Source organism: Candidatus Seongchinamella marina, from assembly GCF_026262685.1.
Classification (GTDB): domain Bacteria; phylum Pseudomonadota; class Gammaproteobacteria; order Pseudomonadales; family Halieaceae; genus Halioglobus; species Halioglobus marinus.
This window is the reverse complement of sequence record NZ_SHNP01000002.1, coordinates 692,056-749,726: the sequence shown is the minus strand read 5'-3', so window position 1 is coordinate 749,726 and position 57,671 is coordinate 692,056. Positions and strand designations below refer to the sequence as shown.

Annotated in this window: 53 protein-coding genes (2 of these 53 only partly in view); 40 read left to right on the top strand and 13 right to left on the bottom strand. The window is 54.0% G+C overall.

Annotated elements, in window-relative coordinates; genetic code table 11:
- The 3 genes in view from arsS to EYC87_RS08210 are tightly spaced (at most 13 nt apart) and all read left to right on the top strand, a layout consistent with a single transcriptional unit that may run on beyond the window.
- On the top strand, positions 1-256 hold the end of the coding sequence (gene arsS / locus EYC87_RS08220) for an arsenosugar biosynthesis radical SAM (seleno)protein ArsS (RefSeq protein ID WP_007230620.1). It extends 701 nt beyond the left edge of the window; the window shows 256 of its 957 coding nt (coding positions 702-957); its start codon lies off the left edge, out of view; the stop codon is at positions 254-256.
- A 2-nt stretch (positions 257-258) separates the two neighbouring features.
- Entirely contained in the window at positions 259-942 is a 684-nt protein-coding gene (locus EYC87_RS08215; RefSeq protein ID WP_279252446.1) for a TIGR04283 family arsenosugar biosynthesis glycosyltransferase, read from the top strand.
- Positions 943-955: 13 nt separating this feature from the next.
- A complete protein-coding gene (locus EYC87_RS08210; protein ID WP_279252445.1) occupies positions 956-1,561 on the top strand; it encodes a TIGR04282 family arsenosugar biosynthesis glycosyltransferase in 606 nt (201 codons plus the stop codon).
- A 23-nt stretch (positions 1,562-1,584) separates the two neighbouring features.
- On the opposite strand, the gene EYC87_RS08205 is transcribed toward EYC87_RS08210, so the two are convergent.
- Positions 1,585-1,980: a hypothetical protein gene (locus EYC87_RS08205; RefSeq protein WP_050756575.1), complete on the bottom strand. Its 396-nt coding sequence runs from the start codon at positions 1,978-1,980 to the stop codon at positions 1,585-1,587.
- A 320-nt stretch (positions 1,981-2,300) separates the two neighbouring features.
- Positions 2,301-2,666, bottom strand: coding sequence for a translation initiation factor Sui1 (locus EYC87_RS08200; RefSeq protein WP_279252444.1), 366 nt, complete (start codon positions 2,664-2,666; stop codon positions 2,301-2,303).
- A 74-nt stretch (positions 2,667-2,740) separates the two neighbouring features.
- Between EYC87_RS08200 and EYC87_RS08195 the strand changes: the two genes are divergently transcribed.
- From EYC87_RS08195 to EYC87_RS08175, 5 genes are all read left to right on the top strand, one after another.
- Positions 2,741-2,965, top strand: a complete 225-nt coding sequence (locus tag EYC87_RS08195) for a SlyX family protein (RefSeq protein WP_279252443.1) — start codon at positions 2,741-2,743, stop codon at positions 2,963-2,965.
- Positions 2,966-2,999: 34 nt separating this feature from the next.
- On the top strand, positions 3,000-4,235 hold the full coding sequence (locus tag EYC87_RS08190; protein WP_279252442.1) for an acyl-CoA dehydrogenase family protein: 1,236 nt from the start codon (positions 3,000-3,002) through the stop codon (positions 4,233-4,235).
- A gap of 13 nt (positions 4,236-4,248) precedes the next feature.
- Complete coding sequence (locus tag EYC87_RS08185) at positions 4,249-5,376, top strand: acyl-CoA dehydrogenase family protein (RefSeq protein ID WP_279252441.1); 1,128 nt, start codon at positions 4,249-4,251, stop codon at positions 5,374-5,376.
- A gap of 28 nt (positions 5,377-5,404) precedes the next feature.
- Positions 5,405-7,114: an amidohydrolase gene (locus EYC87_RS08180; protein ID WP_279252440.1), complete on the top strand. Its 1,710-nt coding sequence runs from the start codon at positions 5,405-5,407 to the stop codon at positions 7,112-7,114.
- A gap of 153 nt (positions 7,115-7,267) precedes the next feature.
- Positions 7,268-8,557, top strand: coding sequence for a hypothetical protein (locus EYC87_RS08175; protein WP_279252439.1), 1,290 nt, complete (start codon positions 7,268-7,270; stop codon positions 8,555-8,557).
- 9 nt (positions 8,558-8,566) lie between these two features.
- Here the strand turns inward: EYC87_RS08175 and EYC87_RS08170 are convergent, their stop codons facing one another.
- Positions 8,567-9,718, bottom strand: a complete 1,152-nt coding sequence (locus EYC87_RS08170; protein ID WP_279252438.1) for an epoxide hydrolase family protein — start codon at positions 9,716-9,718, stop codon at positions 8,567-8,569.
- 226 nt (positions 9,719-9,944) lie between these two features.
- Between EYC87_RS08170 and EYC87_RS08165 the strand changes: the two genes are divergently transcribed.
- Both EYC87_RS08165 and EYC87_RS08160 read left to right on the top strand, forming a co-directional pair.
- On the top strand, positions 9,945-10,631 hold the full coding sequence (locus EYC87_RS08165; protein ID WP_279252437.1) for a class D sortase: 687 nt from the start codon (positions 9,945-9,947) through the stop codon (positions 10,629-10,631).
- 12 nt (positions 10,632-10,643) lie between these two features.
- Positions 10,644-11,210 carry a hypothetical protein gene (locus EYC87_RS08160; RefSeq protein WP_279252436.1) on the top strand — a complete coding sequence of 189 codons (567 nt, stop codon included), beginning with the start codon at positions 10,644-10,646 and terminating at the stop codon, positions 11,208-11,210.
- 48 nt (positions 11,211-11,258) lie between these two features.
- On the opposite strand, the gene EYC87_RS08155 is transcribed toward EYC87_RS08160, so the two are convergent.
- The 3 genes from EYC87_RS08155 to EYC87_RS08145 form a co-directional block, all read right to left on the bottom strand.
- Positions 11,259-11,597: a hypothetical protein gene (locus tag EYC87_RS08155; protein ID WP_279252435.1), complete on the bottom strand. Its 339-nt coding sequence runs from the start codon at positions 11,595-11,597 to the stop codon at positions 11,259-11,261.
- Positions 11,598-11,664: 67 nt separating this feature from the next.
- Positions 11,665-12,615, bottom strand: a complete 951-nt coding sequence (locus EYC87_RS08150; RefSeq protein ID WP_279252434.1) for a M61 family metallopeptidase — start codon at positions 12,613-12,615, stop codon at positions 11,665-11,667.
- A complete protein-coding gene (locus tag EYC87_RS08145; RefSeq protein ID WP_007230631.1) occupies positions 12,608-13,564 on the bottom strand; it encodes an MBL fold metallo-hydrolase in 957 nt (318 codons plus the stop codon). The genes EYC87_RS08150 and EYC87_RS08145 overlap by 8 nt, the downstream gene beginning before the upstream one ends.
- A 132-nt stretch (positions 13,565-13,696) precedes the next feature.
- Between EYC87_RS08145 and EYC87_RS08140 the strand changes: the two genes are divergently transcribed.
- Positions 13,697-14,437 (top strand): lysophospholipid acyltransferase family protein, encoded by a 741-nt coding sequence (locus tag EYC87_RS08140; protein ID WP_007230653.1) that lies wholly within the window; start codon positions 13,697-13,699, stop codon positions 14,435-14,437.
- A gap of 19 nt (positions 14,438-14,456) precedes the next feature.
- On the opposite strand, the gene pap is transcribed toward EYC87_RS08140, so the two are convergent.
- Positions 14,457-15,917 (bottom strand): polyphosphate:AMP phosphotransferase, encoded by a 1,461-nt coding sequence (gene pap / locus EYC87_RS08135; RefSeq protein WP_279252433.1) that lies wholly within the window; start codon positions 15,915-15,917, stop codon positions 14,457-14,459.
- A gap of 101 nt (positions 15,918-16,018) precedes the next feature.
- On the opposite strand from pap, the gene EYC87_RS08130 reads away from it, so the two are divergent.
- Genes EYC87_RS08130 through EYC87_RS08120 form a run of 3 tightly spaced genes read left to right on the top strand, consistent with a single transcriptional unit; the run spans position 16,019 to position 22,058 of the window.
- Positions 16,019-16,639 (top strand): class I SAM-dependent methyltransferase, encoded by a 621-nt coding sequence (locus EYC87_RS08130; RefSeq protein WP_007230621.1) that lies wholly within the window; start codon positions 16,019-16,021, stop codon positions 16,637-16,639.
- Positions 16,636-18,393, top strand: coding sequence for an autotransporter assembly complex protein TamA (locus EYC87_RS08125; RefSeq protein ID WP_279252432.1), 1,758 nt, complete (start codon positions 16,636-16,638; stop codon positions 18,391-18,393). Before EYC87_RS08130 ends, EYC87_RS08125 begins: the two co-directional genes overlap by 4 nt.
- Positions 18,390-22,058, top strand: a complete 3,669-nt coding sequence (locus EYC87_RS08120; protein WP_279252431.1) for a translocation/assembly module TamB domain-containing protein — start codon at positions 18,390-18,392, stop codon at positions 22,056-22,058. The genes EYC87_RS08125 and EYC87_RS08120 overlap by 4 nt, the downstream gene beginning before the upstream one ends.
- An 8-nt stretch (positions 22,059-22,066) precedes the next feature.
- Here the strand turns inward: EYC87_RS08120 and EYC87_RS08115 are convergent, their stop codons facing one another.
- On the bottom strand, positions 22,067-22,711 hold the full coding sequence (locus EYC87_RS08115) for a YiaD family glycine zipper/OmpA-like lipoprotein (RefSeq protein WP_279252430.1): 645 nt from the start codon (positions 22,709-22,711) through the stop codon (positions 22,067-22,069).
- Positions 22,712-22,860: 149 nt separating this feature from the next.
- Here EYC87_RS08115 and EYC87_RS08110 point away from each other — a divergent pair, with 149 nt between their 5' ends.
- Complete coding sequence (locus tag EYC87_RS08110) at positions 22,861-23,862, top strand: metal-dependent hydrolase (RefSeq protein ID WP_279252429.1); 1,002 nt, start codon at positions 22,861-22,863, stop codon at positions 23,860-23,862.
- On the opposite strand, the gene EYC87_RS08105 is transcribed toward EYC87_RS08110, so the two are convergent.
- Entirely contained in the window at positions 23,849-25,030 is a 1,182-nt protein-coding gene (locus tag EYC87_RS08105; protein ID WP_279252428.1) for a pyridoxal-phosphate-dependent aminotransferase family protein, read from the bottom strand. The two genes, EYC87_RS08110 and EYC87_RS08105, sit on opposite strands and share 14 nt — an antisense overlap.
- Positions 25,031-25,226: 196 nt before the next feature.
- Between EYC87_RS08105 and EYC87_RS08100 the strand changes: the two genes are divergently transcribed.
- Complete coding sequence (locus tag EYC87_RS08100) at positions 25,227-26,759, top strand: acyl-CoA synthetase (RefSeq protein WP_279252427.1); 1,533 nt, start codon at positions 25,227-25,229, stop codon at positions 26,757-26,759.
- A 47-nt stretch (positions 26,760-26,806) separates the two neighbouring features.
- On the opposite strand, the gene ppdK is transcribed toward EYC87_RS08100, so the two are convergent.
- Positions 26,807-29,413, bottom strand: a complete 2,607-nt coding sequence (gene ppdK / locus EYC87_RS08095; RefSeq protein ID WP_279252426.1) for a pyruvate, phosphate dikinase — start codon at positions 29,411-29,413, stop codon at positions 26,807-26,809.
- Positions 29,414-29,519: 106 nt separating this feature from the next.
- Positions 29,520-30,407, bottom strand: coding sequence for an LLM class flavin-dependent oxidoreductase (locus tag EYC87_RS08090; protein WP_040542620.1), 888 nt, complete (start codon positions 30,405-30,407; stop codon positions 29,520-29,522).
- Positions 30,408-30,475: 68 nt separating this feature from the next.
- Between EYC87_RS08090 and EYC87_RS08085 the strand changes: the two genes are divergently transcribed.
- The 5 genes from EYC87_RS08085 to rlmKL all read left to right on the top strand — a co-directional run bounded on the left by EYC87_RS08085 (position 30,476) and on the right by rlmKL (position 36,283).
- Positions 30,476-31,483: a TIGR03617 family F420-dependent LLM class oxidoreductase gene (locus EYC87_RS08085; protein ID WP_279252425.1), complete on the top strand. Its 1,008-nt coding sequence runs from the start codon at positions 30,476-30,478 to the stop codon at positions 31,481-31,483.
- 111 nt (positions 31,484-31,594) lie between these two features.
- On the top strand, positions 31,595-32,242 hold the full coding sequence (locus EYC87_RS08080) for a hypothetical protein (protein ID WP_279252424.1): 648 nt from the start codon (positions 31,595-31,597) through the stop codon (positions 32,240-32,242).
- On the top strand, positions 32,239-33,315 hold the full coding sequence (locus EYC87_RS08075) for a hypothetical protein (protein WP_279252423.1): 1,077 nt from the start codon (positions 32,239-32,241) through the stop codon (positions 33,313-33,315). Before EYC87_RS08080 ends, EYC87_RS08075 begins: the two co-directional genes overlap by 4 nt.
- A 14-nt stretch (positions 33,316-33,329) precedes the next feature.
- Entirely contained in the window at positions 33,330-34,094 is a 765-nt protein-coding gene (locus EYC87_RS08070) for a helix-turn-helix domain-containing protein (protein ID WP_279252422.1), read from the top strand.
- A gap of 5 nt (positions 34,095-34,099) precedes the next feature.
- Positions 34,100-36,283: a bifunctional 23S rRNA (guanine(2069)-N(7))-methyltransferase RlmK/23S rRNA (guanine(2445)-N(2))-methyltransferase RlmL gene (gene rlmKL, locus EYC87_RS08065; protein ID WP_279252421.1), complete on the top strand. Its 2,184-nt coding sequence runs from the start codon at positions 34,100-34,102 to the stop codon at positions 36,281-36,283.
- A gap of 334 nt (positions 36,284-36,617) precedes the next feature.
- Here rlmKL and EYC87_RS08060 read toward each other — a convergent pair whose 3' ends face one another.
- Complete coding sequence (locus tag EYC87_RS08060; RefSeq protein ID WP_279252420.1) at positions 36,618-37,643, bottom strand: NADP-dependent oxidoreductase; 1,026 nt, start codon at positions 37,641-37,643, stop codon at positions 36,618-36,620.
- A gap of 127 nt (positions 37,644-37,770) precedes the next feature.
- Here EYC87_RS08060 and EYC87_RS08055 point away from each other — a divergent pair, with 127 nt between their 5' ends.
- Together EYC87_RS08055 and EYC87_RS08050 are read left to right on the top strand one after the other, a co-directional pair.
- The gene (locus EYC87_RS08055) at positions 37,771-38,226 is read left to right on the top strand and encodes a flavodoxin family protein (protein ID WP_279252419.1); all 456 of its coding nucleotides are present in this window, start codon (positions 37,771-37,773) and stop codon (positions 38,224-38,226) included.
- Between the two features lie 23 nt (positions 38,227-38,249).
- Positions 38,250-38,729 (top strand): PaaI family thioesterase, encoded by a 480-nt coding sequence (locus EYC87_RS08050; RefSeq protein WP_279252418.1) that lies wholly within the window; start codon positions 38,250-38,252, stop codon positions 38,727-38,729.
- Here the strand turns inward: EYC87_RS08050 and EYC87_RS08045 are convergent.
- A complete protein-coding gene (locus EYC87_RS08045) occupies positions 38,726-39,619 on the bottom strand; it encodes a LysR family transcriptional regulator (protein WP_279252417.1) in 894 nt (297 codons plus the stop codon). The genes EYC87_RS08050 and EYC87_RS08045 overlap by 4 nt on opposite strands.
- A 108-nt stretch (positions 39,620-39,727) precedes the next feature.
- Here EYC87_RS08045 and leuC point away from each other — a divergent pair, with 108 nt between their 5' ends.
- From leuC to EYC87_RS07960, 17 genes are all read left to right on the top strand, one after another.
- The gene (leuC, locus tag EYC87_RS08040) at positions 39,728-41,161 is read left to right on the top strand and encodes a 3-isopropylmalate dehydratase large subunit (protein WP_279252416.1); all 1,434 of its coding nucleotides are present in this window, start codon (positions 39,728-39,730) and stop codon (positions 41,159-41,161) included.
- Positions 41,158-41,805, top strand: a complete 648-nt coding sequence (gene leuD, locus EYC87_RS08035) for a 3-isopropylmalate dehydratase small subunit (RefSeq protein ID WP_279252415.1) — start codon at positions 41,158-41,160, stop codon at positions 41,803-41,805. Before leuC ends, leuD begins: the two co-directional genes overlap by 4 nt.
- Positions 41,806-41,872: 67 nt before the next feature.
- On the top strand, positions 41,873-42,955 hold the full coding sequence (leuB, locus tag EYC87_RS08030; RefSeq protein WP_007227953.1) for a 3-isopropylmalate dehydrogenase: 1,083 nt from the start codon (positions 41,873-41,875) through the stop codon (positions 42,953-42,955).
- 27 nt (positions 42,956-42,982) lie between these two features.
- Positions 42,983-44,008 (top strand): aspartate-semialdehyde dehydrogenase, encoded by a 1,026-nt coding sequence (locus tag EYC87_RS08025; RefSeq protein WP_007227922.1) that lies wholly within the window; start codon positions 42,983-42,985, stop codon positions 44,006-44,008.
- Between the two features lie 198 nt (positions 44,009-44,206).
- Positions 44,207-46,423, top strand: a complete 2,217-nt coding sequence (locus EYC87_RS08020) for a type IV pilus assembly protein FimV (RefSeq protein ID WP_279252414.1) — start codon at positions 44,207-44,209, stop codon at positions 46,421-46,423.
- The gene (gene truA / locus EYC87_RS08015; RefSeq protein WP_279252413.1) at positions 46,416-47,270 is read left to right on the top strand and encodes a tRNA pseudouridine(38-40) synthase TruA; all 855 of its coding nucleotides are present in this window, start codon (positions 46,416-46,418) and stop codon (positions 47,268-47,270) included. Before EYC87_RS08020 ends, truA begins: the two co-directional genes overlap by 8 nt.
- Positions 47,271-47,334: 64 nt before the next feature.
- Positions 47,335-47,976 carry a phosphoribosylanthranilate isomerase gene (locus tag EYC87_RS08010; RefSeq protein ID WP_279252412.1) on the top strand — a complete coding sequence of 214 codons (642 nt, stop codon included), beginning with the start codon at positions 47,335-47,337 and terminating at the stop codon, positions 47,974-47,976.
- A complete protein-coding gene (trpB, locus tag EYC87_RS08005) occupies positions 47,977-49,197 on the top strand; it encodes a tryptophan synthase subunit beta (RefSeq protein ID WP_007227969.1) in 1,221 nt (406 codons plus the stop codon).
- A gap of 11 nt (positions 49,198-49,208) precedes the next feature.
- Complete coding sequence (trpA, locus tag EYC87_RS08000; protein ID WP_279252411.1) at positions 49,209-50,030, top strand: tryptophan synthase subunit alpha; 822 nt, start codon at positions 49,209-49,211, stop codon at positions 50,028-50,030.
- A 50-nt stretch (positions 50,031-50,080) separates the two neighbouring features.
- Positions 50,081-51,040: an acetyl-CoA carboxylase, carboxyltransferase subunit beta gene (accD, locus tag EYC87_RS07995; protein ID WP_279252410.1), complete on the top strand. Its 960-nt coding sequence runs from the start codon at positions 50,081-50,083 to the stop codon at positions 51,038-51,040.
- Complete coding sequence (locus EYC87_RS07990) at positions 51,033-52,328, top strand: bifunctional folylpolyglutamate synthase/dihydrofolate synthase (RefSeq protein WP_279252409.1); 1,296 nt, start codon at positions 51,033-51,035, stop codon at positions 52,326-52,328. The genes accD and EYC87_RS07990 overlap by 8 nt, the downstream gene beginning before the upstream one ends.
- A complete protein-coding gene (locus EYC87_RS07985) occupies positions 52,321-52,992 on the top strand; it encodes an SPOR domain-containing protein (protein WP_279252408.1) in 672 nt (223 codons plus the stop codon). The genes EYC87_RS07990 and EYC87_RS07985 overlap by 8 nt, the downstream gene beginning before the upstream one ends.
- Positions 52,993-53,058: 66 nt before the next feature.
- Positions 53,059-53,571, top strand: a complete 513-nt coding sequence (locus EYC87_RS07980; protein WP_007228028.1) for a CvpA family protein — start codon at positions 53,059-53,061, stop codon at positions 53,569-53,571.
- Positions 53,572-53,589: 18 nt separating this feature from the next.
- The gene (purF, locus tag EYC87_RS07975; RefSeq protein WP_279252407.1) at positions 53,590-55,110 is read left to right on the top strand and encodes an amidophosphoribosyltransferase; all 1,521 of its coding nucleotides are present in this window, start codon (positions 53,590-53,592) and stop codon (positions 55,108-55,110) included.
- A 5-nt stretch (positions 55,111-55,115) separates the two neighbouring features.
- The gene (locus EYC87_RS07970; protein ID WP_279252406.1) at positions 55,116-56,318 is read left to right on the top strand and encodes an O-succinylhomoserine sulfhydrylase; all 1,203 of its coding nucleotides are present in this window, start codon (positions 55,116-55,118) and stop codon (positions 56,316-56,318) included.
- 21 nt (positions 56,319-56,339) lie between these two features.
- Positions 56,340-57,269: an AAA family ATPase gene (locus tag EYC87_RS07965; RefSeq protein WP_007227794.1), complete on the top strand. Its 930-nt coding sequence runs from the start codon at positions 56,340-56,342 to the stop codon at positions 57,267-57,269.
- A gap of 12 nt (positions 57,270-57,281) precedes the next feature.
- Positions 57,282-57,671, top strand: the beginning of a protein-coding gene (locus EYC87_RS07960; protein WP_279252405.1) for a DUF58 domain-containing protein. The gene runs 606 nt beyond the window's last position; 390 of the gene's 996 nt are visible here — the first part of the coding sequence; its start codon is at positions 57,282-57,284; the stop codon falls past the right edge of the window.

Below are 57,671 nucleotides of genomic sequence, written 5' to 3'. Positions count from 1 at the left end.
GCTCCGCAATAACTTCAGTGAAGGCAATATGGCGGGTTTGATGTGTCGCTCTTTGCTGAGTGTAGATTGGCAGGGTTTTGTTTACGACTGCGATTTTAATCAGATGCTGGAATTGCCCGTATTGGCGAGTGATTCTCGGTTGCACCTGCGTGATTTGCTCGATTGCAATAGTTTGGCTGGCCGCGCGATCGTTACCGGTGAACATTGCTATGGCTGTGCGGCAGGGCAGGGTAGTAGTTGCGCTGGTGCCCTTTAGGGGTGCACGACCTATCCTATAGTTTTGTTATTCCGACGCTGAATGAGGAAACCAGCGTTGAAAGACTATTGCCGCAATTACGCGCGCGCTTCCCCAATGCCCAGCTGGTAGTTGTAGACGGCGGCAGTCGAGACCATACCCGCGCTCTGGCACGTCCCCTTTGCGATAAGTTGATAGAGAGTGCTCCCGGCCGGGCCCGGCAGATGAACCTGGGAGCGCAGCAGGCATTTGGGGAATATTTGCTGTTTCTGCATGCAGATAGCGTTCCCGGTCTAGACGAGTGCCAACTGCAGCTATACCTGGCGTCAAAGCCACCCTGGGGCTTTTGTCGGGTCTCACTGGAAGGTAACGAAATGGTATTTCGGATAATCAGCTATTTTATCAATGCGCGTTCGCGAGCGACTCGGGTGGCTACCGGTGACCAGATGTTGTTTATCCATAGAGACGTTATGCAGCGAGCAGGGGGCTTCGATGACATACCATTAATGGAAGATGTCGCCTTTAGCAAACGCCTGCGCAAGTTGGCACCTCCGCAGTGGATTAAAGAACCTGTGGCGACCTCCAGCAGGCGCTGGCGGGAGGCTGGGGTGTTGCGTACGGTAGTAAAGATGTGGGCCTTGCGATTTGCCTATTTCATCGGCGTATCACCCCAGCATCTCTGGCATTACTACTACGGGGACGATTAAGTTGGAGGACGTTTTGTTTATTCAGTTTGCCCGCGAACCCCTGCCGGGCTTGGTGAAGACCCGAATGTTGCCTGAATTGAGCCCAGAGCAGGCCTGCGACTTACACAGTGAGCTGGTTTATTGGACCAGTCAGGTCCTCACTGGCGCTAACCTGGGTCGCGTGGAGCTATCGGTGGCGGGCAACATGGCCTCGCCTTTGTTTCGACAGTGCGAGGAACTGGGAGTAAAAGCGTTGACGCGACAGGTGGGGCAAGACCTTGGCGAGCGTATGTACAATGCACTGGCCGAGGGGCTTGAGCGTTTCTCCAAGGTTATTCTTGTGGGTAGTGATAGCCCGCAAATTGACAGGGACTATCTGCTGGGCGCTATTGCCGCGCTCGATGATTCAGAAGTAGTGCTGGGGCCCGCGCAAGACGGCGGTTATGTTTTGATCGGCGTTCGTAAGCTGGACAAACATTGGTTTGAGGGAGTTGAGTGGGGTTCCGCTACCGTCTATGCAAAAACACTGGAAGGTTTCGCGCTGACATCAGCACAATGGCAGCACCTGGAGGTGTTGCGGGATATCGATAGGCCAGAAGACCTGCCCATTTGGCGGGCAATCGTGGCAAACAGGACGTAAACGCGAGGGCCGGAGCCTTCGAGTCAAGCCAGTGCCATTTCTCCGGTTTCTATTGCGGACGTTTCCGTTGCCAGGCCAGCGCGTTGGTAGAGCAACCAGGCAATTGCAGTGCAATAGCTCAGGTTGGTCTGCAACTCACCGTCTGGATCGCTCAGGAAGGCCCGTTGGCTTGCCAATCCCCTGACACGACTCGCCATGTCTGGATTGAAAGCTAAATAGCGATCCCACAAATCTCGATGTTGAGATGTCGTGATGTGGAATAGCCCGAGGCCATCGTTGCGTGCGGAGAAGAGTCCCAGGTCGGGGGCATCTACTGCGGCGTTGAGCAAGAAAGACTCGCTCGCCGGCGTCCATTTTCCTAAATATTTGAGAGTAGGCCTAATGACCTGGTCTCTCAGGTGTTCCGCGGTTACGTACATAAACCACTACCTCGCAAGGAAGCCAATTCCATCAGATACTGCCGTTTCACTTATGGTTATTGTGTGGCCCGGTTATTGTTGCGAGAAGTATCCCGTTTCTCCGCAGTTCCGTGCTCACAGGGTACTTTTTAACACAAGAAAAAATAAAATCCAATAAAAATAACGCCTTGCGTGACGTAATTAATAAATATTTCGGGAAGAGTGCGTAACTTGGACAAATTAGAGTTCAATTGAGGCAATACTGATCGATTCTGGCGATAAATCATCGATGAAATTGGTGGTAAAAGTGCGCTAAATGTTCCTATTGTCCATTAAATTGTTCATCCTCCGGCAATTTTGACCTGAAAACCACGTTTTTCGAGCTCTGCTTTTATCATTTCGCGCTGATCGCCCTGAATTTCGATGTTTTCATCTTTTAGAGCGCCGCCGACACCGCATTTCTGTTTCAAAGCTTTGGCCAGTGCCTTTAATTCGGCGCCCGCCAGGGGTATACCCTTCACGACTGTCACTGCTTTGCCGCCTCGGCCCTTCGTCTCCCGGTGCAGTCGAACCACGCCATCGCCAATGGAGGCGGGTCTGTCATTTGCGCACACACATTCAGTGACCGATCGGTGGCATTGGGGGCACAACCTTCCGCCATCGGTTGAATAAACAAGCCGTTGCGGTGATTTTTTTGCTCTGCTCATAGGTCTGCCGTGTCAATGTGCGGTGCGGGGCAGTATATTAGCCCGCTTGATTATGGCAACAGGTGACGCAGTCGATGTCTGAAATAGAAGAGCTAGTGCAGCAAATGGTCGAGTTGCAAACCCAGGTTGCGTTTCAGGAAGACACCGTCGGCGTGCTGAACAACGCAGTCACAGCCCAGCAAAAGGAAATATTGGTCTTGCGTGAGCAGTTGGAACTGTTGAAACAGCGTCAGGACGAAACCATTGCCCAGGTGGATCAGGCTGGGCCGGTGGTGGATGAGAAGCCACCTCACTACTAAGTGAATAACGATTTGAATCAACAGGAGAGTATCAATGGCAGAAGTAGGACAGATGGACACGCCAGAACAGGCGGAGTTCAGGCAGAGCGCTCGCGCCTGGTTAGAGGACAACCGTCCGGCCAATCCAATAGTGAGGTTGCCGCTGACACCATTAGAAATAATGACTGAGGGTCAGCTTAGTTATCTACAGGCTTGGCAGAAAGCGGCTTACGATGCCGGTCTGGTTGGCTGCGATTACCCAGTAGAGATGGGTGGCGGCGGCAAGAACGATTGTCAGCGTATCGCCAATGAGGAAATGCTCGCGGCGCGCACGCCTTATATGCCCAATGTGATCGGTTTGGGAATGGCGGCCCCTACGGTTTTTTATCACGGCCAGGAAGCGGTCAAGCAGCAGTTGTTGCCGCGATTGTTTTCTGGTGAAGATATCTGGTGTCAAGGTTTTAGCGAGCCCGGTGCGGGGTCTGACCTGGCCAGCGTACAGACCTTTGCTGAGCGCAAAGGCGATAAGTGGGTAATTAACGGACACAAGGTGTGGACCTCTCTCGCTCACTTTGCCGATTGGATGATTCTGCTATTGCGTACGGATAAATCGGTGAAGCACGACGGTTTGTCTTATTTTGTGGTGCCCATTCGTTCAGCATTGGGCAAAGGCGTGACCGTCCGGCCGCTAATCAAAATGACAGGCGAGACAGGGTTTAATGAAGTCATTTTTGAAGATCTGGAAGTCGATGACGGGTATCGCCTGGATGAGCTTGGCAAAGGTTGGCAGGTGGCCATGACTACCCTGCTGCATGAACGTGGGGCAGGGGATCTGGTGACACCGCGCTCCGGCGGTATGAAAAATAAGTCCAGTCACGTGAACAACGCATCTTCGCTGATAAGTTTGGCCAAACGCACCATTCGCAGCGGCTCAACGGCAGCTGATGACCCATTGCTGCGTGATCGAATGATGCAGCAACTTGTCAGGGAGACGGGGATGGCGGCAAGCCAACGGCGTACTCGGGTGACAGCATTGCAGGATCATCCGATGCGATTACCGCTGCAAAACAAGCTCCTAATGAGTGAAATTGCCCAGGACACGGCGGGCATTGCCACGGAGGTCGAAGGTGCAGCAGCGTCATTGTATCTTGCCGATGATGCGGCGCCCGATGGCGGGCAGTGGCCAATGGCTTACATGAACTCGTTTGGTTTTACGATTGCAGCGGGTACCAGCGAGGTGCAAAAAAATATTCTTGGCGAGCGCGTGCTCGGCATGGCCAAGTCCAAGTAGGGGAACAAAAAAGATGTCACAACCTGATGATTTCGGATTTACCGAAGAGGCAGCGCTGTTGAAAGAGTCAGCGCGTAAATTTTTTAATGAAAAGTTCACTGCAGACGTGTTGCATAACATGGTGGCGGGTGATCCTTCACCAGACCGCGCACCGCAGGTGCAATGGGACGAAGACATATGGCAGCAAATGGTTGATCTTGGTTGGTCGCTTTTGGCCGTGCCCGAAGCTCAGGGCGGTGTTGGAATGCCGCTGGTAGGCGTTGCGGGTCTGGTAGAGGAGTTAGGGCGCGCGGCGTTCCCCTGTCCGCTGTTATCAACTCTGGCAGCCAGTTACATCCTCAGTGCCTGCGGTAGCGAGGGCGAACCTGCGCTTATCGATATCGCCGAGGGAGCAACGGCCACTCTGGTGTTTGCTGATGAAAATGGTTCCCTGGAGCCAAAAGCTACCCCTATTGGCGTGAGCTCGGGCAATCTCGATGGGACCGGTTATTTTGTGCAGGATGCGGGTAAGGTCAGCCACCTTCTGGTTTGTGCGCGTTCAGATTCGGGATTGTCCCTGCACTGGCTGGGATCTGATGCTGCCGGCGTGGAGCGCACACAAGATAGTATTGTCGATTTAACCCGAGACCAGGCCCACATACATTTTAATAATGCGCAGGCACAGCAGGTCTCTGCCGATGCTTCTGCGGCACTTGAGCAGGCATTGCCTGCCCTGTGGACGCTCTATGCGGCAGACATGGTCGGCGCGGGAGAGTGGCTGCTGCAGACCACTGTCGACTACGTTAATGCCCGTCAGCAATTCGACAAGCCCCTGGGTTTCTTCCAAGCGGTGAAGCACCCGCTGGTGGACGTAATGGTCATGATTGATCAGGCCAAGTCCCTGGTTTACAACGCGGCCTGCGCGGTTGACTGTGAGCCTGAAATGGCGCGGCAATACGCTCACATGGCTCAGGCATCGGCCTCCGACATGGCTGACTATTCAGGTAGTCGGGCGGTGCAGTGCCATGGTGGTATTGGTTTTACCTGGGAGTGTTATGTGCATTTGTTTTTCAAACGACAGCGGCACAGTCAAATGCTTTGGGGAGATGGTCCTTGGCATCGCGCCCGCCTGGCGGAAATTGTTATCGATGCGGTTGCTTGAGTGCTATTAGCGTAAAAGGAAAGAACGGATGAACTGGAAAACAACGGCCCTGGTGCTGGGCGTCCTCATTGTTGGTGTTGCCATTCTTGCAAAGATGGCCACCCGGCTGCCTGCGCCGCCCGATCATCAGGTGTTTATTAATGGTGATGTGCTCACCATGGACGCAAGCAGTCGGATTGTGGAGGCGGTATCGGTTCGCGGCGAACGGATTGAGGCTGTGGGTAGTACTGATGAAATCATGGCGCTGGTGAGTAACCAGACAGAGGTTGTTGATTTGCGTGGACGCACCTTGATGCCCGGTTTCATTGACGCCCATGGGCATTTTCCGGGATCAGGAATGAGCGTGATTGCGGCAGACTTGACCAGTCCTCCGGTGGGTAACAAGCAAAGCATGGAAGAGGTGCTTGCAGCACTCAAGGAGCGGGCGGCATCGATAGAGCCCGGCAAGTGGGTGTCTGGTTTTGGTTATGACGACACGCTGCTGGCAGAGCAGCGCCATCCTACCCGAGCTGAACTCGATGAGGTGTCTACTGAGCACCCGGTTGTGGCAATGCATGTTTCCGGACACATGGTAGTAGTCAACAGCATGGCATTAGAGCTGGTCGGCATTTCGGCAGAAACAGAAAATCCGGTCGGTGGTGTTATTGCGCGTCGGGAAGGGAGCCGGGAACCTAATGGATTACTGGAAGAGAACGCGCGCCTCGGGGTCGTAGATGCCATGCAGGACACGGGCGCGCTTGCTGTTTACCAAATGATAAAAACAGCGGTACGCGATTACGCCCAGGTGGGCGTCACTACCGCCCAGTCTGGTGGAACCTCGGTGATGCTTTCCGACGGCTTATCGCTGTTCAGTAAGCTGGGCGTTATCCCTCAGCGGCTGGTGCTTTTCGCTTTTGACACCGAATTTGCAGAGTTGATCGATGCTGGCGAGTTCGACCCGCAGAAGTACCACTCAGACAGGGTCAGGATGCCCGCGGTTAAATTGGTTGCCGATGGCAGTATTCAGGGGTACACCGGCTATTTGAGTCATCCCTATCACATGCCCTTCAAGGGGGATGAGTCCTACCGTGGTTATCCCTCTATTTCTAGAGAAGTCTTGTTTGACCGGGTGCAGCGATTGCACGGTCTGGGCTACCAGTTGGCCATCCATGGCAATGGTGACGAGTCTATTGAAGACATACTCGATGCCTTTGAAGCGGCTCAGCAGGCTCATCCGAGAGACGACGCTCGCATGATTCTAATTCACTCGCAGATGGCCCGTGAGGACCAGATTGCGAGGATGAAGGGTCTGGGGGTGACGCCGAGCTTCTTTTCTGCACACACCTATTATTGGGGTGACCGGCATCGGGATATCTTTATGGGGCCAGAGCGTGCCGCGGCCATGAGTCCTGCGCGTTGGGCCCAGCAATACAAGCTTCGGTTTAGCTCCCATATGGATACGCCGGTTACCCCAATGCTTCCGCTGCAGGCCGTGTGGAGTCAGGTGTACAGGCTTAGTTATGGTGGCGATGTGATAGGAGAAGATCAGCGCATTGATGTGATGTCTGCTCTGCGGGCAGTGACTATTGACGCAGCATGGCAGGTGTTTCAGGAAGATCGTGTTGGCTCGCTGGAAGCGGGAAAGTTGGCCGATATGATCATACTTTCAGCGAGCCCGCTGGCCAACCCCATGTCTATGCGAGACCTGAAAGTGGAGCGAACGCTCATAGGCGGCGCCACAATTTATCGTAGGCAGTAGCCCTGTTTTCATCCCTCTTTAGGTTAGCGCAGGCGGCTTTTCAGTCGCCGTCGTTGCCTCTGGGAGGGCATTGCTATATAACTATGCAAACGGCCTGAGTACTCTGACAACTTGAGCTGTTTGCAACCAAAAAAGGGTCCCAAACAGCAATCTATGTACCGCTATAGTTTAGACAATGCCCTCACTTACACCTCCGAAGACTTCGTCCTATTCAGGGAGTCTCCTTTTGCTTGCTGGATGGAGCGTCTCACTCTCGAAAACCCCGATCACGGTATTTTACCCGATAGTCATAGCGTCCCCCCCAGTAATTACATGCAGCGGCAGGATGAATTGGCCGATACTCTGCGGGCAGAGGATAAGAACGTCAGGCTGGTCGACTGGGATGCAGCGGAAGTGGATCGACGCGCTGCCACGCTTCAAGCTATGCGCAAGGGCGTGGATTATATTGTTAACGGTCAACTGGCGCTGGGGCCTCTGTCGGGCTCTGCCAACCTGCTGATGCGCACCAGCGGATTTTCCGAACTGGGAAATTATCTCTATATCCCTTGCGATACCCAGGCCAAGACCACGCTCAATTCCGCATTCAGGCTGTGTTTCCTGGCCGACTTGCTGCACAGCCTGCAGGGGCAGCTGCCGCCTCAGATGCTGATAATTAGAGGTGGCTCCGACCTGGTGCCACTGCATACCGAAGACCATGTTTATCATTATCGGGCTGTTAAACAGCGCTTTATGCAGACAATGCGAGACTTTCGCAAGCACCGCATGCCCGATCCCGCTGAATCTGCCCAGTTCGGTCGATGGTCGGAATGTGCAAACGAGGTTTTGAAACAGCGAGCACTACGCGGTGAAGAGCCAATAAAGGGTGCCGGAGAAGAGCAAGAACAAATGGTTCCACTGCCGTTGGTCGCTTCGGCTTCTGCTCAGGTGCCTGAGCAAACGGAGGTGCAATCGGTTGAGAGCGCCAGCGATGCAAAATATTCGGCTAAAGGAATTCAGGTAGGAGACACCTTGGCGATGCAAGCCAGGCAACTGTCGCCCAAGGCCTTGAAAGGAGACTACTCCGGTGCTGTTACGGCCATGCCCGCCTCGGTGGCCAATGTGATGGACGTGGCTCCGCAGAATCTCGAGTTTATTGGCAGTAGCGGCGGACCGCCTAACATTGGCGAGCCATTCGCTCCAATCGCAAAAGACAAGGCTGATGCGTCTGCTGTTTCGCAGACCATGCCACCAGTATTACAAACGGCTGGTAATGAATATGAAGTCGATTGTGTCGATGATTCCGATTATGCCTTGCCTGTTGAGCCTCCGGAATTTACGGGGATTGGATCTTCAGTTGTGGGGACAGTGCCACCTGAGTCGACTGACACGCTCGAAGAGCCAGAGATGCCCGCTACTCGACCTTTTTCCAGCAGTCTTAACACTAGCGATTTTCAGGACAGTTGAGCACGACCTTCATCGCAGCTTGCGGAAACAGTCACTCACTTCTTTGATGAATATTTGAGGTTGCTCGAAAGCAGCAAAATGCCCGCCTTTTTCCAGCTCATTCCAGTGCACAATATTGCTAAAGCGCTTTTCTGCCCAGCGACGGCTGGAGCGGAAGATTTCACAGGGGAAGATAGAGCAGCCCACAGGCATGTCAATGGGCGCGAGGTTGGGTTGATTAAAGCTTTCCCAATAAAGCCGTGCGGAACTGCCAGCGCAATTGTTCAGCCAGTAGAGCATAACGTTGTCGAGCAGCTCGTCTTTACTCAAAACGTTTTCAGGGTGCTTTACGCCATTTTTTTCGCAATCTGTCCACGCATAAAACTTTTCAACTATCCAGGCCATCTGCCCAACGGGCGAATCTGCAAGGCCATAGCTAATCGTTTGAGGGCGGGTTGATTGTTGTTTGGAATAGCCTGAATCGTGTTCATTATAAAAAGCCATTCCTTCAAGCGCAGACTGCTCAAGTGGAGTCAGGTCGTTCATGGTTTCGGGGTCGGGAGCGACGATGGGCATATTGATATGAATGCCGGCGCAGTGCTTTGTTTCAGTCTGCCCCATACTTTGGGTCACCATGGAGCCCCAGTCGCCGCCCTGGGCTACGTAGGAAGCGTATCCAAGTTCAGCCATGAGCTTGCCCCACATCGCTCCGATTTTTTCAACCTTGGTTCCGGTAGTCGTTGGCTTGCTGGAAAAACCAAAGCCGGGGAGTGACGGCGCTACCACGTGAAATGCGTCAGCCGGGTCTCCGCCGTATTGCTCCGGCTGTGCCAAGGCGTCAATGATTTTATGAAACTCGATCACCGACCCTGGCCAGCCGTGGGAAATAATTAACGGAAGGGCATTAGCGTGCGTGCTGGTGCGATGTATAAAATGAATGTCCTGGCCGTCTATGCTTGCCATATAGTTTGGCCAGTTGTTCAGCATTGTTTCACAACGTCGCCAGTCGTAGTCTTTGACCCAATACTGTGCGAGCTCACGGGAGTATTCCAGGGGCATGCCTTGGTCCCACCCTTTGCAGGTCTCTGAATCTGGCCATCGGGTGCTGCTGATGCGTTTGTGCAGATCCTCAAGTGCTGTATCTTCAATGGCAATCTGGAAAGGGCGGATGCTTTCGGTCATGGTGATATCCCTAAGAATCATGGAGTGAGTGAAGCTACTAACCAAGTGAGGAACACGAGTGAAAATGTCGTGTTTTCCTACATAAGTTTGCAACAATTCGACAATAATGGTCTAAACTAGCATTATTACTATAACCTACTAAGATATTAAACAAAGACACGCTGGATGAACTCGTGATCCACGAGAACATTGCCAGTCAAGGTTTAAGGAGAAACCACAGCGCTATATGTCGGTAAAGATGCGTTCATTAGCTATCCGCACGGTAGAAGTACTCAGTTACAGCACTGGGTTAATTTTAACCGGCTTCTTTGCTATTCAGCTTGCTCAGGGCGAGGTGGAAAGGCAAGGGGCGATCAGTGCTTTTGAAGATCAGGCGATGCTTGCTAGCGTCGCGACGCAAGACCCTCTGGACCAACCCTCTTTTAAAGAACCAGCACAGCCGGATATGAGCTTGTGGGCCCCGGGTCGCGTTGTTGACTACCAAAGTAGCCTTGGCGTCGAACTACCGCCGATTATGGGAGTGTTGGAAGTGCCCTCGGTTGAATTAGAAGTCCCTATTTACCAGACTGCTTCCGACCAAGTGATGGATCGTGCTGCCGGCGTTATCGATGGAATGGCGTATCCCCATGAGGGCGGCAATATTGGCATTTCAGGCCACAGGGACGGTTACTTCAGGGTGCTTAAAGACGTGCAGGTGGGCGACACCATCACGCTGCAAACGCTGGAAGGAGAAAAGAGATTTAAAATTGATGCGACGACGATAGTCGATAAAGCCGACACCACGTTGCTCAAAGATACCCGAGATCAGACTGTTACCCTGGTCACTTGTTACCCGTTTTACTTTGTCGGGCATGCGCCTCAGCGATTCATCGTCACAGCGTCACTCGACACAACCTATGTCAGACACAATTAAGGAGGATTTGACATGAATAAGAAGATAGCAATCGCAGTAGGTATGGCCCTGTCAGTATCAGCGGGTTCGCTGATGGCTCAGGACGAAGCAACAGCTAGCGCAGTAACCTGTGCAGACCTGAACTGGTCTGCAGAAGTTCTGGCGCTGAATCCCGATATCGCAGCAATGTGTCAGTCGGTTTATGAGAAGGATGGCAAAATGTTCGCGAAGGCGTCCATTGAAGTTGTTCGCGTACGCGGCAATCGCATGACATTCCGTTCGCTGCACACAGACGGCACTATGGGTGACAGTCGTTCTGTTCAGCTTGACAGTGCATGGCGCGCTGAAATCGGTGGCCGTAGCTACCGTGCCAGCGACCTGATGCGTGGTCAGCAGTTGAACGTCTATCTGCCTGAAGATCGTTTCGCGCTTGCCGTGACCGATGCAGATGGTCCTGATGAAGGTGATTTGGTAGTGATCGAGGAAGAAGTGGTAGCAATGCCTACTACTGCCTCACCACTGTTCCTGATCGGTGCGGTCGGCGGTGCCTTCCTGGCACTGGGCGGAATGCTTAGCGGTATTCGTCGTCGCTTCTCCTGAAGCTTGAACTGAAAAAAACAGAAGGGGCCTAAGGGCCCCTTTTCTTTACTACTCCTCTTCTACCCAGACCTTTCTTAAGGGTTCTCCAAAGTCATCATAAATAATCTTTCGGCGAGGACGCGGCAGTCTACTGCGCATGCGAGTCGGCTTGCTTTTGAACCGCTCCTGCCGACGAGCCTCTATGGCCGCGACAACTTCGGGAACCAACGTACGCGTTGCTTTGGGTTCGACGAACAATGCCTGATTAAGAAAAACGGGGGGTTCTCCCGCTTCTTTACCGCTGATTCCGCGCGGGATGTCCTCCACAGTGCCTCCGCCATTGAGAAAGCGCTTGGTTTCTCGTTCCAGTTGGGCTCTGATCTCTGCTTTTGATGCCGGCTTTTTCACTGTTCCCTTTGCGTTTGTTGCTGCAGCATGACCGTTAATCTTGCATTATACCCGGCGTGTGTCCAGATTACAGGGCGGTAGAGCTTAGGAACTCACGTCGCCGCCTGGCGTTTGCGCCATCGGCTACCAGTGACACTTGTCCATTTTTTATTTCGATACCCAACTGCGCGAATAGGGACGCGTAAGGGGGCATTTTGCGCGACTGATAAACCCTCTGGTAGAGCTCGCTAAACATTTTCTGATCCGTACTAGCGTCAAGGTGAGCGATAATTTCGGCGACGGATAGGGACTGTGCAGCACAGCAACTGTTGAGCTGCTTGAGTGCATTGTCCAGGCTGTATGCTCCATTGCTCTGTGCCCGTAGGCTGATATCGGCAGCAAAAAAATACCAGGCGCCGGACCAGTAAACGCGCATATAACCACCTTTTTCTCGCATTTGCTGATTGACTAACAATAGAGTTTGACCATCAAACCGGTCATCCGCTTTACCGCGGGCAAATCCATCGTATAGCTTTTGCCACATTTGCTCTTCGCTGAGCACGCCAACTCGGGCCTGCAACAGGTTTTGATAGTAGCTTGCCAGTCCTTCGCTGAACCAGGTGTCACCCCAGCCCCGGTAGGGTAATAGCAAGTGGGCAACCTCGTGATACCCCGTCCATTCATGCTTGAGAGTGTCAGCGCTGACGCTGGACAGAACGTAAAATGCAACTCTGTCGATTTTCTCGCGATGAACCTGTGCCCAGGGTATGGGGTCGTCAATGCTGCCGGAGACCGGCTCGACATCGATGGCCCAACGTTCACGCGGCCAATGCCCATAGACAAGTGTGAGACTGTGAGCAAGGTGCTCGATCCATCGGCTAATTTGAACGCGGCTCTGTTCAGGAAAGAGTTCGCTGATATCGACTTCCAGTGCGCGCTTGCCCTCATCAAAAAGCACCGTAGCGTTGGCAGCAGGTGTCGTCCAACTAAAAGCCGGTGTCAGCACCAGTGCCGCTATCAGTGTGAGTGACCTAATCACTGGGCTGGGTAGGCTCTTCAAAGCCGGCCAAAGAGGCCATGCGCGCAAACAACTCGAAGATGTCAGTCATTGTCTGCTCGCCCGAAAACTCTCGGTACAAGCTGTCGACATTGACCGCAATACGCTCCGGGTCCGACCAGGACGAGTATTCGCTTAATTCGATGTCGCGCGCAGCCTCAAAAGCGCCCATGCCCGAATCATAGCGTTGTCGCGCCTCATCGCGCACATACTCAAGGTAGTGGCGAACTTTGCTAACGCCGGCCTTGTCGGTCAATGGACCGTGCCCGGGTACGATATGCTCCACATCCATTGCTTCGATGAGCTGACAGGCCTTGATCCAGTTAGCCACTGGCCCTTGCCACATAACAGGGGTGCCTTCTATGAATAGAATATCGCCAGTGAAGACTGTGCGGTCCCTGGGGGAATACACCAGCACATCGCCGCGAGTGTGTGCCGGGCCAACTTCTATGAGCTGCACCGGTTTGTCGCCAACTTGCAGGGCAAGCTCGCCCTCAAACGTGCGATTCGGTGGTGTATGGCATATATCATCGAAGCGAAATTGGCCGAAACAGGCGAGAAAATACTGACCAACAGCGCCCATGTCCGCCGCTGCCTCAACGATGGCAGCCATAGCCTCTGGCGGTAATTCCGCCATCTCGGCGGCCGAGGCTGTGGAGGCAATAATCTGGGCACCGCTCACTAACTCATTACCATGACAATGATCGCCATTAGCGTGGGTATTGACCAGGGTGTCGATATTATTCGCCAGCGGCTCCGCGGCGCGCATGCGCTTGAGCATTTCGCTGGTTAGCCGAAGGTCGTAGAGCGTGTCTACCAGTAAGGACTCCTCGCCATCGGCAATAAGTCCAGCATTACTCCAGCCCCAGCTGTTGCTGTGAGCCAGCCAGGCCCAGGCACCGTTGCCCAAGTTGTTCAGCCCCTCTGCCATGCGCATTCCCCGTGTTTATCGTGTTCTCCACACATGGTAACGCGATGAGCAAGGAGACGGGAGGGTGAAAGTGTTGTTTTCAGCCACCTCCAGCTCTGGTTTAATGCACAGCTGTGAATTCGGGAATGTTAAATGAACGCCATACGCTCGCTGCTGGTTTTTACCTGGATCGTGCTTACCGTGATTCCAGTGGGCCTGGCATTGGTGCTGAGCTCATTGTTTCTCGACGATAAGAAGCTGTGGTGGTGGTTTGCAGTGCCTTGGCTCAAAGGGGTTATCGGAGCCGCACGATTGGTGGGCGGTGTTCAATATCGGTTGCATGGAGAAGAAAATCTTCCCGCAGCCGACGACATGCGCAGGGTGATCCTTTGCCCCAAGCACCAATCTACCTGGGAAACCTTCTTTTTTCCCAGCATGACGTCTCATCCGCTGTCATACGTATTCAAGAAAGAACTGTTGCGCATACCCGTATTCGGCTGGTGCATGGGTTGCCTGAATATGGTCCATATAGATCGTAGCAAGCGCTCTGAAGCCTGGGCCAAGGTGGCGGAGCAAGGGCTTGAATTAATGGATCAGGGGAAGTGGATCATTATGTTCCCTGAGGGAACACGCACTGAACGCGGAACCAAAGGTGCATACAAGGTGGGAGCATCGCGACTGGCAGTGGCTACCGGAGCCTGCGTCATTCCGATCGCCGTCACCTCTGCACGTTGCTGGCCGCGCCGGTCTTTTTCCTTTATTCCAGGAATTATCGATGTCTCTATTGGTCAGCCTGTGTATGCCGATGGCAGGGAGCCGGGCGAGCTAATGGAAGAGATCGAACGCTGGATTGAGGCGGAGATGCGGCGCCTCGATGCTGAGGCTTATCAATAGCGAGGGGGTGTAAGCCGGCTCAGGAAAGGGCTTTTTCCAGAGACTTACAAAGGGCTTTGAGAATCCTGATGCGAGCATAGTACTTGTTGTTCCCTGCCACCAGCACCCAAGGCGCTTCTTCGGTATCAGTTTGCTCGATCATCTGGTTAACCGCTTTTTCGTAGGCTGGCCATTTTTCCCGATTACGCCAGTCCTCGTCAGTGATCTTATGGCGCTTGTGTGCCTCTTCCTCGCGGTCTTTAAATCGCGCTAACTGTTCCTCCTTGCTGATATGAATCCAGAATTTGACGACGACGGAACCGTGTTCTGAGAGCTCCTGTTCAAAATCGTTGATTTCGCCATAGGCTCGTTTCCACTCTTCTTCTTTCGCAAATTGCTCCACACGCTCGACCATGACTCGACCGTACCAGGAACGATCGAACAAGGTAGCCCGGCCATCCCGTTGAAGTTGCCGCCAGAAGCGCCAGGAATATTGGCGGGCGTGTTCTTCATCACTAGGCGCCGCAATTTGTACCAGTTTGTAAAGGCGGGGATCTATTGCGCCTGTGACCCTGCGTATTGCCGACCCCTTGCCTGCGCCATCCCAGCCTTCAAACACTGCCACCAGCGACTTTTTCTGGTTGTAAGCTATCCAGGCCAGGTCTTGCAGCCGGCTCTGATATTTACGTAACTCTCGCTTGTACTCATCCTTTTGCAGGCTTTCGTCCAGGTTGATGCTGGCCAAAAAATCATGTGGCTCTGGTAGCCCAGGCACCTGTGTCAACTGGGCTATGTTGTTCAAGCGGCTGTTGATGGCGTCACGAATGATTTCACCCGCGTTGATTTCTCGATGATAGCGATCCTCACCATTAACAATATGCCAGGGGCACTGCTCGGTTTGGGTTTTTTCAATAAGCTCTTCATAGATTGCGAGGGTTTGGTTGTACTTGCCTTGCAGTTCATAGGGGTGCTCGGTGACACGAGGAATTTGCTGTTTGCGGGGGGCCTTTTCCTCAAGTTGACGTTGTTGGGTAGCCTCAGATACGTGCAGCCAAATTTTTATGACCACCGCGCCGTCATCGCTAAGGTGGCGCTCAAAATTACGTATCTTGCGGCAAGTGTGCTCGAACTCCGCGTCGACAATATTGCTTAGCAGTCGTTTTTGAGTCGCCTGCGTGTACCAGGACCCAAGAAATATTCCTATCCGACCCCTGGGCGGCAACTTCTGCCAGTACCGCCAGAAGTAGGGTCTGCTCTCTTCTTCGTCGGAATGCTCCCAATAAGTGTTGGTATCTATGCCGCTGGGATCCATCCACTCATTCAATCGGTGTACCAATACCCCTTTGCCTGAACCGTCCAGGCCAGCGAGCACAATGATCACCGGGTGCCTCGAGCCTTGAAGGGAAAACTGACTTTGTAACAGTTGCTGACGCAGTGCCCGGGCGCGTTTCTCGAAACTGGACTTGTTCATTGGAGCGTGCACTTCAATCGTGTCGAACATTAAAAAATAGCAATCCATCGTTGGCAGCAGATAGTGCTATTTTAGCGTATTTTTGCGAAGTTGATCTGACTATAATAGACGGAACGAAAGGAAATCATTATATGAGCTTATACGAAAAACATATTCTTCCTCGTTTTATTAATTGCGCTTGCAGCGCCAAGCCAATGATGAAACAGCGTGAAAAAGTGGTGCCGCGGGCTAGGGGTACTGTGCTGGAAATAGGCATCGGTACTGGTCTGAACCTGCCGTACTACGATTCAGCGAAGGTACAAAAAGTAATTGGTCTGGATCCTTCAGAAGAATCTTGGGAACTGGCCGGAGAGCGGGCCGCTCATCTTGATTTCGATATCGAGTTCATTGGTTTACCCGGGGAACAAATTCCACTGGATGATGATTCAGTGGATACCGTGCTGGTGACTTACTCGCTCTGTACGATTCCGGACCCGGTAGCGGCACTCGCGGGTATGGCCAGGGTGCTGAAGCCCGATGGAGAGCTGATTTTTTGTGAACATGGCATCGCGCCGGACGCCTCGGTCGTTAAATGGCAAAACAGGGTGAACGCCCTATGGGGCAAACTTGCCGGCGGCTGCCATTTGAATCGTGATATTCCTGGCTTGTTAGCACAGGGTGGCTTCTCAATAGAGGCGCTGGAGTCGCAATATCTGCCCGGTACGCCAAAAATCGCCGGCTATAATTATTGGGGTGGTGCAAGGGCAGTTTGATTAAACAGGCGCGTCAATTTCAATCAGCGCTGTTGCTTGCCTCGCTCGCCCTGTCGCCTTTTGCAGCGGCGCAGTTGCTCGATGTTCAATTAAACGGACTGGAAGGCGAGTCCCGCGATAATGCGCTCGCCTGGCTTGGTGTTTCTCCGGAAACTTCCCAGGCTCGCGCTAATTATCTGTATTCGGCACAGCGAAAAGTAGAAAAAAGCCTGCAAGCTCTAGGGTACTACCGCGCTCGCGTGGAACTTGAACTTACTCGCAGCAAAGAACCTTGGTCTCTAGTCATCAGCGTACAGCCCGGGGAGCCCGTTCTGCTGAGGCAGGTGAATGTTCGGTTGCTGGGTGACGCAGTTAATGACCCCGCATTTGCAGAGTTACTTGAAACGTCGCCACTGCAGGGCGGTGATGTCCTCAATCATGGTGTCTATGACCGCTTTCGTCGCAGTCTGACGTCACTAGCCCGTAGGCGAGGCTATTTTGAAGGCGCGTTTTCCCAAGCTCGCGTCGAAGTAGAGCCTGTGGGCGGTGTCGCTGACGTGTCTTTGCTCTACGACAGTGGCAAACGGTTCAATTTTGGCGCGATTAGCTACGATCAGGATATTATTCACGAATCGCTGTTGTCTCCCTTACTGCTAATTGAGCAAGGCGAGCCTTTCGATCAGAAAAAATTGCGCGACACTCAGATTCAGCTGCAGCGCACCGGCTACTTTTCCACTGTCATTCTGCGACCCATAGTTGACATGGTAGACGATGGTCAGGTGCCTTTGGAACTGAATCTCTTTCCCGCCAAGCAACACAGTTTTGACCTCGGCGCGGGCTTTAGTACAGACACGCGTGAACGACTTTCTTTTACCTGGCGTACGCCCAAACTAAATGCCTATGGTCACCAACAGGAAACACGCATTCAATATTCCGACGTTAACCCCAGCGGGCGATTTACTTATAGCATACCCGTGTCTCATCCTCTGGATGATGCAGTGCAGTTCACCGCGAGGCTCGAAGATAACGAATTTGGTGACCTGGATAGTCGCCAGAGGGAACTTGGAATCCGTCGAGAGATGCGCAAGAGCGACTGGATTTATAGTTATTCGCTTCGGGGGCTGGATGAGGCATGGAACTCTGAAGGCATTGATCGTCAAAATGATTATTTGTTGCCGGGCATTTCTCTGTCCCAGCGACTTCACGGCGGTTCGCTGGTCAATCCCGCGAGCGGATTTAGTCATTGGTATCGTGCGGAAGCAGGCGGAGCCAATGTGGGCTCCGACATTGATTTAGTCAGGTTGACTGCAAATTTTGGCTTGATTCATAGCCTGGGAGAGAAACATCGTTTTGTATTACGTTCTAATCTTGGTGCGGCTTTTGTTGAAGATGCAGATCGTGGCCAACTAGCGCCTTCGCTCAATTTCTTTGCCGGTGGCGCCCAGAGTATTCGTGGCTATGGCTATCAATCAATCGGCAACGAGGTCACTGTCGAGAACGCCACTGGAAATCCGGTCAGTTTGATTGTTGGCGGCGACCGTCTTTTGACGGGCAGTGCTGAGTATCAATACAGCTTTACGCAGAACTGGCGGGGCGCAGTTTTTGTCGATGCCGGCGACGCTTTCGACGAAGGTGATTTTGAGGGGAATGTCGGTGCTGGTTTCGGGGTCCATTACGTCACCCAGGTTGGTGCCATCCGCCTGAATATTGCTAATCCGGTGACTGATGATGATCCCTCCTGGCGTATTCACCTGGCAATTGGTGCTGAGTTTTGAAGGCGCTCGCGTGGATAGCGGCGGTGTTGCTGTTGGCACTGACCATGGTGATTGCGCTGCCGTTCTCGGCGACAGGTACGCGGTTGCTCATAGCGTGGGTGAACGATAGCGGTTTGTTGCGCGTTGAGTATGCAGGGGGCAGCCTGTTTGGAGACCTTGATCTGGATCTATTGCAGATTGAGGTCGATGGAGTGGAGTTGCAACTGGACCGAGTCAAGACGCAGCTTGACCTGGACTGCTTTTGGATTAGTACTTTCTGTTTGAACTCACTTGAAGTTGAGTCTTTGACGCTGGATATCTCGGCGAGTGACAGCGAACAGGCTTCTGCGCACCCGGTGTTTTTCCAGGCCCCTTTTACTGTGCAGATAGACAAGCTGGTGCTGGGCTCTGCCGCTATTGACTGGCCTGGCGGTAGCTGGCGACAAGCATTGATGAACGCGGAGCTCAAGCTGTCTGCATCTGAGCTAGTCATTGCGTCGGTGGATATTTCTGCGCCTGTGCTGCAGGTAGACGCGAGCGAAAGGGATGACTCCAAATACACGGGTTTCGATCCCAGCAAAATTTTTATCCCTCTGGATGTGTCTGTGTCGCAGTTGAACCTTATGCGACCACGATTAGAGATCGGTGATATTGAGCAGTCTCTTGATAACGTGGCTTTGAGCGGACGGTGGCAAGGCTATGACCTTACCCTCAATGAGTTGGCGGTTGCAGGAGCGGATTTAGGGCGATTTGCCACGCGTGGCACTTTGACGTTTGACGACGCCTGGCCCATTAACCTGAGGGGCGAGTGGGCGATTCCGCAGCAAATAGAATCCGTCATAGTCGCGGGCCGCACGCTGGATATGTCTTTGCGTGGCAACTTAGGCGAGTTATTGATTGTGGCGAATTCCGAAGGCTTACCCGACTTTAAGTTGTCGATGAACGCAGATCTGCTGAGCAATGGGTTGCCGCACAAAGGTGATGCTCAACTGAATTGGCCTGAGGGTTCAACCTTGGGCGAAATGCTGGCGCTGGAGGGAGCGCTAGCGTCGGCGCAAATTCTTGGTCCGGCGCAAATGCAGGTGCAGGGCACTTTGGATACTCAGGCTATCGAGCTTTCAGCTCAGCTCGAGGGACTGGGCTATCAGTCGCTCGCTCTTTTGGCAAAGGGTCGTTGGGCCTCGCCCCGGTTACTTATCGAATCCCTTACGCTTAGGGATGAATCCACCGACAGTATGCTGACTGCCAGCGGCGTAGCAGAGATAGCTGAGACATGGTCGGTGCAAACAAGGGTTGAAAGCGAAGGCTTCAACCTGCCGTCGCCAGCAAACGAGGCGTTGGGCCGTTTGGACGGTGAGCTGGCGCTGTTGGTAAGCGGGAGCAACTCTGGCTGGAGTGTCAGTTGGCAGGAGATGAATATCACGGGAGAGGTGAACGGTCTTGCGGCAAGCGCGCAGGGCTCTGCCGGGCTGGATTCGCGGCTTCGACTGTTACCCGGAAAGACGCGCATAGAACTCAATGGAGCACTGTTGGATATCAGCGCTCTGCAAAATGATGCGCGAGATGCCTATTTAAACCTGAAGGTAGACGATTTGGGGCGCTGGGTGACTGGTGCTCGCGGGCGGATATCGTTGCGCGGCACCGGCGGCTTTGATCGCGAGCGAATTCAATTGTCTGGAGAAGCAAGGGATTTCAAGCTTGGCGAGGTGGTGATGGACGCAGCAGAATTGTCACTGGACTACAACGGAGCCCTGGATAAAATTTCAGCTGATATTCGCTCATCGCAGATTGAAAGCCAGTCTTACCGTTTTAGTGATTTATCAGCCGAACTCAAAGGCACGCTAGCCAGTCACCGGGTGCGCTTGGCCACCCATGGGGATATCGCAGGTCAGTTAATAGTCGCGGGCCAATGGAAAGAAGGGGAGTGGCAAGGCGAGTTGCAGCCCGCAATATTGCAAACGGGTTCCGGGCCCTGGCGATTAAATGAGCCTGTTGCTCTGGCCTGGGCGGAGACGGGTATCTTTAATGTGGATGCACATTGTTGGCGCCACAGCGAATTTGATGTGTGCAGTGAAGACGCTGAAATGGGCGCCAGCGGCGCGCTGCAGCTTAGTCTGCAAGGCGATATCAAAGCCTTCAACGGACTGTTGCCTAACGGTATGCAGCTTCAAGGCGATCTTTCATCGACCGTCGATATTGCTTGGGAACCCGACGCCAGCTTCAGCTTCGAGGGTGTATTGAAAGCTCGGGAGCTTCGCACGACTCGTCGTTATGGAAAGGGCGAACGAGTTGATGTGACCTGGCAGGCAATCGATTTGGAATTGCAGCGTCAGGGTGCCGGATTGGCGCTTGACGCAAGAGTGTTACGAGAGGGCAGGCAGGTCTTGAGTGTCGCAGTGATGCTCCCGACCAGCAGTCAGGGCCCCCTGAGCGGAGATCTGATCTTTACTGAGCTGCAATTGGCGACGCTTGTTCCGTGGTTACCCGAGATATCCCAGCTCGCTGGCTCGCTGACTGGCCAACTGTCACTGGCAGGAAGTCCCGTAGAACCCAATGCGCAGGGTCGTTTGCGCCTCGAGCAAGCTGAGGTAGGACTGGTCAGCAACCCTACCCAATTGAAGGCACTGGCCCTGGATCTGACGTTGAATGGTCAGAGCGCTGTGATTTCTGGTTCTGGGTTGCTCGGAGGAGGAAAAGTCGAATTAAAGGGGCAAGTACTCGCCCATCCGCAGCTGCGCGTCGAGCTGGCAGTGAGTGGCGATCACCATCAAATCCTTGTGCCGCCGTCTTCCGAAATCCTGGTTTCGGAAGAGTTGACCGTGGTGCTTACCCAGGGGTTACTGGATGTGCGTGGGGAAGTGCGTGTCCACGAGGGTGTTTTGCGTCACAAGGAGCTGCCTGTTGGCAGCGTAGGTCTGTCCAGAGAAGTGGTTATCGTAGACACGCTGGGCAATGTAATTGAAAACGAATCACCATTCGCTGTCAGCGTCGATATCTGGCTGCGCATTCGCGATAGCTTTCGAGTTGAAGGAGAAGGGGTCAGGGCAACTCTGGGCGGCGAACTCCACGTGACGCAGGTTCCGGGAGAAGAGCCCCAGGTTTTTGGTAGCCTGAATGTGATCGCTGGCGAACTTGAGGCTTATCGCCAGCGGCTGCAGGTTCGGCGCGGCAGAATTGCCTTTACCGGCCCATCGGACAACCCGGAGCTGGATATCATGGCCGAACGGGAGATCAGGGCAGATGACGTCACGGTTGGTGCGCGCCTGCAGGGGCGTCTAGACGAGCCGGTGCTTGAAGTTTACTCCAATCCTCTCATGCCCCAGGGTGAGACCATGTCTTACCTGGTGCGAGGCAGAGGGCTGGATTCAGGGGCGGATGCTGACGGTACCGCGCTGGCGCTTTCTGTCGGCGCTGATGTAGTGAATCGCAGCGGCATTGTCGCCGAGCTGAATCGCCTGCCGCTCCTTAGCGATGTGTCGTTTGGTGCCAGTGGCGGGGAAGACGATACCGCCGCCACGGTCAGTGGCTACATCGGTAATCGCCTATACCTCGCCTATGGTCGTGGCATTTATGAGCCGATTAACGAACTCACCGCGCGACTTTATTTACAGAGTCGTCTTTGGTTGGAGGTTGTCAGTCGGCTGGAAAGCTCAGTGGACCTTTATTACTCCTTTGATATCGACTGAGAGTTACCTCATCTCTGGTTGGGAAGAATATAAAGCTCCACGCGACGGTTCTGGGCCCTGCCGGCAGCACTGCCATTATCGGCAATCGGCTGGTCGAAGCCCATTCCCTGTACCAACATACGATCACGATCGACTTCGCGAGTGGCCAGATAGTCGGCGACGCTGCCGGCGCGACGCTCAGACAGCGTTTGGTTGTACTGGCGGCTTCCGGTGTTGTCGGTGTGGCCGCTGACTCGCAGGGTAGTGTCCGCATATTTTGATAACACCTGGCCAACAGAGTTAAGGACGGAATAAAAGCTGCTGCGCAGGTTGTAGGAGTCTGTTTCAAAGGTGATGTTGCCAGGCATTATCAGGCGGATATTGTCGCCTTCCCGCACTACCTGAACACCGGTGCCCTGTAATTCTTCTTTGAGCTTGGCCTCCTGTACATCCATGTAGGCGCCCACACCCGCGCCTACAATGCCGCAGCCCAGAGCCGCGTTGCGAGCGTGCTTGCCAGAGTCAATCGCGCCAACTAATCCGCAGACAGCGGCTGCGCCGGCGCCGTAGGTAGCTGCTTTACTGGCCTGCTGCTCGCCGGTATAGGGATTGGTCGTACATGCGGTGAGTACCAGCGCTGCCGCTGCTGCGCCCAGTGGTTTTATTAAATGCATATAATGGATCTCCTTTTGGTCTATGCTTTTCGACAACCATCCGAGGCAGCCGTTCTGTAAAATAATGTGAAAAATAATACTTTGAGACTGGTGGTACAGGGGAAGCTATTTCTGTAAGTTTGTGTGAGTTTTTTTGTGGAAGTTGATAGATGGATCCTTTAACTCAAGGCACGCTGGGGGCAGTCTTACCCCAATCTGCGAGCAATGCGCGCCTTACCGGCAGTGCTGGGCTGCTTGGCTTTCTGGCGGGCATGGCAGCCGATCTTGATGTGTTTATTCGCTCTAGTAACGACCCCTTACTGTTTCTTGAGTATCACCGGCAGTTCACCCACTCCTTGATATTCATACCGATAGGCGGTGCGATTTGTGCCCTGGTGCTGCACCTGATTATTGGCAAGCGCCGCGGGCTCAGCCTGGGGCAGAGTTGGTTATTCTGTACTCTGGGTTATGCGTCCCACGCACTGCTAGACGCCTGCACGACCTACGGAACCATGCTGTTATGGCCGTTTAGTGATGAACGTTTTGCCTGGAACACAATTTCCATCATAGATCCGTTGTTTACCCTCCCGTTACTGCTGGCAGTGGTGCTCGCAGCAAGTTTACGCAAGCCCTTATTGGCGCGGATGGGTCTGGCTTGGGCGCTCTGCTATATGGGGCTGGGTCTGCTGCAGCGCGATGCAGCTATCGACATGGGGAAGGCTCTTGCGGCTGAACGCGGGCATCAACCTCTGCGCCTGGAAGCAAAACCCAGCTTTGCCAACATCCTGGTGTGGAAAACAGTTTATGAGACGGATGATCGGTATTACGTAGATGCTGTTCGGGCGTCACTCTGGCCCAAGGTTTTTTCCGGATCTTCGGTAGAGAAACTTGTGGTTGATCGGGATCTGCCCTGGCTTGACCCTGATTCACAGCAGGCCAGGGACATTGAGCGCTTTCGCTGGTTTAGTAATGGTTATATCGCAAGGGACCCCATTTACAGTGGCCGTATAATGGACATCCGCTACTCATTGCTGCCCAATGAAATAAGCCCGCTTTGGAGCATTGAGTTAACGCCTGAAGCAGGACGGCTGGACCATGCCCTGTATCGCACTCACCGGGAAGCCAGTGCAGACAGGGCGTCGGTACTGTGGGAGATGATTACTGGCCGCTGAAGTGCGCCTGAGCAGCCGGTAAGGCAGCGCTTGCGTTGATACTGGCGCCTTCGCGTGTAAGCACCGCTTCCAGAGCGGTCAGGCAACCGAGCACGTTGTGTTCGCTGCTGGCAAAGCCCATCAGGCCAATACGCCAGGTTTTACCTGCCAATCCGCCGAGCCCGGCGCCAATTTCCAGGTTGAAGTCATTGAGCAGGGCGCTGCGAACATTAGCGTCGTCGACTCCGTCGGGGATATTGACGGCGTTGAGCTGCGGCAAACGGTGTTCTGCGGCGACGGCCATGGACAGACCCATCGCTTCCAGTCCCGCTACCAGGGCATGATGATTGCGCTGATGTCTGACGAAAGCATTCTCCAGACCCTCTTCTTGCAGCATTACTAAGGATTCATGCAGAGCGTAAAGGTCATTGACCGGAGCGGTGTGATGATAGGCGCGTTTGGCGCTGCCTCCCCAGTAACCCATGACAAGCTGCATATCCAGGAACCAACTTTGCACTTTCTGCTCACGGGATTGAATACGCTCGACCGCGCGCTGACTAAAGGTCACTGGCGATATACCCGGGATGCACGAGAGGCACTTCTGGGTGCCTGAATAGACGGCGTCAGCTCCCCAATCGTCAACCTTCAGCTCGATGCCCGCCAGCGATGTCACGGTGTCGACGATGGAAAGGGCATTGTTGTCGCGGGCAAGGGCGCACAAGGCTTCGGCGTCGGAACGAACACCAGTGGAGGTTTCGGCGTGGACAAAAGCTAAAGTGTTCGCCTCGGGGTGATCGGCGAATGCAGCGGCGACCTTGTCCAGGCTCACGGGCTCGCCCCAGGCGTCTTCTACCATGACAGCGCGAGCGCCGCAGCGCTCCACGTTCTCCTTCATACGGCCGCCGAACACACCATTTTGACAGACGATCACGGTGTCGCCAGGGCTGACCAGGTTTACGAAGCATGCCTCCATGCCGGCCGAACCGGGGGCAGAAATGGGCAGGGTCAATTCGTTATTGGTTTGGAATGCGTACTGCAGCAGACCTTTGATTTCATCCATCAGCTGGACAAACAAAGGGTCCAGGTGACCGATTGTGGGGCGAGAAAGGGCGCCCAAAACTCGAGGTGATACGTCCGAGGGGCCGGGTCCCATCAAGGTGCGCTGGGGGGGGAAGAAGCTTGTTGTCATGAGCGTAATAACCTGGATAGAAAATTTAAGGCGCAAAGGTAGCAGGTTTTGCCATCGATCTTAACCCGCGGCTGGAAATACCCTCTATACACGCCAGCTATGAGTCTGGCGCTTAAATTTTCGGTGTCAGTTGAGGAACGGATTGATCCGTGGTTCACTTCATCGCCCAAGACATGATTCAAAGAGGATAAAGCAAGTGAACCGACCTGAGATTGAGCCCAATTTTGCTGGCATTATGCTGCGCCGTGCCGAATTAAACCCCGAGCGCACTGCGCTTATTTTTGAGGGAGAAACACTGCTCTATGGCGAGTTTGCCGATCGGGTGAAACGCCAGGCGACACTTCTGCGCGAGGCGGGAGTGTGTGTCGGTGACCGCGTGGGTTATTTGGGTTTCAATCATCCTGCTTTGCTGGAAACGATATTCGCCGCCCAGGCCCTGGGCGCTGTTTTTGTACCGCTGAATTTCCGTTTAACCGCCGAAGAACTGACTTTCATCATCAACGATGCGGGTGTTCATAGTTTATTCGTTGACGACGAGCTGCAACCGGTAATTGGGCCGGCCCGAGACAAACTTTGTTGTCATCAATTCTTCAGCTCAGAGAGCGAGGCTGAAGGCTGGCGCTATTTGGCCACCGAGAGGGCTGCGGCATCGCCTATTGCGGGCGCTGTGTCTGTTGATATGCACGATTTGGCCGTGATTATGTATACCTCAGGCACCACCGGTTTACCCAAGGGTGCGATGCTGACCCACGGTAATCTTCTTTGGAATAACATCAATGCCACTATGGCGTTTGGAGGCGGCAGGGAAGACGTGATTTTGACCGCAGCGCCGCTGTTTCATATCGGCGGTCTCAATGTGATGACCCTGCATTCGTTCCACGTGGGCTCCACCCTGGTGCTGTTGCGCAATTTCGATCCAGCGCTGGTGCTTGAAAACTTTGAACGGTACCGAGTCACCCACATGTTTGGTGCCCCCGCTATGTTCCTGTTTATGTCGCAGCAGCCGCAGTTTGCCGACACTGACTTGAGTTCTATTAAAACTATCATTTGCGGTGCAGCCCCGGTGCCTGAATCTCTGATTGAGTTGTGGGGCGCGCGCGGTGTGTCTTTCTGCCAGGGTTATGGGCTAACAGAAACAGCGCCGTTTTCTGCCTTTTTGACGCCAGAATGGGCGGTGAGCAAGCTTGGTTCAGCTGGACAGCCGCCTATTTTTAGCGACACCCGCATAGTGAATACCGAAAACCAGCCAGTGGCCTGTGGTGAGCGCGGTGAAATTTGTTTGCGCGGCCCGAATATCATGAAAGGCTACTGGAATCGACCTGACGCGACCGCTGCTGCAATCGACAGTGAAGGTTGGTTCCACTCCGGGGACATCGGCTATGTTGATGAAGACGGTTTTCTGTTTATCTGCGATCGACTCAAGGACATGGTGATTTCAGGCGGGGAAAACGTCTACCCTGCCGAGGTTGAGGGCGCGCTTTATAAGCACGAGGCCATCGCTGAAGTGGCGGTTATTGGCATGCCCGATGAAAAATGGGGAGAAGCGGTCACTGCAATTGTTGCGCTCAACGAAGGTTGCACACTGACGATTGAGGAATTGCGTGAATTTGCTGGCGCGCACCTGGCTCGTTACAAATTGCCACTGCGGCTAGAACTGGTTGATGCGCTGCCGCGAAACCCTGCTGGCAAGGTACTCAAGTTTGTGCTTAAGGAACAGATGGCAGACTAGTGGATGCACTGGCGGGCGCTCGAGTGTCGAGCGCCAGCTGACTAATCTTAGTCCTCCAGTGTGCTTTCCACGTTGGCCTGGGCGGCAGCAATGCGCGCGATCGGCACCCTGAACGGACTGCATGAAACATAGTCCAGCCCTAGATTATGACAGAAGCGGATGGAGCGAGGGTCGCCTCCATGCTCGCCACAGATACCATACTTGATACCTTTTTTGGCCCTGCGGCTTTCCTTAACCGCTATTTCCATTAGCCTGCCGACGGCACGTTGATCCAGAGTCACGAAGGGGTCGGCATCTACCAACTTCTTTTCGATGTAGCGAGGGATGAACTTGCCGACATCATCGCGCGAGAAGCCATAGGTCATTTGGGTCAGATCATTGGTGCCGAAGCTCATAAACTCAACTTCCGGTGCCAGTCGATCTGCGCCCAGCGCTGCTCTGGGTGTTTCCATCATGGTGCCCACTTTGTAGGGAACCGAGACCAGTCTCTCCCGCAATACCTGCTGCACACCGCGGTCGACAATTTCATTGATCATGCGAATTTCCCGCACGTTCACCACCAGCGGAATCATAATTTCGGGCAGGGCTTTAATCCCTTGTTCCACAGCATCTGCTGCTGCGCTCATAATTGCCTTGACCTGCATTTCAGTAATTTCTGGATATACGATTGACAGGCGGCACCCGCGAAAGCCCAGCATTGGGTTAACCTCTGAGAGGCCCTCTGTGATTTCGCGGATCTTCTCCACGGGTTTGTTGACGACCTTGGCGAGGGCCTCCATGTCCCCGTCGTTATGGGGCAGGAATTCATGCAGAGGTGGGTCTAACAGGCGAATCGTTACCGGCAATCCGTCCATCGCCCTGAACAGTTCCAACATGTCGGCGCGCTGGAACTCCAGTAATTCGTCGAGATACTGTTGACGCTCTTCGACGGACTCAGAGAGGATCATAGCGCGCATTTTCTCGATACGCTTTGCCTCGAAGAACATATGCTCTGTGCGACACAAGCCAATGCCTTCAGCGCCCAGTTCGCGCGCCTTGGCAGCGTCTTCAGGTGTTTCCGCATTAGCGCGAATCTTCAGGCGACGGTGCTCATCGGCCCAGCCCAGCAGGGTCTGGAAGTCGTCTGAAGAACTGGCTTCTGTTTTTGGTATATCGCCCAGCATAACCTCTCCGGAGGTACCATCGAGCGTAATGATGTCGCCGCGCTTAAGTTGCACCCCTTCCTTGGTCTGCACGGTACCTTCGGCGTGATTGATGCTCAGGGTGCCGCAGCCGGTAATGGCGCACACACCCATGCCGCGAGCCACCACCGCCGCGTGAGAAGTCATTCCGCCCAACTCGGTCAGAATGCCAGCCGCCACTTTCATTCCGTGAATATCTTCCGGGGTCGTTTCGCGTCTGACCAAAATCACTGAACGACCTTTGGCGCTGACTTCCTCGGCCTCTTCGGCGGAGAACACAATTTCGCCAGTAGCGCCGCCGGGGCTGGCGGGCAGGCCGATGGCGACAATGTCTCGCTTTGCTTTGGGGTCCACGGTGGGGTGCAGGAAGGCTTCTACGTGTTCAGGAGAGACCCGCATTAATGCCTCGGCCTCCTCGATCAAACCCTCATCCACCATGTTGACCGCAATTTTTACTGCCGCGCGACCCGTGCGCTTACCACTGCGGGTCTGGAGCATGTAGAAACGCCCCTCCTGCACAGTAAACTCCAGGTCCTGCATGTCACGATAGTGTGACTCCAGCAACGCCTGGGTTTTGTAGAGCTCGTCATAGACCTCTGGTTGTTGCTCCTGCAGGGCTTCTACTGACAAGGGGGTGCGGGTGCCAGCTACCACGTCTTCGCCGGCGGCATTGAACAGGAACTCGCCGAAGAACATCTTTTCGCCAGTGGAGGGGTTGCGAGTAAACGCGACACCAGAGCCGGAATCGTCCCCAAAGTTGCCGAACACCATGGCTTGCACGCTCACCGCCGTGCCGAGGGTATCCGAAATGTTATTCATCTCGCGATAAATGAGTGCCCTGGGCGTGTGCCAGGACTGGAATACGGCCTCTACCGCCATTTTTAGCTGTTCAAAAGGGTCTTCCGGGAAGTCGACGATGGTCTTGTATACGGCAATAATTGCTTGCCAGTCTGCAGCGGTCATTTCCACGTCGAGCGTTTTTCCCCGCTCAGCCTTGTACTTCTCAATCTCTGATTCAAATTTCTCGCCGGGGACACCCATGACCACATCGGCAAACATGGAAATAAAGCGACGGTAGCAATCGTAGGCAAACCGGGGGTTATTGGTTTTTGCCGCAAGGCCTGCGGCGATATCATCGTTGAGCCCCAGGTTGAGAATAGTATTCATCATGCCGGGCATGGAGACAGGCGCTCCGGAACGCACCGAGAACAGCAGTGGGTTTTCGGGGTCGCCGAAGCGTGCACCCATTTTCTTTTCCACCATGTCCAGGGCGACTCTGTATTCCTGTTCCAGCAGCGACGGCATTTTATTACCGGTCTGGAAGTACTCACGGCAGGTGGCGGTGGTGATGACGAAGCCAAAGGGAACGGGCAGTCCCATGGCAGTCATTTCACACAGGTTGGCGCCTTTGCCACCCAGGAGTTCACGGTCGTCCTTGTTGCCCTCATTAAAGAGGTAGACTCGCTTGGCCATGCTGATGTCTCATGATAATGGTTTGATTGGGCAAGTCGAAACTCGCTTTGGGAGCGAAGTATACGTCAACTATTCAGTAGACAGACACCGCTTTAATGGCAAACCGTCAGGTCCTGCTCGCCAACAGCTCTACCAGACCCTCTATCTCCACGGGTTCGGCGGTGGCAGGCACCATAAATACTTCTTCACAGCCCGCGGCTTCCGCATTATCCAGTGCCTGCAGCACAGCGTCGGCTGAGTTGCGATGCACTGACTCGGCCATCATCTTTGCAATCTCCGGCCCGGCAATTGACAGGTATTCGTAAACATAGTCATAGAGCTTGCGTTGCCCGTCTTCAGCTAGCGTGTACCAAAACCCGCCCAGTCTGTAGGGTGCTTGTTCCCGGTTGGCGCGCTCCCAGGCCTGATCGGCCATACTAAATGTGCGCTCCAGTTCATTGGCTTCGCCATTGCCGGACCAGGCATAGAGGCCATCCGCCCATGGTGCGCAGCGCTCAATACTTTTGGGGCCCATGGCGCCAGCCAATAAACGTGGAGCGCTCTTCCAGATCGGCTCGGGTCCGATAAAACCACCGCCTTCAACGATTTCCTCGCCATTCCAGATTTTTTGCATCAGCTCAACCTGTCGATCCATCCGACCATAGCGGCCGACAAAGCTGGCATTGACCGCTTCATAGTCTTTCTCCCTGCCGCCGTAGCCCACGGCAACATTTTTGACTCGGCCGCCTGACAGCACATCCAGAGTGGCAATCTCCTTGGCCACCCTGGCGGCACTGTGCATTGGCAGCACATAAAGGGTGGGGGTTATCTCGACTCTCTGTGTGGCGATGGCGGCAGCAGAGAGCAGTACCCGCATGTCGTAGGTCGGTCCATGGACGCGCTCGCCGCAGGAAAGGGAGTGAAAGGGGCCTTGATCGATTGCACTAAACCAGGCCAGGTAATCCTCGCGGCTTAAGCCTGCTTTCATGTACGGAATGCATATTCCTATTTTCATTGGTACCGGTTCCTTAATTCATGCGTATTCTTTATGGTAGCCGAGCTTGGTCATGATGGGGACAACAAATGAAAATCGACGGACCTTTTTACGCCCAATTGGGAGATGCTGCAGCTGAAAGCCGCAGGCTGAAAACGATTGGTTACGATGGTATTTACACCCTGGAGGGCAGCTGGGATCCATTCTATCCATTAGTGATGGCAGCCGAGCATGCTCCGGGACTTGACCTTGCGACGGGCATTGCGGTGGCATTTCCACGCAATCCGATGCATTTGGCATACCAGGCGTGGGATTTGCAAAAGTTCTCCAATGGTCATTTTTACCTGGGCCTTGGTTCACAGATAAAGGCGCATATCGAGAAGCGGTTCGGTATCGCCTTTGATCCTCCCGCCAGTCGCATGCGGGAATATATTCAGGCGCTTAAGGCTATTTTCGACTGCTGGCAACATGGTTCACCAATGGATTTTGACGGGCGATTCTACAAACACACCCTGATGACACCCATGTTTGACCCCGGCCCTAATCCGCATGGTATACCCCCGGTGCTGTTGGGCGCCCTGGGGCCGCGTATGACTGAAGTAGCCGGTGAGGTGGCCGACGGACTCATTGTGCACCCTTTTAACAGCATGCGCTTCCTTCAGAACAATGCCATGCCTGCGGTGCTCCGGGGTCTGGAAAAGTCTGGCCGACAACGCACTGATTTTATCCTCCAGATCAACGCAATCGTCATTACCGGCGAGACGGAAGAGGCAATTAGTGCCGCGACAGAGAGTGTGAAAGGGCTACTTGGCTTTTATGCGTCTACGCCGGCTTATCGTCCACCCATGGAAGCGGTGGGCTACGAGGATCTGCAACCCGAATTGAATGCATTGTCCAAACAAGGAAAGTGGGATGCCCTGGGCAGCTACATTGATGATGACTTTCTTGAGCACTTCACGACTCGCGGCGCTCCCGGGGAAATTGCTGCAAAGCTGAAAGATAAATACGGGCAGTACGCTGACCGACTGGCTATTTATGCGCCCTACGCAGCCCCCGATGACATGTGGCGAAAAATTATAGCTGAGCTGAAAAATTGACCATTAAAACCGGCTAAAGGGTATCGCAGGGATTCCATTGCTTGCGGTACACTAGGTCCTTCTATGTTTATCACCCAAACACTCCGACTTGCTTGCTGTCTGCTGCCAGTAATGGTGCAGATCGCGTGCAGTTCCACCGAGGCGCCGCTTCCGCGCGAGCGAACGGCAGCCGCTGTGGACTTTTCGGGTGCCTGGGAGGTTGATTTTAGCCAGAGCGAGAATATCCGGGATTCATTTGATGCACTACTGAGAGAGTTGCAGCGGCAAGTAGAACGCCAGAACAGGGGCATGAAGCAAGGGGGTGGTTCCCTGTCAGTAAACGCCAATAGCGGCGCCAGTCTTTATGCATTGGCGCGCATGGCAGAGGTTGTGACAGAGCCCCAGTTATTGAACATCATCCAGAGCATGACAGATGTTACGGTCAAGCGAGAGGGGAGCTTTGCCTTGGACTGCGAGTTTCACCCGGGCCAGCTCGACAGGCGTGATTCACCACTTGGGAGAGAACTCTGCGGCTGGGACGATCACCAGCTGGTCTTTCAACTTTACTTGCCGGATGGACTCTCCGTTTACCATCGCATGACGCTTGATCCGGGCGGTGACCGGCTGCATATAGCGACAACACTCAGATCAGACCAGGTCTCCTGGCCTTTTAACGTCGATCGAGTGTATCGCCGCTATGATCCAAACAGCGGTGGGATAAGGTGCAAACAAACCTTGAGTAAAGGCAAGGTCTGTACCACAGAGAGGGCGCCTCGATGAGGGCGCTGTCGTTATTACTGCTGGTGCTCGCGCTGGTTGGAAATACGCAGGCTGATGAATCGGGCTATCTCGATGTTGGGATTGTTGTTTTCGACCCCGGTATCCCCGAGGACGAGTCCACTCACAGTGCGTTGGAAATCTTTCCTCGAATTCGTGAGGCTGAGGCACAGTATCTGCCGGTCACCCTGCGCCGCGAATTGGTCGATAGTGGCGAGTGGGGTGTGGTTCGCGTGGTGCCCGAAGCCGGGCCGCTATCTGAATTGACCGTGGAAGCTCGTATGCTTGAGTCAAGCGGTATTCGGCAACGTATCCAATTCACTGCGCGGGATGCGACAGGTCGGCTTTGGTTGAGCAGCCAGTACGCACTGGAATTCAGTGACACAGCGATAACTGCCAGCGGCATCGAAGAGCCTTATCGCAATATGTATCAGCAGGTCGCGGCCGATCTTTTGTCCTTTCGACGAGGCCTGGATGCTCGCAGCCTGGGCGAAATAAGACAGGTTGCCCTGATGCGCTATGCCTATAGCCTGTCGCCAGAGGCATTTGCGGATTATCTGGCCACCGATGCAACGGGACGCTATCAGCTCCAGCGATTGCCGGCTCAGGGAGACTCAATGATCGAAAGGGTAAAGCGCATCCGCAACCAGGAATATTTGTTTATCGATAATGTCGATGAGCAGTATGGCGAGTTGCATGATGATATGGCCTCCACTTACAGGCTATGGCTGCAGTACGACCGGGAACAGAGCCTCTACAGTGAAGACTATGAAATGCGAGCAGCTAACCGTGACAAACAAGGCCCCCGTGGCAGTTTTTCCGCTATGCAGCAAAGTTATAACGCCTACAGAAACTTTCGTATTCAGGAGCAGGACCTGGACGAGTTGGCTCTTGGGTTTAACAACGAATTGGAGCCAACCATCGTTGAAACCAGCGGAAGGGTGTTTCGTCTGACGGGGACACTGGACAGTCAGTACACTGAATGGCGGGGAATTCTGCGGGAAATATTTGCCATTGAAACCGGCTTTCCAGTGAATTCTTCGGCCACTAAAAATTTTTCTGACCCCCACGAATAGGCTATGCTAGGGGCATGGCTAAAGACGATCACGACAACGCTTCCCTTCTGAACTCCCTGCGCCGCCTGAGTGGCCAGGTCGCTGGTGGCACTTTTGAACTCGCCCGCAACACCGCCACGATGACCGCAATGTTCGGAGAGAGCTGGCTTCGTTCGACAGTGCTGAATCAATTGGAGCCAGAGCGCCTTGAGGCAATGGTCGAGGCGGGGCACTTTTTACGCGACGCCAGAGAAACCGCTGGCATGTCGATTAAGGAAGTCTCTGAAAGCCTTGGGCTCTCCGACAATACAGTGCTGGAGAACATTGAAAGCGGTCAGACGATAATGCCACTGGAGGTGATGTTACGTGCCACCTCACTGCTGGCCAGGCATGACCCAATTCCGTTTCTCATCAAATTTATGCGAACTTACAACCCAGCGTTAGAAAAAACGCTGGAGCAGTTGGGGGTGCTCACTATTCCCAAGCATTACGAACGGGAGCGGCGCTTCGTTAATCTTTATCGCCAGCACGATGCGCTGCGCCAGTTCAGTGACGATGAGTACGATCGCTTTATTGAATATATGGAGAGTTCCAGCAATCTTGTGCTGAACGTGATGGAAAAGGAAAAAGCCGCAGCCAGCGCGACACCTCGTCGACGCTCTGCCGGCAACACGACGGCCAAAGCGTCTGCCAACAACAAATCCAATTCCCGCAAGCAAGCAACTGCAAAGACACCCGTCAAAAAGAAGGCTGCACCCAAGCGCAAGCGAGCGCCGGCTGCCAAACGCAAGAAGGTTTGAATCCAATGGTAGAACAAGAGGCAGCAAGCCAGTGGTTTGCGGCATGCCCGCGAGGTCTGGAAAACTTGCTGGTGGCAGAGTTAGAAAGCCTTGGCGCGCTGTCGATACGAGAAACTGTCGCAGGTGTTTACTTTCAGGGCCCTCCAGCAATCGGTTACCGCGCTTGTCTTTGGTCTCGCCTCGCTAATCGAATACTGCGTCCGGTTGATACCATTGAGGCAAAGGATGGGGATGAGCTCTACAACAATCTCAAGTTGATTGCTTGGTCCTCTTTGTTTGATGCTTCGCAGACTTTTTCTATCGATTTTTCTGGGCAGAGCGACAGTATTCGAAATACTCAATACGGTGCGCAGCGCAGTAAGGATGCCATAGTCGATTGGTTCGTGGACCAGTTCGGCAAGCGTCCCAGCGTGGAGCGCAAGAATCCGGATATCCGTTTGAATATCCGCTTGAGCAAGGGCAGGGCAATTGTCTCCGTAGACTTTTCTGGCGGTTCATTACACCAGCGAGGTTATCGGCAAAAAGCCGGTGCAGCGCCACTCAAAGAAAATCTGGCTGCGGCGATTTTACTGCGAGCGGACTGGCCGGGTATGGCCGCCAGAGGCGGCGCCCTGATTGACCCTATGTGTGGTTCGGCCACGCTGCTATTGGAAGGGGCGATGATGGCCGCAGATATTGCGCCAGGATTGGCTCGCAGGCAATTCGGGTTTGAACGGCTAAAGGATCACAATGTCACCCAGTGGAAGGCCCTGCTGGCGGATGCACGGGGCCGAGCGGAGCGCGGCAAGGAATGCCAGCTACCGCAGATGCGCGGCTACGATGCCGACCCCAGGGTTATCAGGCGAGCCGAGGAAAATATTGCCAGGGCTGGGTTACAAAAACACGTGCGAGTGAGTTGCAAACCACTGGCTGAGTTAAAAAAACCAACGCACACGCCCATGCCGATGGGCTTGCTGGCTTGCAATCCACCCTATGGTGAGAGGCTGGGAGAAAAGGAGAGCCTCAAGTTTTTATACCGTGAGCTGGGTGAGATCATGGTGCGAGAGTTCCCCGAATGGGAAGCGGCGGTTTTTACCTCCGACCTGGATCTGGGGCGGGCGACGGGTCTGCGCAGTCATAAACGCTATGGCTTTTACAACGGAGGGCTGGAAACTCACCTGCTGCTGTTCAACCTCGAAGGTAACAAGCTTAAGCAATTGCAAACACAGCCCGCGGCAGGTCAGAGCGGGGCTCCCAATCCGGGTGAGCTGAGCGAAGGGGCAAAGATGTTTGCCAATCGGATCCGTAAGAATCGCAAGCGCCTGGCATCGTGGCGTAAACGCGAAGAAGTACATTGCTATCGTCTTTATGACGCTGATATGCCTGAGTACGCTGTAGCTGTCGATATTTATGGCGGCGCGGTGCACGTTGCAGAATATCAGGCACCCAAAGGAATCGATCCGGACGCCGCTGATCGGCGAATGGGCGAGGTTAAGGCGGCTCTGCCGGAAGCCTTGGGTGTTGCTGCAGGTGCTATTGCTTACAAACAGCGCAGACGTCAGCGCGGTGCAGCGCAGTATGAAAAGCAGGCCAGCCGAGACGAGTACATCAGTGTGCTGGAAGGACACGCCAAGCTGTTGGTTAATCTCTGGGATTATCTCGATACTGGCCTTTTTTTGGACCATCGGCCGTTGCGTTTACGTATTGCTGAACAAGCAAAAGATAAGGATTTTCTCAACCTGTTTTGTTACACAGGAAGCGCAACGGTGCACGCCGCGATTGGTGGCGCACGCTCGACAACGAGTGTCGATATGTCCAACACTTATCTCGGCTGGTTGCGTAAAAATCTGGCTCACAACGGTCTGGGGGAAAGCCACCATGAAATAGTGCGAGCCAACTGCCTGCAGTGGTTGGAAAAAGACGAGGGTAGCTATGATCTTATTCTGTTAGACCCACCCTCATTCTCAAACTCGAAAAACATGGATGAAAGTTTTGATGTGCAGCGAGATCATACTGAACTGGTGCGCGCGGCGATGTCGCATTTGCGGCCAGGCGGCGTGCTCTACTTCTCAAATAACCGCCGGGGCTTCAAGTTGGATGAAAGTCTGCAACAGGTGTTCAGTTGCAAGGATATTACCAACGCTACCTTGGATCAGGACTTTCAGCGTAATCGTAAAGTGCATTGTTGCTGGGAAATCGCCCACGGCTGAGAGGAATAGCTTTCGCTAAAAGGAGTGAAAGTGGCGGACACAGCGACTTTATCATTATGAAACTGACGAGCGTGCGTGGCCTGAAGCGTTAGCGTTTGCACACGTTTTAGGTGGAAACAATATCCACAAATGAAAGCATAACCCTATTTTTATAGGTTGATATCGCTAGGGTATTAACGAAACGCTATAAAAAACACGTAAGTCATTGATTTTTTGTTTAAAAAGACCTGAATAACTTAATGCACCAAAATGGTGCGATCAACGAAATCAGTTATCTGCTGCCCGTCACTCTAGCTTTGTCCCCATAGTTATCCACAGGTAGCTCTGTGGATAACTAATCAGCTTCTGCCAGTTTCAGCAGTTGCTTGCCCTGGTTGCGGCCATCAAACAGTCTGGCTAGTGTTGCGGGGATATTCTCGAACCCTTCCTGAGTGTCCTCGCGCCAGGCTATTTTTCCATCCATTACCCAGGCAGCCAGTTCAGTAAAAGCCTCATCGGCGCGATCCAGGTAATCCAGCACGATAAATCCCTGCATGCGGATTCGGCGCGCAACCAGGATCATCAGGTTCTTAGGGCCTGGAGCGGGTGTTTCGTTGTTGTATTGGCTGATAGCGCCGCAAAGGACGATGCGGCTAAAGTCCGCCATATGATCCAGGGCCACTTCCAGCGTATCGCCGCCCACGTTGTCGAAAAATACGTCGATATCGTCAGGGCATAGCTCACCAAGCCTGGTATCAATGTCTTCACTTTTATAATCGATAACCTCGTCCAGCCCGCAGGTTTCCAGCAGCCACTGGCACTTCTCTTTGCCACCGGCAATGCCTATCACACGGCAGCCTTTTAGCTTGGCAATCTGCGCGACCACGGACCCTGTAGCACCGGCCGCGCCAGAGACCAATACGGTGTCACCTTGTTGGGGTTGGCCGATATCAAGTAGACCGAAATAGGCGGTGAGCGTGGTGGTGCCGAAAACGCTGAGCGCCATGCTGGGAGGTGTCCCTTCAGGAAGCGGCCGCGGAGGCACCGGGCCAGCCGGGTCACCAATGGAATACTCCTGCCAGTCAAGTAGCCCCTGAACGAGAGTGCCAACAGGCAAGTCCTCGTTCTCTGAAGCAATAATCTGTCCGACGCCGCTGGCACGCATCGGCTCGCCAATTGCTACAGGCGGCAAATAGCTACGAACATCTTCAATCCAACCGCGCATGGCGGGGTCAAACCCCAGCATCAGGTTTTTAATGAGTACCTGGCCACTGGCGAAGTCAGGAGAGGGCAATGGCGTTGCTACCATTTCAAAATTGTCTACGGTGACCATCCCGGTGGGCCGGGTCTTTAGTAACCACTGTTTGTTGCTGTCCGACATGTCTGCTGATTCCTTACATTAGTGACCGGCATTACAGCATGAAAAAACATCGCGTGGCAGTGCCCCATGACAATCGACGTCTAGCTGTGTTCCAATCGCAGCGCAGACATCCCGGGAAAGCCTGTTAATGAGCTCGTTATTGATCGTATACCATACCCAGAGTGGCTCTTGTGCTGCGCTGGCGCGCGCTGCTCGAAAAGGTGCGAGTCTGGAAGCATCAGTCGAGGTTGTGGTGCGTCGAGCGTGTGATGCAGGCATTGAAGATCTGGCCACTGCGGACGGATTGCTGCTGGTTGCTGCCGAAAACAGCGGCAGCCTGAGCGGCGCGTGTAAAGACTTTTTAGACCGGGTGTTCTACCCGGCCATAGACCGTGCGGTGGTCCTGCCCTATATCTTACTTGTGAGTGCAGGTAATGATGGGCGAGGAGCCGTCAAGCAGGCCGAACGTATACTGCGAGGCATACCTTTGAAGCCTGTGGCAGAGGCTCAAATATTTCGAGGCGTGCCTGAGCAGAAGCACCTACAACTGTCACACGAGGCGGGGCAGGGTCTGGCAGCCGGTCTGGCCATGGGCATATTTTAGTAACAGCGTGATTAGGGATTAACATGCAAGACACACAGATTGACTCGGTACCAGAGGGTTATAAACCGCTGCCTGACGGACTGGGGTTTACCGATAATCTCAGTCCCTGTTATCGGCGTTTACAAGGAGAAGAACTGAATTTTGGTTTGCTGGTTGATAAGCAGCACGCCAACTCTATGGGCATTTGTCATGGCGGAGCGCTGATGACATTGGCTGATATCGCGGCTGCTTCCTGGGCCAATATGGCACGTGGGATTGTTGCCGGCGCACCAACGGTGAATCTAAGCATGGATTTTATCTCTGCGGCCAAGCAGGGTCAGTGGATTGAAGCCCAACTGGAGGGGGTGAGCCTGAAGCGCTTGTTCGGCTTTTCTCGCGGGGTGATCGTCAATAGCAAAGGAGTGGTAGCGCGTTTCAATGCGACGTTTTATTTTCCGGATCATCCAGGAATGTCCCAGGACGGTGTGATCAACGCAGGGGTATTGAAAGACTTGCAAGGCTAGCTTCCAACATCCGCGCTGTCACCCAGCGCCTGGGTGGATTCAATGAAGGCTTTCGCGGCACGCGAGAGGCTGCGACCTCGGTGGTATACCAGCCCCAGGGTGCGTTCTATGGTAACGCTTGCAACGTCGATTGTTGCCAGAGACTCGTCGCTCATGCTGCGTGGCAATATAGTCCAACCTAGCCCAACTGAAGCCATCATCCGAATCGTTTCCAGGTAATTGGTAGCCAGTGAGACTTCCAGCTGCAAGCCATGGCTGTCAAACAAGCGTTTAATGATTTGTCCGGTGTAAGTGTTAAGCCCGGGCAATATAGCGGGGTGTCGACTCATAGCCTGCAGGTCTGGTGTGTTACCCGAGCGCAGTAATTCATGGTCTTTGGCGATCATGAAGTCCAGTGGATCTTGCCAGACCGGCAGGGAGATGACATTGGTTTGCTGTTTGGGCGCCAGCGTCACTACGGCGAGTTCAACCTTGCCCTGGCTGATTAACTCATAGGCTTGCTCTGAATCCATGAAATCGATGTCGATGTGTACCTCGGGAAAGGTCTGGCTGAAGCTGGAAAGTACCGGAGGTAGTCGATGCAACCCGATATGGTGGCTTGTTGCCAGGCGCAGTTGACCCGCAACATCACCGGCAAGGTCGCGGACGGATTGTTCAGCGGCATCCAGCGCACGTTCGACAGACTTCGCCTGAGGCAGCAATGCCTTCCCCGCTTCGGTGAGGCTGATAATCCGGCCAATACGGTCAAACAGTTCAGTGCCCAACTGCTCTTCCAATAGCGCGACCCGCTTGCTGACTGCGGGTTGAGTCAGGTGTAGCTTTTCAGCGGCCTGAGAAAAAGAGCCGGTCTCGGCCACCAGGATGAAGGCTTTGAGGTTTTGGGTGTCCATTCAGTATTCCTACGTGGAATTCAATAGATAAAAATAATAAATTTGAGTAATTTATTATGCAAGCCCATAATTCAGCCATTGAAGTAACACCGCACGATGAGGTGCCTTATGGCCGGCAAGACCCTGTACGACAAATTATGGCAAAACCACCTGGTTGAGCAGCGCGATGATGGCAGCGCGCTGATCTACATAGATCGTCAGTTGATTCACGAGGTGACATCACCACAGGCTTTTGACGGCTTGCGTCTGGCTGGTCGTCAGCCCTGGCGTCGCGACGCTAATCTGGCGGTTCCTGACCACAACGTGCCCACTGAACGGGCCGAGCGTGCTGGTGGCGTCGCAGCTATTGCCGACCCGATATCTCGTTTGCAAGTCCAGACTCTGGATGATAATTGCGATGATTTTGACCTGGTGAAATATGACATCAATGATGTTCGCCAGGGTATCGTGCATGTCGTTGGGCCCGAGCAGGGGGCGACCCTGCCGGGAATGACCGTGGTTTGTGGTGACTCTCACACGTCTACTCATGGCGCGCTGGGTGCACTGGCCCACGGTATCGGCACCTCCGAGGTAGAACATGTGCTTGCCACTCAGACCCTGATCCAGCAGAAAATGAAAAACCTGCTGGTGCGTATCGATGGCAGCTTGCAGAACGGCGTGACCGCCAAAGACGTTGCGCTGGCGGTGATTGGCCAGATAGGCACTGCCGGCGGCACCGGCTATGCCATTGAATTTGGTGGTCAGGTGCTGCGTGACATGTCTATGGAGGGTCGCATGACTGTTTGCAATATGTCGATTGAAGCGGGTGCTCGCATGGGAATGGTGGCGGTGGACAACACGACCCTGGATTACGTCGAAGGACGAACCTACGCGCCCAAGGGTGAGCTGTGGGAGATGGCAGTCGAGGCATGGCGTGATTTGCACTCTGATGAAGACGCGGTGTTTGACGCTGTGGTGGAACTGCGAGGTGAAGACATCAAACCGCAGGTGACCTGGGGGACGTCTCCAGAAATGGTCTTGCCGGTGGATGGCGTACTGCCAGATCCTGCGAACATTGACGACGCCACTCGAAAAACAGCGGTCACTCGCGCGCTGCAATACATGGGCCTGGAAGCTGGCTCTTCAATCGGCGACATCCGTCCGGATCGCGTTTTTATCGGATCCTGCACCAACTCACGGATCGAAGATTTGCGCTCTGCAGCTAAGGTGGTCAAGGGTAAGACAGTTGCCGACAGTGTGAAACAGGCGTTGGTAGTGCCAGGCTCCGGGGAAGTTAAAAAACAGGCTGAGGAAGAAGGTCTGGATAAGATTTTTATTGATGCCGGTATGGAGTGGCGCGAGCCTGGTTGTTCCATGTGCCTGGCGATGAATGCCGATAAGTTGGGTGCGGGGGAACATTGCGCTTCCACTTCAAATCGAAATTTTGAAGGACGTCAGGGCTTTGGTGGTCGCACTCACCTGGTGAGTCCTGCGATGGCCGCTGCAGCAGCAGTGGCTGGCCATTTTGTTGACGTACGTGATTGGCAGGAGGCAGGGCAATGAGAGCATTTACAGTAGTAAGCGGATTAGTAGCGCCCATGGATCGTGCCAATGTGGACACTGATCTGATTATTCCCAAGCAATTTTTGAAGTCGATCAAGCGCTCCGGGTTTGGTCCTAATTTGTTCGACGAAATACGCTATCTGGACGAGGGCCAGCCGGGACAGGATTGCGCCGATCGCCCGATAAACGAGGAGTTTCCCCTGAACTTCCCGCGTTATAAAGGCGCCTCGATTTTGCTCGCCAGGGAAAACTTTGGCTGTGGATCCAGTAGAGAACACGCCCCATGGGCGCTGGAAGATTATGGTTTTCGTTGTGTAATCGCTTCCAGTTTTGCCGATATTTTTTATAACAACTGCTTTAAAAACGGCGTGCTGCCCATTGCTCTTGAGGAATCAGTGGTGGCTCTCCTGTTTGACGAAATGTACGCCAGCGATGGCTATGAGCTCACCGTTGATCTGCAGCGCCAACGAGTGATAACGCCCTCGGGGGAAGAGCTTTCCTTTGAAGTCGATGAGTTCAGGCGCCACTGCCTGCTCGAAGGACTCGACGACATTGGTCTGACCCTGCAAAGCGCAGAGGCGATTCGCAGCTACGAGCAGGGCTGGAGAGAGCAATCGCCCTGGTTGTTCGATGTGATCAAGTGACGCCTGATTTAATTCATAAGTTGTATTCCCGCCTGTGCGGGAGTGCGAGCAACAAGGTTAAAAGATAGTGAGTAAAAAAGTATTGGTACTTCCCGGTGATTATATTGGGCCGGAAATTATGACCGAGGCAGTGAAAGTGTTGCAGGCGGTCAGTGAGAAGTTTGAGCTGGATATTGAGCTTGAGTATGGCCTGCTGGGCGGTGCTGCACTGGACGAGTGTGGGGTTCCGCTGCCTGATGAAACCTTGGCCAGGGCCCGAGCCGTCGATGCTATTTTATTGGGTGCCGTCGGCGGCCCTAAATGGGACAAGGTTGAGCGACACTTGCGACCGGAGCGAGGCTTGTTGGCAATACGCTCTGAGCTGCAACTGTTCGGCAACTTACGCCCAGCCATTTTATACCCGCAACTGGCAGCGGCATCCAGTTTGAAGCCGGAGATTGTCTCCGGGCTCGATATCTTGATTGTTCGCGAGCTGACGGGAGGAATTTATTTCGGTGAGCCACGGGGTATCCGTACCTTGGAAAACGGCGAGCGCGAGGGTTTTAACACTTACAAGTACAGTGAATCGGAAGTGCGTCGTATTGCACACCTCGCCTTTGATTTGGCTCGCAAGCGCGACAAGCGCGTTTGCAGCGTTGATAAGTCTAACGTGTTGGAAGCGACCGTTTTATGGCGTGAAGTCATGGAAGAGGTGGGTAAAGACTATCCCGATATAGAATTGAGCCATATCTATGTGGACAACGCGGCAATGCAGCTAGTGATGCAGCCCAAGCAGTTCGATGTGATGGTGACGGGAAATATGTTCGGCGACATTCTCTCCGACGCAGCTGCCATGCTGACCGGGTCGATTGGGATGCTCCCCTCTGCTTCTCTGGACCAGGAGGGCCGCGGTATGTATGAGCCCTGTCACGGCAGTGCGCCTGATATTGCCGGGCAAGGCAAGGCTAACCCCCTGGCAACGATTCTGTCGGTTGCCATGATGTTGCGCTACACCCTGGGCAGTGCCGAGGCTGCCCAAACCATTGAGGATTCGGTGAGCGCGGTTTTAGATCAGGGGCTACGCACGCCAGACATCTTTAGCGATGGCACTACCTTGGTTAACACCACACAAATGGGCGAGGCAGTTTTGGCAGCCGTGCTAGCAGCCTGAGCTCAACGTGATTAAAGGAAAGCGAAAATGAGTGAGTTGTACGATATTGCGGTGGTCGGTGCCACCGGAGCAGTGGGTGAAACCATGATTTCCATTCTGGAAGAACGCGATTTTCCAGTCGGTAATTTATACCCTTTGGCCAGCAGTCGCTCGGCAGGCAAGACCATCATGTTCAATGGTAATACAGTGAAGGTCACCGACCTGGCTGAGTTCGATTTCAGCCAGGCGCAAATAGGTCTTTTTTCTGCAGGCGGTAGTATTTCAGAGAAGTACGCTCCGATAGCAGCGGAGGCGGGTTGCGTGGTGGTGGATAATACTTCTCACTTTCGTCGCGACGAGGATATTCCACTTATTGTGCCGGAGGTAAATATTGAAGCTCTGGCCGGCTATATGACGCGCGGTATTATTGCTAATCCCAATTGTTCAACTATCCAAATGTTGGTGGCGCTCAAGCCGATCTACGACGCGGTGGGAATCGAACGCATTAATGTCTGTACCTATCAGGCTGTATCGGGAACGGGTAAGGAAGCGATTGAGGAGTTGGCGGGTCAAACTGCCAGGTTATTGAATGGCCAGGAAGCGCAGTGTGAGGTTTATCCCAAGCAAATAGCGTTCAATGTCTTGCCGCATATTGATAGCTTCCAGGAAAATGGCTACACCCGAGAAGAAATGAAAATGGTCTGGGAGACCCAGAAAATTTTTGGTGATCACAGCATTCAGGTTAATCCAACGTGTGTGCGGGTTCCCGTTTTCTTTGGTCATTCCGAGGCGCTGCATATCGAAACGGTAGATAAGATCAGTGCTGAGCAAGCTCGGGAGTTGTTGCAAAATGCCCCTGGTGTGCAGGTTATGGATGAGCAGGCTGACGGTGGCTATCCCACAGCGGTTGGCGACAGCGCGGGTTCTGACCCTGTCTTTGTCGGCAGAATTCGCGAGGATATCTCTCATCCAAGGGGTCTGGATATGTGGGTAGTGTCCGATAATGTGCGTAAGGGTGCCGCCCTCAATAGTGTGCAAATTGCCGAGAGCCTCATTGCGACTTACCTTGATTAATGCGCATAATTCACTGATACTTTCTTGCGAAAACAGACACATTGCTAGTGCACGGAAGCGTTTTGTATAGACTTTAGAAAAGTACAGAAAGTCCTTTCAGGGTCAGAGCTTTTAGCGCACGATAAAGCGGTAACTAGTTCAGAGGTCGCGCCTGGGGAGGCAGACCTGGGGTTTAGCAAAACAATAAGGCGTCGGAGTATGGCTCGTAAGTTAGCTGCAGTTGTGTTTTCTCTGGGTTGTATTCATGCGAGTTCTTCTTTCGCGCTGGGTCTTGGCGATTTAAAGCTTGAATCATTTCTTAATGAGCCCCTACAGGCCAAGGTAGACCTACTCAATACGGATGGTCTGCATTCCGACGAGATCAGGATACGCTTGGCCACCCGCGAGGACTTCGAGCGTCTTGGTGTAGATCGCGCCTATTTTCTTACCAGCATTCAGTTTGACGTCAATGTTGATGCCCAGGGCCGGGGCATTATTGCTATCAGCTCAGATGACCCCGTACTTGAACCCTATCTAGATTTTATTGTTGAGGCGCGCTGGCCGTCGGGTCGCCTGTTGCGTGAATATACCGTTTTAGTGGATCCACCATTGTTTGACACCACATCTCCTGTAATTTCTGCCACTGAGCGCGTGGCAGAAGTGGAGGGGACGCCGCTGCCAGACGGCAGCGAAAAAAAGTCTCAGGGAGCGGCAGCGACTAGCGGCACCCGAGTAGACATCAAGAAGTCCGAACTTGCCGCCGGTGATATGCCTGACCGCGATTTCAACGCAGGAACCTCTGCTACTCCCCGGTCAGGCGTGAAGTACATGATTCACCGAGATGACACGCTTTGGCAGATCGCTGACGCGGCCAGGCCCGAAGGTGCCTCCGTACACCAGACCATGCTCGATATTCAGCGGCTAAACCCCAATGCATTTATTGACGGGAATATTAATCGGATCAAAGCGGGCTACATCGTTTATTTGCCTGACGAGAATGACATCAGTTCACAAAACCTGGCTGCGGCTCTGGCTGAAGTGAAGCAGCAGAACGCAGACTGGGAGGCCGGACGCGCCAGCAAGCCTATTGCTACAGGTCCCAAGCTGCGCATTTCGACTGATCCGGTAGAAGACAACACGACTGAGATCGCGGATGCCGATGACCGTAATGTCGGTGCTGCCATAGCGGCGGAAGAAACAGGCAAGGCTCAACTTGAGCGGGCGGAGATGGCAGAAGAACTGGCTTCCGTTCAGCAGCAAGTTAACACTCTGCAGAGAATAGTCAGTGTAAAAGACGATCAGATTGCGGCGTTGCAGGCCGCCCTCGAAGAAGCGGGAGGCTCGACTGCTGAGGTCGCTGCTGACAGCAGTGAGCCTGACCTCATAGCTAGCGCTGACAATAATGGGGCTCAGGAAGGCCAGCCCGTCGTGGATACGGCAGAGCTAACGACTGCGACCGAGGTTGTTGAGGAGGCTGCTACCCCCGCACAGGAGGTGAAGCCGGAGCCTGCCCCTACCAAGCCTGCGCCCGTTCCTGCCGCTCAAGAGAGCGGTATGATGAGCTATTTGTTGTACGGACTTGGTGCGCTGGTACTGGCCATACTGGCCTTCATGTTTGTGCGCCGCGGTAAGGGTGAGGAAGCAGCAGCAGGTGAAGTCAGTGACGACGCCTTTGCTGATGTGCAGCTGAAAGAAGAGCACGTAGAGACAGCCCCGGAGCCTATTGCAGAGCCGACTCCTGAACCTGCGGTGCCCCCTGCAAAGCCTCGAGCAGCCGAGTTCAGTGACGATAATCGTGGCTATGGTGAGCGCAAGCACGATGAGTATGCCTCTGACGTGGAAACCGGTGACGCCCTGGCAGAAGCGGATATTTATATTGCTTACGGTCGTTACCCCCAGGCCAAGGATCTACTGCAAAATGCCATCAAGAATGAGCCGACGAATGCGTCATATCGCCTGAAGCTGCTCGAAGCCGAGCTCCAGATGGGCAACAGAGCAGACGCAGAAAAACAGTTGGTCGAGCTTCAGGCGATGGGTGATGCGTCCATTGTCGCTCGCGCTCAGCAATTGCTCAGTGGAGGAGGAGATGCCTTTTCTGAGCCACGGGCAGATTTGGTCGATGATTTGGGCGGCAGTGTGGATTCAGGTTTTTCTGGCCTTGAAATTGAAGAGGGTCTGGGCGAGGGCGCTGCGCTGGAAGATGATCTGGATCTCTCTTCCGATTTCGGAGAAGACAGTCTGACGGAAGTGCCCGAAGACGAAGACCTGGTCATTGCTGCAGAAGCGAATGCTATGTCTACCAAGCTGGATTTGGCCCGGGCCTACATGGACATGGGCGATGAAGATGGCGCTCGCCAGATTCTTGAGGAGGTCGTCGCCGATGGCTCCGATGAGCAGAAGGCCGAGGCCAGCAACCTGTTGGAGCGCATTGGCTGACCCGTTTCCCCGGTTGAGTGCTGAGCCGCTTCCTGCGGGCAGTCGGATTGCTTGTCGAATCGAGTATAACGGCGCCCGCTACAACGGCTGGCAAAGTCAGCCTCATCTGAATGTTCTCACCGTACAGCAAGAGCTGGAGTCTGCGCTTTCAAGTGTGGCCGATCACCCCTTGCGCGTTCACTGTGCCGGTCGCACTGATACCGGTGTTCACGGGCATTGTCAGATCGTGCACTTTGATGCGCCTGCAGCGCGCGCTCCCAAAGCGTGGGTGCTGGGGGCCAATGCCAGCATGGCGAAAGATGTGCGGGTTCACTGGGCGACGGTGGTGCCAGAAAGCTTTCACGCGCGCTTTTGTGCGGTGGCCCGTCGTTATCGTTATGTTATTGCCAATACACTGGTGCGTCCGGCTGTGCTGGTCGGTCAAGTGAGTTGGTACCGCTACCCCCTGGATGCAGCAACCATGGATAAGGCTGCCCAATCATTACTGGGAGAGCAGGATTTTTCCGCGTTTCGAGCAGCTGCGTGCCAATCTAACTCGCCCATGCGTAACGTGCATTCAGTTGCTGTGCGTCGAATAGGTGACCTTGTGGTCGTGGATATACAGGCCAACGCTTTTTTGCACCATATGGTGCGTAATATTGTTGGTTCACTACTCGCTGTAGGCAGTGGACGCAAACCGGAAGCGTGGATAGGGCAACTGCTGGCCGCAAGAGACAGAACCCAGGCAGCAGATACCGCGGCTCCACATGGCCTGTATTTAGCCGATGTTCTTTACCCTGATGAATTTTCTCTCCCCGAGACACCCTATGGCCCGCTCATCATAGCTGCGGGCGTGACTGCCTCTTAAAGACACACGCTGCGCTGTCTGCTATGATGCGCGGCTTGTTTTTTCTGTGTAATCAGGTCTGAAATTGTCCCCCACGCGTATCAAAATTTGCGGTATTACAAGGCCGGAAGACGCCCTTGCGGCTGCGAGCAGCGGTGCCGATGCAATAGGGCTCGTGTTCTACGCTGACAGTCCACGCGCCGTTACCGTTCAGGAGGCGAAGGACATTGCGCAAGTGCTGCCGCCCTTTGTCACGCTTGTGTCGTTGTTTGTAAACGCGCCGGCAGAGACCATTAGCGATGTACTCAGCCAAGTGCCGGTAGGTCTGATTCAGTTTCATGGTGACGAAGACAACCGCTTTTGCCGAGGGTTCGGGCGACCGTGGATAAAAGCGTTAAGAGTGCGAGATTCGATGAATGTCGCGAAGGAGGCGGCGGCTTTGTCCGGTGCGACGGGAGTGCTTCTGGACGCATGGCAAGAGGGCGTGCCCGGCGGAACAGGGCGAACGTTCGATTGGGCTCTGGTCAATGAGAAGCTACCTCTGCCCGTGGTGCTGGCAGGTGGTTTGGATGAGGTGAACGTTGGCGACGCGATAGGCGGTCTGCGTCCCTGGGCCGTTGATGTGAGCGGTGGAGTCGAGTCGTCACCCGGCATCAAAGACGCTGAGAAAATACAACGATTTGTCGCGGCGGTGCGCGCTGCAGACCAAAAAACTCTGGATATGTAGATGAACAACAATGTGAAGAACAGCCAATACGACGCAGTACCTGATTTGGAGGGGCGCTTCGGTAGCTATGGAGGGCGCTTCGTTGCTGAGACCCTGATGGCCGCCCTGGACGAGCTAGAGGCGCTGTATAACAGGCTCAAGTCTGATGAGAGCTTTCAGCGGGAACTCGACGCAGATCTGGCCCATTATGTCGGTCGTCCGTCTCCACTTTATGAGGCGGCTCGATGGTCTGACCGTATCGGTGGTGCACGCATTTTTCTCAAGCGGGAGGATCTCAACCACACCGGTGCGCACAAGGTAAACAATACGGTGGGTCAGGCTCTGTTAGCTAAACACATGGGCAAAAAGCGCGTCATTGCCGAAACGGGTGCCGGTCAACACGGGGTGGCTACAGCGACTATAGCCGCGCGCCTTGGGCTCGAGTGTCTGGTATTCATGGGAGAGGAAGATATTCGTCGTCAGACGTTGAACGTCTATCGAATGAAGTTGCTGGGGGCGGAAGTGGTTCCAGTGACCTCAGGGTCGCGTACGTTGAAAGACGCCATGAACGAAGCAATGCGCGACTGGGTGACCAATGTTGATGACACCTATTATATTATCGGAACGGTGGCAGGCCCTCATCCTTATCCGCTGTTAGTTCGTGACTTTCAATGTGTTATTGGCCGTGAGGCGCGTGCTCAATCCCTTGCGCAAACAGGCCGCTTACCAGATGCACTGGTGGCGTGCGTAGGTGGAGGATCGAATGCTATCGGCCTATTTCATCCATTTCTTGAGGACGAGTCCGTGGCAATGTACGGCGTAGAAGCGGGCGGTCACGGTGTATCTACCCATCAGCATGCGGCGCCACTGACCGCCGGCACCCCGGGGGTGTTACACGGTAATCGCACGTACCTGATGCAGGATGAAAACGGCCAGATTATGCACACCCATTCAGTGTCTGCCGGCTTGGACTACCCGGGCGTAGGGCCAGAACACAGCTGGCTGAAGGATGTAGGCCGGGTTAATTATGTAGTGGCTAACGATGACGAAGCTCTGAAAGCATTCCACACACTGACGCGGGTTGAGGGCATTATGCCCGCGCTTGAAAGCAGTCACGCCCTGGCTTACGCCGAGAAACTGGCGGCCGAAATGAGCCCCGAGCAGACTATTGTGGTGAACCTTTCAGGCCGCGGCGACAAGGACATTCATACTGTCGCCGAGATTGATGGCATTCAGTTTTAGGGAGTAGTGAAGTGAGTCGTATAGCAGGGCGTTTCCAGCAACTGGCCAGTGAAGGCCGTAAAGCGCTGATTCCATACATTGTAGTAGGTGACCCAGCATTGAAGGTCACCGTTCCGCTAATGCATTCGCTGGTCGAGCATGGGGCCGATATTATTGAGCTGGGTGTGCCGTTTTCCGACCCCATGTCAGAAGGGCCGGTGATTCAGCTGGCGCATGAGCGCGCCCTGGCCCAAGGTGCCAGCCTGCGCGACGCGCTTGAAGTGGTGCGTCAGTTTCGTGAACAAGACAATGAAACCCCGGTGTTACTGATGGGTTATGCCAATCCGGTCGAGCATATGGGGTATGCAGTTTTTGCCGACGCCGCAGCAGAAGTTGGTGTGGATGCGTTGCTGACCGTTGATATTCCGCCTGAAGAAGTTGCGCAGGTTAATGCCCAGTTGCACCGAGTGGGTATGGACAACATATTTTTGGTGGCGCCCACCACACCCGATGAGCGTATTGGTCGTATTGTCGGCCAGGCCAGCGGTTTTGTTTATTATGTCGCTGTGAAAGGGGTGACTGGCGCTGGGCACCTGGACGTTGCTGATGTGAAAAACCATCTCTCCCGGATTCGCGAGCACAGTCAGCTGCCACTGGCAGTAGGGTTTGGCATTAAGGATGCGGCGTCAGCCGCATCAGTAGCGAATGTTGCAGATGGCGTGGTGGTGGGCAGTGCTCTGATCCATGCCATGGCCGAAAAGCTGGAATCCGGCGCCAGCGAGGATGAAGCGGCCAATGCCGCGGTTCAATTGTTGGCCGAAATCCGTGCAGGAGTTGACAGCGCCGCTTCCTAGTGGGGCCAGCAAGCGTTTATAATGACCTCTGCGTTGGTGTGGGGGAAAACATGAGTTGGATTGACAAAATACTGCCCTCCGGGGTCAGTAAGGGCGATGGCAAAAAGCGCTCAAATGTTCCTGAGGGGCTCTGGAAAAAATGCGTCAAGTGCGACGCGGTACTTTATAGACCCGATCTTGAGCGTAACGACGATGTCTGTCCCAAGTGCGATCATCATATGCGGATCGGTGCCAGGCGCCGCTTGGATAGTTTCCTGGACGAAGGCAAAGGCGATGAAATCCTTAGTGATATCGAGCCGGTAGACCGCCTCAAGTTCAAAGATAAAAAACGCTACCGCGACCGTTTGCAGGTGGCCCAGAAGGCCACCGGCGAAAAAGACGCCCTGATTGCCATGCAGGGTGAACTTAAGGGAATGCCCATCGTCGCTGTTGCCTTTGAATTCAACTTCCATGGAGGCTCCATGGGCTATGCAGTGGGCGAGAAGTTCACTCGCGCCGCACAGCTCGCTCTGGAAAGCAAAGTTCCACTGGTTTGTTTCGCAGCCTCTGGTGGGGCCCGCATGCAGGAAGCCCTCATATCGCTGATGCAGATGGCGAAGACCAGCGCGGTGTTAGAGCGCATGAAACTGGCTGGCGTGCCTTATGTGTCGGTCATGACTGATCCGATTTATGGTGGGGTATCTGCCTCCCTCGCACTGCTGGGCGATATTAACGTGGCAGAGCCAGACGCCCGGGCCGGCTTTGCCGGTCCCAATATCATCGAGCAAACAATTCGCCAAAAATTGCCCAAAGGCTTTCAGCGCAGTGAGTTTCTGTTGGAGCACGGCGCTATCGACATGATTATTCATCGCACCGAAATGCGCGATACATTAGGTCGCCTGCTTGCCAAGCTGGGTAATATCGACCTTGATGAAGCGCAAATGAAAGATCCCGAGCCTACCTTTGAATTAGTGGAGCCGGAGTCGGACGAGTTCGTGGAGCGTTCTGATTTGCCGGAAGGGGATGACTAGCAAAACACTTGCTCAGTGGTTGCAGCATCTAGAGACCCTGCATCCCAATGAAATGGAGTTGGGCCTGGAGAGGGTTTCGCAGGTAGCGGGCACACTAGGATTATTACCCCTGTCATCGCCCGTGGTGACCGTCGCCGGCACCAATGGTAAGGGGTCTGCGGTCGCGGTGCTGGAGTCTTTATTGAGGGAATGTGGTTTTCGCCCGGGCGCCTTTACTTCGCCGCACTTTCTTCGTTTTAACGAACGTATCCGTGTCGATGGCAACGAAGCGCAGGACGAGCAGCTCATTGCGGCGTTCGAGGCCATAGAGGGAGTCAGGGATGGGATTTCGCTGACTTACTTCGAATTTTCGACCCTTGCGGCACTAATGGTCTTCGAGCGGGAAGCGGTTGATTACGTGTTGCTGGAAGTGGGCCTGGGTGGACGCCTGGACTCGGCCAATATGGTAGACGCAGACATTGCTGTGATTACCAGCATCGACCTTGATCACCAGGACTGGCTGGGAGATACCAGAGGAGTGATTGCCAGGGAGAAGGCGGGCATTATGCGCGAGGGTAAGCCGGTGGTAATAGCGGACCCGGAGCCTCCGGGGGAGTTGCTGGAAGTAGCCAGAGATAGGGCAGCTGGTCCTTTGTATCGACTGGGGCAGGAGTTTGATTTTTCTGGACCCGCAGACCGATGGCAGGGCAGGGTACAGGCCCTTAAAGGGGGCAATAAATTGCTGCAGCACCTATCGTCGGTTTCCTTACTGCCGGCGAACGTTTGCGCAGCCGCCCAGGCCGCTGTGTTGCTGGGTGTGGAGTTTGGTGAAGATCAACTACAAAGGGCCATTGACGGTAGTATTCGGCCGGGGCGCTTGCAACGCATGGAGCTGGGTGGGTTTCATTACCTGCTGGATGTAGCTCACAATCCGGCTGCAATTGATAAATTGCTGGAAAATATTGCTGCAAGTCCTTGTAATGGAAAGGTTATTGCTTTATTTTCCGCGATGAAAGACAAAGCCATTGATGAAATGTTGGAGGCCTGTAGCGGCCATTTTGACGCCTGGTTTCTTGGCGAGCAGCCGGATAACCCACGCGCGATGCCGACCGCACAAATCGCCGAACTGCTGCGAGAGCAGGGGCAGGGGGCGATTAGCATTAGTAAGAATCTGCGCCAGGCTTTCCGGCGGGCACAGACGGTAATGAACGGGGAGGATCTGCTGGTTGTTTTTGGCTCCTTCTTCACTGTTGCGGCCGTTTTGCCGCAACTGGAAAAGGACCGAGGGAAGTTCGGGACCGATGAATGAAGTCTTAAAACAACGCCTGATAGGCGCGCTGATCCTGGTAGCACTGGGGGTTGTGTTCTGGCCCATTATTTTTGTCGAACCCGGCGCCAGTGGTGGCGCAGAAGAAGCGCAGATTCCCCCGCGCCCACTGGTTGAAACAACATCCATCGAACCTCCGGACATGGCGGGGTTGCGACCTTCACGCGAGATCATAAAAGAGCCCGAACCCAAAGAAAGAGAACTGTTATCGCTGGCCCCAGAAGCGCAGCCGGTGGTATCGAGTTCGCCGGCCTATAGCGGTGCTCAGCAGAGCAAGCCTGCGACACCAAAATCCACAGCTTCTCTACCTGCGCCCAAACCTGAGCTTGTGAGCGCCCCTAAACCAGCCGAGCAAAAAACACGAACTGAAGCCCCGGTTAAGCCCGCCTTGGATGCCGAGGGTATTCCCATTACCTGGATTTTACGCGTTGCCAGTGTCAGTAGTTCCAGCAGTGCAGATAAACTGCGCAAGGACCTGCTTGATATGGGTTACAAAGCCTATGCGAAGAAGATCACCAGTAACGGCAAGGCGCTTTACCGGGTTTACGTCGGCCCCAAAGCGGAGAAGGCTCGCTTGGAAAAAATTCAAGGATCTATTAATAGCCGGTTCGGGGTGAAAAGTATGATCACCCGGTACTACCCCTGATGAGTCATTCAGGGGCTGTGCGGCTGACTCTTGGGTTCGCAATATTTGACCCCATAGAGTCAGCTGATGATTGAGTTGTCTCAGTTAAACGGCGCCGATTGGGTTATCATTGTGGCGCTCACAGTATCGACTTTGCTGAGTTTGTGGCGTGGCTTTGTGCGTGAAGCCCTGTCCTTGTTGGGATGGATCACAGCCTTTGTCGTAGCGCATTTGTTGGTAGACCGACTGGCGATGGAACTGGCGGCTGTTATCGCCAACGTGACCGGCCGTTATGTTGCGGCCTATGCCATTTTGTTCGTTTCAACGTTGATAGTGTTTACCATCGTAGTGAAATTAGCGACCAGCCTGGTTAGGGTTGCCGGCCTGAGTGTGCTGGACAGAGTGCTGGGAACGATTTTCGGTTTTGCCAGGGGGGTAATCGTTATTTTGGTTGCAGTTTACGTGATCAAACAATTGATTCCGCCCCAGGATCAGCAATGGCTGCATCAGTCTGTATTGATGCCCCATTTGAATATGCTAGCTGACTGGGTACAGACGGTGTTTTCTAACAGCGTCCCCGGTGAGCAGATAACGACCTGATACAAGAGGTATAGCAGGATGTGTGGCCTGGTAGGAATAGTGGCGGGCAAAAACGTTGCCCCCGATATATACGATGCCCTAACGGTGCTTCAGCATCGCGGTCAGGACGCGGCAGGTATCATGACCTGCGACCGTGGCCGTTTTAGCCTGCGTAAGAGCGAGGGCCTGGTGCGAGATGTGTTTCGACAGCAGCACATGCAGCGGCTGGAGGGCAACGTAGGCATTGGTCACGTGCGCTATCCTACCGCCGGCAGTTCAGGGCCTGCGCTGGCGCAACCTTTTTATGTTAATTCGCCCTACGGCATTGCTCTGGCTCACAACGGTAATCTCACTAACGCCGAGCAACTGGGAAAAGAACTGTTTGAGGATGATCTGCGTCACCTAAACACAGACTCTGACTCCGAAGTATTGCTTAACGTATTCGCCCACGAATTACAGACACTTGGCAAGCTGAGCCCAGGACCCGAAGATATTTTCGCCGCTGTTGGTGCCGTGCACAAACGGTGTCGGGGCGGCTACGCCGCAGTCAGCCTTATCGTGGACCACGGCGTGGTCGGCTTTCGAGATCCCCTGGGGATACGCCCCCTGGTGGTCGGTGAGCGCAGCGGCAAAGACGGTAAAAAGGTCCACATGATTGCATCTGAAAGCGTGGCCCTGGACGTTCTGGGTTTTAGTTTGCTTGGTGATGTGGCGCCGGGTGAGGCAGTGTTTATTGATATGGAGGGTCAGTTGCATCGCAGGCAGTGCGCGCAATATTCAAACTTGACGCCCTGTATTTTTGAGCACGTTTATTTTGCCAGACCCGATTCCATGATGGATGGCATTTCTGTTTACAAGACCAGAATGCGCCAGGGTGCAGCACTGGCCAAGAAAGTGCGCAGAGAGCGCCCGGACTTGCATATCGATGTGGTTATTCCTATCCCTGATACTAGCCGTATTGCGGGTCAGTCGATGGCTTACGAACTGGGAATCAAATTTCGTGAGGGGTTCATGAAGAACCGCTATATCGGCCGCACGTTCATCATGCCCGGGCAGAGTCAGCGCAAGAAATCTGTGCGTCAGAAACTTAACCCAGTGCGCTTGGAGTTCGAAGGCAAGAACGTAATGCTTGTCGACGATTCCATTGTAAGGGGTACTACCTGCCGGCAGATCATTGAGATGGCGCGCGATGCGGGTGCGGCCAACGTATACTTCGCTTCTGCAGCGCCTCCTGTTCGATATCCCAATGTCTATGGCATTGATATGCCCTCTGCGTCGGAGCTAATCGCCCACAATCGATCAGTGGACGAGATTTGCGAGCAGATTGGTGCCGACTGGCTGATATTCCAGGACCTTGATGACCTGATTCGTTGCTCCAGTGACGGCAATGATTTAATTGAGTCTTTTGACTGTTCGGTCTTCAGTGGTGAATACATTACAGGAGATGTCGATCAAAACTATTTGGATCACATTGAAACTCAACGCAACGACGAAGCACAGAGCAAGAGTCGTGCGGGATTGGAAGAGGGGGCTGTTGTCGGAATTCATAACGACGACTAATCAAGATGACAGATCAATTTGACGATGACGCACTGGCGGGAGCGCAGCTAGACACCCTGGCGATCAGGTCGGGCATCTCACGCACTCATGAAGGCGAACACGCCGAACCTATTTTTGCCACTTCCAGCTTCGTTTTTGGCAGTGCGGAAGAGGCTGCTGCGCGTTTTGGCGGTGAGGAGTCGGGTAATGTCTATTCGCGTTACACCAACCCTACTGTCAGAACCTTTGAACAGCGCATAGCTGCGCTGGAAGGTGGTGAAACTGCGGTGGGTACTGCTTCTGGCATGGCCGCAATTCTGGCGACTGCAATGGCGCTGCTGAAGTCGGGCGATCACGTGGTTTGCTCTCGCGACGTGTTCGGTACGACCACCAACCTTTTCAGCAAGTATCTTGTTAAGTTTGGTGTTGAAGTTGACTTTGTACCTTTGCTGGATGCAGTTGCGTGGCAGAGCGCTATTCGCCCTGAAACGGTCATGCTGTTCATGGAAACACCCAGCAATCCGCTTTGCGAGGTCGCGGATCTCGAGGCGATGTCTGCTCTGGCGCGGGCCAATGATTGTCTGCTGGTTGTCGATAACTGTTTTTGCACCCCGGCACTGCAAAGACCTTTGTCCCTGGGTGCTGATATCGTAGTGCACTCCGCTACCAAATACCTCGATGGCCAGGGGCGCTGTGTTGGCGGCGCTGTGGTCGGCAGCGCTAAACACATGACAGAGGTAGAAATCTTTCTGCGTACTTGTGGACCCACCATGAGCGCATTTAATGCCTGGGTATTTCTCAAAGGACTCGAGACCTTGCGCTTGCGTATGGACGCCCACAGTAAAGCAGCTCTCGAGCTGGCTCAGTGGCTCAGTGAGCAAAGCGCGGTGGAAAAAGTCTACTACTCGGGTCTGGAAAGCCATCCGGGCCACAGGCTTGCTAAAAAACAGCAGAGGGGCTTCGGAGGTGTATTGTCGTTTCAGGTTAAAGGCGGCCAGGAGCAGGCATGGCGAGTGATAGACGGTACGCAGATCATGTCGCTCACAGCCAACCTTGGTGATACCAAGACTACTATTGTTCACCCGGCAACTACGACCCACGGTCGTTTGACCGATGAACAACGCAGCCAGGCAGGTATTGAGCGCAACCTGATCCGCGTTTCAGTGGGACTTGAAGATATAGAAGATTTAAAGTCTGATTTGCAGCGAGGGTTTGCTGCGCTCGGTTAAAAAGAACACCCGGGGCACACAATGCAGTTACAGGAAGTTATCGATCAAGCTGTCGCCGAGGTTGGGACAGCACTGCTGGGCAAGGAGCCGCAAATACGTCTGGCGCTGTGTTGTCTTTTTGCTCGCGGGCATTTGCTGATTGAGGATTTGCCAGGAATGGGCAAAACCACCTTGTCACATGCCCTTGCAGACGTACTGGGTATCTCCTGGAAACGGGTTCAGTTCACCAGCGATCTATTGCCGGCAGATATTTTGGGTGTCTCTGTATACAACCGCAACGATGCCAGCTTTAGCTTTCATCCCGGCCCTATATTTACCCAACTGCTATTGGCAGACGAAATAAACCGCACCACACCGCGTACCCAGAGTGCACTGCTCGAAGCGATGGCTGAGGGGCAGGTAACGATAGAGGGGGAAACGCGTCAACTGTCGGATCCGTTTTTTGTCATTGCTACCCAGAACCCGGTGCATCAGTCCGGCACTTATCCTCTGCCAGAGTCGCAACTGGATCGGTTCCTGATGCGCCTTGAGCTAGGGTATCCCCACCCTGCAGCCGAGAGAGAAATGTTTCAGCTTCAGCGCGGTGATATGCGCGATCGTGTTGCCCTTAGGCAGCTAATCAGTGCCCAGCAGCTGCAGCATATACGTGAGGCAGTAAGCGAGGTTCATGCGTCAGATAACTTGCTGGATTATTTGCAGAGGTTAATAGCTTATACCCGCAACAGTCCCGAATTTGAAGTTGGTCTTTCTCCAAGGGGAGGCCTGGCCTTGTTGGATTGCGCTCGCACTTGGGCTGTTATGCATAGCCGTGGGCACGTGGTACCGGAAGATTTGCAAATGGTGCTGCCTGCAGTGGCAGGTCATCGCCTTGTTCCCAGTGGCGATTATGCCGGTGATGGCAAGGCGCTGGTGACCCTGCTGCAGCGAAATGTGGACGTCATCCGTCCCTGACGGACTATGGACATGGCGCCAGCAACGGGGATGAGCACGGTGGGTCGAATTCGAGCCCGCCTGCGCAGGCGGTTCCGTGCTTTTATCACCAGCAGAATTCCCCCATCGAGAGTGGTGACTCTCAATCAAAAACGAATCTTTATATTTCCTAATCGGGTAGGTCTGTTTTTTGGTATTTCTCTGTTAGTGATGTTGCTGGCAGCGATCAATTTTCAAAATAACCTGAGCTATGGCCTGACATTCCTATTAACGACCTTATTTATTGTTGCGGTGTTACACACCTATTCCAATCTGTCCGGGCTTACTTTGCGTGCCGTGCACGCTCAGCCTGCATTTCCAGGGCAACAAACTGAATTTGAGCTGCAGCTGGAATGCAGCAGACGTAAAGAACATGTCGGCATT

Coding starts and splice junctions, on each gene's coding strand:
- EYC87_RS08140 (WP_007230653.1), top strand. CDS start 13,697: ATGAACGCCATACGCTCGCTGCTGGTTTTTACCTGGATCGTGCTTACC.
- EYC87_RS07990 (WP_279252409.1), top strand. CDS start 51,033: ATGACTAGCAAAACACTTGCTCAGTGGTTGCAGCATCTAGAGACCCTG.
- EYC87_RS08020 (WP_279252414.1), top strand. CDS start 44,207: ATGGCTCGTAAGTTAGCTGCAGTTGTGTTTTCTCTGGGTTGTATTCAT.
- EYC87_RS08090 (WP_040542620.1), bottom strand. CDS start 30,407: ATGAAAATAGGAATATGCATTCCGTACATGAAAGCAGGCTTAAGCCGC.
- EYC87_RS08165 (WP_279252437.1), top strand. CDS start 9,945: ATGTCGGTAAAGATGCGTTCATTAGCTATCCGCACGGTAGAAGTACTC.
- EYC87_RS08130 (WP_007230621.1), top strand. CDS start 16,019: ATGAGCTTATACGAAAAACATATTCTTCCTCGTTTTATTAATTGCGCT.
- EYC87_RS08170 (WP_279252438.1), bottom strand. CDS start 9,718: ATGACCGAAAGCATCCGCCCTTTCCAGATTGCCATTGAAGATACAGCA.
- ppdK (WP_279252426.1), bottom strand. CDS start 29,413: ATGGCCAAGCGAGTCTACCTCTTTAATGAGGGCAACAAGGACGACCGT.
- EYC87_RS08105 (WP_279252428.1), bottom strand. CDS start 25,030: ATGACAACAAGCTTCTTCCCCCCCCAGCGCACCTTGATGGGACCCGGC.
- EYC87_RS08110 (WP_279252429.1), top strand. CDS start 22,861: ATGGATCCTTTAACTCAAGGCACGCTGGGGGCAGTCTTACCCCAATCT.
- EYC87_RS08080 (WP_279252424.1), top strand. CDS start 31,595: ATGGTGCAGATCGCGTGCAGTTCCACCGAGGCGCCGCTTCCGCGCGAG.
- EYC87_RS07980 (WP_007228028.1), top strand. CDS start 53,059: ATGATTGAGTTGTCTCAGTTAAACGGCGCCGATTGGGTTATCATTGTG.
- EYC87_RS08025 (WP_007227922.1), top strand. CDS start 42,983: ATGAGTGAGTTGTACGATATTGCGGTGGTCGGTGCCACCGGAGCAGTG.
- EYC87_RS08060 (WP_279252420.1), bottom strand. CDS start 37,643: ATGTCGGACAGCAACAAACAGTGGTTACTAAAGACCCGGCCCACCGGG.
- EYC87_RS08115 (WP_279252430.1), bottom strand. CDS start 22,711: ATGCATTTAATAAAACCACTGGGCGCAGCAGCGGCAGCGCTGGTACTC.
- trpB (WP_007227969.1), top strand. CDS start 47,977: ATGAACAACAATGTGAAGAACAGCCAATACGACGCAGTACCTGATTTG.
- EYC87_RS08070 (WP_279252422.1), top strand. CDS start 33,330: ATGGCTAAAGACGATCACGACAACGCTTCCCTTCTGAACTCCCTGCGC.
- EYC87_RS08055 (WP_279252419.1), top strand. CDS start 37,771: ATGAGCTCGTTATTGATCGTATACCATACCCAGAGTGGCTCTTGTGCT.
- leuD (WP_279252415.1), top strand. CDS start 41,158: ATGAGAGCATTTACAGTAGTAAGCGGATTAGTAGCGCCCATGGATCGT.
- EYC87_RS07985 (WP_279252408.1), top strand. CDS start 52,321: ATGAATGAAGTCTTAAAACAACGCCTGATAGGCGCGCTGATCCTGGTA.
- EYC87_RS07970 (WP_279252406.1), top strand. CDS start 55,116: ATGACAGATCAATTTGACGATGACGCACTGGCGGGAGCGCAGCTAGAC.
- EYC87_RS08175 (WP_279252439.1), top strand. CDS start 7,268: ATGTACCGCTATAGTTTAGACAATGCCCTCACTTACACCTCCGAAGAC.
- rlmKL (WP_279252421.1), top strand. CDS start 34,100: ATGGTAGAACAAGAGGCAGCAAGCCAGTGGTTTGCGGCATGCCCGCGA.
- pap (WP_279252433.1), bottom strand. CDS start 15,917: ATGTTCGACACGATTGAAGTGCACGCTCCAATGAACAAGTCCAGTTTC.
- EYC87_RS08085 (WP_279252425.1), top strand. CDS start 30,476: ATGAAAATCGACGGACCTTTTTACGCCCAATTGGGAGATGCTGCAGCT.
- purF (WP_279252407.1), top strand. CDS start 53,590: ATGTGTGGCCTGGTAGGAATAGTGGCGGGCAAAAACGTTGCCCCCGAT.
- EYC87_RS08190 (WP_279252442.1), top strand. CDS start 3,000: ATGGCAGAAGTAGGACAGATGGACACGCCAGAACAGGCGGAGTTCAGG.
- EYC87_RS08075 (WP_279252423.1), top strand. CDS start 32,239: ATGAGGGCGCTGTCGTTATTACTGCTGGTGCTCGCGCTGGTTGGAAAT.
- EYC87_RS08050 (WP_279252418.1), top strand. CDS start 38,250: ATGCAAGACACACAGATTGACTCGGTACCAGAGGGTTATAAACCGCTG.
- EYC87_RS08200 (WP_279252444.1), bottom strand. CDS start 2,666: ATGAGCAGAGCAAAAAAATCACCGCAACGGCTTGTTTATTCAACCGAT.
- EYC87_RS08045 (WP_279252417.1), bottom strand. CDS start 39,619: ATGGACACCCAAAACCTCAAAGCCTTCATCCTGGTGGCCGAGACCGGC.
- EYC87_RS08185 (WP_279252441.1), top strand. CDS start 4,249: ATGTCACAACCTGATGATTTCGGATTTACCGAAGAGGCAGCGCTGTTG.
- EYC87_RS08145 (WP_007230631.1), bottom strand. CDS start 13,564: ATGGCAGAGGGGCTGAACAACTTGGGCAACGGTGCCTGGGCCTGGCTG.
- EYC87_RS08205 (WP_050756575.1), bottom strand. CDS start 1,980: ATGTACGTAACCGCGGAACACCTGAGAGACCAGGTCATTAGGCCTACT.
- EYC87_RS08160 (WP_279252436.1), top strand. CDS start 10,644: ATGAATAAGAAGATAGCAATCGCAGTAGGTATGGCCCTGTCAGTATCA.
- EYC87_RS07965 (WP_007227794.1), top strand. CDS start 56,340: ATGCAGTTACAGGAAGTTATCGATCAAGCTGTCGCCGAGGTTGGGACA.
- EYC87_RS08195 (WP_279252443.1), top strand. CDS start 2,741: ATGTCTGAAATAGAAGAGCTAGTGCAGCAAATGGTCGAGTTGCAAACC.
- leuC (WP_279252416.1), top strand. CDS start 39,728: ATGGCCGGCAAGACCCTGTACGACAAATTATGGCAAAACCACCTGGTT.
- accD (WP_279252410.1), top strand. CDS start 50,081: ATGAGTTGGATTGACAAAATACTGCCCTCCGGGGTCAGTAAGGGCGAT.
- EYC87_RS08180 (WP_279252440.1), top strand. CDS start 5,405: ATGAACTGGAAAACAACGGCCCTGGTGCTGGGCGTCCTCATTGTTGGT.